This window comes from Actinomadura sp. 9N215, assembly GCF_044326345.1.
Lineage (GTDB): Bacteria > Actinomycetota > Actinomycetes > Streptosporangiales > Streptosporangiaceae > Spirillospora.
This window is the reverse complement of record NZ_JBIRBA010000045.1, coordinates 1-46171: the sequence shown is the minus strand read 5'-3', so window position 1 is coordinate 46171 and position 46171 is coordinate 1. Positions and strand designations below refer to the sequence as shown.

Sequence of the window (46171 nt, the reverse complement as noted above, 5' to 3'; positions counted from 1 at the left end):
CGCCACGCCGAGCCGCTCCGCCGACTCCGACCCGAGGACCACGGCCGGGTACTTCGCCGTCCCGGCGTTGAGCCAGGTCCCGGCGGCCATGGTGAGGCCGACCGTCCGGGGCAGGTCGAGGCGGGCCGCGCGGACGCCGATGCCGCCGCTCTGCCCGTCCGGGATGCGGTCGTTGCGGTAGACGTGGACGTCGTCCAGCGCCGCGGTGGCGGACGCCGACTCGACGTCCGGCATCCGGCCCACCATGCCGACCGACTCCTCCGGCAGCTTCGCCGCCTCGCCGAAGAAGTCCTGGCCCGGCCCGACGGTGAGCAGGTTGGTGCCGAGCCGGTCGAGGGTGGCCTGGAGCTCGGCGCGGCTGGACGTGGAGATCCCGACCACGCCGATCATCGCGGCGATGCCGATCGCGATGCCCAGCGCGGACAGGAACACCCGCAGCGGACGGGAGCGCAGCCCGGCGGCGCCGACGCGCAGCACGTCCCCCGGGCCGAGCCGGTTCGGAGTTTCGGAGCGGTTCACAGGGCGGCCTCCACCCGTGCGTCGTCGTGGACGATCCGGCCGTCGCGCATCCGGACCTGGCGGGGCAGCAGCGCGGCGATGTCCCGGTCGTGGGTGATCAGGACGACGGTCGTCCCGCCGCCGGACAGCTCGCGCAGCAGGTCGAGGACGCCCGCGCCCGAGGCGGAGTCCAGCGCGCCGGTCGGCTCGTCGGCCAGCAGCAGTGCCGGCTCCCCCACCACCGCGCGGGCGATCGCGACCCGCTGCCGCTCCCCGCCGGACAGCTGGTGCGGGCGGTGCCCGAGCCGGTGCCCGAGCCCGACGCGCTCCAGGGCGCGGCGGGCGCGGCGGCGGCGCTCCGCCGGGGGCACTCCCCCGTACAGGAGCCCGTCCGCGACGTTGTCCAGCGCGCTGACCCCGGCGGCGAGGTGGAACTGCTGGAACACGAACCCGATCCGGCCCGCGCGCAGCGCCGACAGCCGCCGGTCCGGCAGCCGGGACACGTCGGTGCCCTCGACGAGGACGGTCCCGGCGCTCGGCCGGTCCAGCGTGCCGAGCAGGTGCAGCATCGTCGACTTGCCCGACCCGGAAGGCCCGACGATCGCGACGAGCTCGCCCGCCCCGACCGTCAGCGACACGCCGTCCAGCGCGGTCACCCCGCCCGGGTAGGTCTTGGTGACCTCGCGCAGCTCCACGACCGCGCCGCCGCCCGCTCCCCGGTGCGCCTCGCTCATGCGGGGACCCCGACCTTCATGCCCTCGGCCAGGCCGGCCCCCGAGATCTCGACCTGCCCGTCGGTGAACACGCCCGTCTCGACCGGCACCGTGCGGACGCGCCCGTCCTGGACGACCTGGACCGCGTACCCGCCGTCGCCCCGCGCGAGCAGCGCGCCGATCGGCACGGCGAGGACGTCGCCGTGCCGGTCCGCGGTGAGCCGCACCTCGACGGGCGCCTTGTCGTAGGAGCCGAGCGCCTTCTGGCCGCGGACCGCGACGGTGAGCTCGATCGTCGTCGGATCCTCCTCGCCGCCCTCCTTGGCGACCCTCCCCACGGACGCGATCCGCCCCTTGGTGGTGTCGCCGGACGGCAGCTCGATCTCCACCTCGGCGCCCTTCCTGGCGAGCCGCTGGTACCGGACGTCCAGGTCGACGGTCACGACGCGGGTGGTGCCGGTGTAGGTGAGCACCGCGCCGCCGATCCGGTCGCCCACGTTCGCCTTGCGTTCCGCCACCCGGATCCGTCCGGACGCGACGACCGCCGACCCCGGCTCCACCCGGCCCGTCTCCGCGACGCCGAGGGCGTCCTGCCAGCGCTTCACGGCCGCGGCGGTGGCGGAGCCGTAGGTCTCGTCGACGGTGAAGCCCGTGTACCCGAGGGCCCGGAGGTTCTTTTCGAGCTGCTCGACGTCGTCGCCCTTCGTCCCGGCGGACAGCGTCCGGTAGAGGGGCAGCCTGCCGTACAGCAGCGGCACCGGCCTGTCGTCGACCCGGTAGACCGGGCGTCCCCTGGCGATCACCGACCCGGCGGCGGGCAGCCAGGTGAGGGTGCCGTTGCCCGCGCCGATCGCGGTGCGGGTGCCGCCGTAGCCGAGGGTGCCGTCCACGTCCTGGGTCTCGACCAGGGTGGTCCGCTCGATCGGCGCCGTCGCGGGCGGCAGCGAGCTGCGCGCGGCGGCCGGTTCGCCGCCGCCGCCGAGGCCGGCGGTCGCGAGGCCCGCACCGCCGGCGACCACGACCCCAGCCGCGCCCAGGACGACGGCGCGCTTGCGGGCCATCAGTCCTTGCCCCCGCCGAGGGACTTCTCGCCGTCCGGCTGGAACTTGGCGCAGGCCTTCTGCGCGCTCTTGAACTTCGGGCTCTCCGGGTCGAGCCCGGTGTCCTTCCCGGCCTTGAGCAGCATCGAGCCGTCGGGCTTGGGGTCGGGGAACTCGCCGATGCCGTTGTCGCGCATGCACTGCGAGAAGGCGCGCATCTTCGCGATCTCCTCGGGCTTGGGCTTCTCCGGCTTGCCGCCGTTCGGCATCAGATGCCGGCACTTGTTCTGCGCCGCTCCCATCTTGTCGTTCCCCTCGGGGCCGCCGCCCTTGCCCTTCCCCGGGGGCTCGCTGTGCCGCATCGTGATCTTCCCGTCCGCGGTTGGGTCGTCCATGGCGACCCCGTTGTCGCGCATGCACTGGGCGTAGTCGCGCATCTTCTGCTGGTCGCTCGCGGCCTTGGCGGTGGCGCCTGATCCCGCTCCCCCGCCCTCGCCCCCGCAGCCCGGCAGGCCGAGGGTGAGGGCCGGGAGGAGGGCCAGCGCCGCGAATGTCCGTCGTCGCATCGGTCGGTCTCCCGTCGTTCCCGCCGGACGTGCGCCGGCGGCGACCGCAAGTCCAGCCGGACGCCGATAACCCCGGCGTAACCGGTTCGCGTTACGCCGGCGTTACGCCCGCTGCCCGATGCTGGGTCGGCAGGACGCGCGGGGCGCGCTCCGCAGGACGGCGAGGGGGCGGCACGGGTGCGGGTACTGATCGCCGAGGACGAGCGGATGCTCGCCGACTCGATCGCCGACGGGCTCAGGTCCGAGGCGCTCGCGGTGGACGTCGTCTACGACGGCGACGCGGCGCTGGAGCATCTCGGCGTGAACGACTACGACGTGCTCGTCCTCGACCGGGACCTGCCCGTCGTGCACGGCGACGACGTGTGCCGCGCGGTGGTGGAGTCCGGCGCGCTCGTCCGGGTGCTGATGCTCACCGCGGCCGTCACCGTCCCCGCCCGGGTCGACGGGCTGCGGCTCGGCGCGGACGACTACCTGACCAAGCCGTTCGCGTTCGAGGAGCTGGTGGCGCGGGTGCAGGCGCTCGGCCGCCGCGCCCGCCCGGCGGACCCGCCGACGCTGGAGCGCGCCGGGATCAGGCTCGACCCGTCCCGCCGCGAGGTGGTCCGCGACGGCCGGTACGTGCACCTGGCGCGCAAGGAGTTCGGGCTGCTGGCCGAGCTGATGCGCGCGGACGGGGCGATCATGTCGGCGGAGCGGCTGCTGGAGAAGGTGTGGGACGAGCACACCGACCCGTTCACCAACACCGTCCGGGTGACGCTGATGAAGCTGCGCCGCAAGCTCGGCGATCCCCCGGTGATCGAGACCGTCCCGGGAGTGGGGTACCGGATTCCATGACGACGTTCACCGACCGGCTGCGGCCGACGATCAGGATGCGGCTCACGCTGCTGTACGCGGGCCTGTTCCTGGGCGCCGCCGTCCTCCTGCTGGGCCTGACCTACTTCCTGGTGAAGAACAACCTGGAGAACCAGGCCGTCCCGAAGGCGAACCGGGTGTTCGAGGCCGGCTCCTTCTCCGAGGAGCCGTTCCCTCCGCCGTCGGAGAAGGCCACGGGGGGCCTCACCGACCAGAGGGTCGAGGGGGCGCTGGTCAAGGTCCGGGAGGACTACCAGCGCAAGACGCTCAGCGCCCTGCTGACCCAGGGCGCCATCGCGCTCGGCCTGGTCGGCGCGGCCGGGCTCGGGTTCGGCTGGCTGCTCGCCGACCGGGCGCTGCGGCCCGTCCACACGATCACCGAGACGGCGGGACGGGTGGCGCGCAGCCACGACCTCACCGAGCGGATCGGCTACGAGGGGCCCCGCGACGACGTCAAGGAGCTCGCCGACACGTTCGACACGATGCTCGGCCGGCTGGCGCGGGCGTTCGACGGCCAGCGGCGGTTCGTCGCGAACGCGTCCCACGAGCTGCGCACCCCGCTCGCCATCAACCGGACGCTCATCGACGTGGCCGTGCGCCGCCCCGACGCCACCGGCGACGTCAAGCGGCTCGGCGAGTCGCTGCTGGTCGTCAACGGCCGGCACGAGCGGCTCATCGACGGGCTGCTCACCCTCGCGGGCACCGAGGGCGTCGCGGTCGACGCGGGCCCGCTGGACCTGGCGGACGTCGCGGGCCACGTCCTGGACCAGGCGGCCCCCGAGGCGCGGGCGCGCGGCCTGACGGCCCGCCGCGCCCTCGGCCCCGCCGTCACGTCCGGCGATCCCGTGCTCGTCGAGCGGCTGGTGCAGAACCTGGTCGAGAACGCGGTGCGGCACAACCGCGACGGCGGCGAGCTGTCGGTCGCGACGCGGAGCAGGGACGGCTGGGCGGAGGTCGTCGTGTCCAACACCGGGCCCGTCGTGCCCGCCTACGAGGTCGAGACGATCTTCGAGCCGTTCCGGCGGCTCGGCAACGACCGGCTGCGCTCGGACCGCGGGTCCGGGCTGGGGTTGTCGATCGTCCGCGCCACGGCGACCGCCCACGGCGGCGGGGTGACCGCCGTGCCGCGTCCCGGCGGCGGGCTGGACGTCACCGTCCGGCTCCCCGCCCGCGCCCCGCACCCCGCACCGGACGCCTTAGAGGACGCCCCGCCGGTCGCCGAACCCCATCCCGGACGGGCCGGACCGCCGGAACTCGCCGCGCCGTCCATGAAATCGGAGCCCGAGCCGGGGTAGCGTCTGATCAATGACCAGTGCGCTATTGCTCACCGACGCGTTCGACCGGATCCGCCAGCAGGTCCACCAGACGGTCGGCGGGCTCACCCCGCGGCAGCTCGCCTACCGCGTCGACGCCGACGCCAACTCGATCGCGTGGCTCGTCTGGCACCTCACCCGCGTGCAGGACGACCACGTCTCCGAGCTCGCCGGCGCCGCGCAGGCGTGGACGGACGGCGGCTGGGCCGACCGGTTCGGCCTGCCGCTCGACCCGTCCGACACCGGCTACGGCCACACCTCGGACCAGGTCGCGGCGGTCCAGGTCGAGTCGCCCGACCTGCTCATCGGCTACCACGACACCGTGCACGCCGCGACCGTCGAGTACGTGGGCTCGGTGACGGACGGCGACCTGGGCCGCGTCGTCGACCGCTCGTGGACACCGCCCGTCACGCTCGGCGTGCGGCTGATCAGCGTCATCAACGACTGCACCGAGCACGTCGGCCAGGCGGCGTTCGTCCGCGGCATCCTCCAGCGCGCCTGAGGGCGGCGGTCCGTCAGCGGTCGGCCGTCAGCGGTCGCTGCCGGAGACGCTCAGATCGGTGTCGCCGTCCAGATCGGCGCCGCGGGCCGCGGCCGGGCCGCCGTCCCCGGCCGCCCCGCCGGACGGGCGCAGCCCGGAGATGAGCCGCGACCACCGGGACCCGATGTGCTCCAGGTCGTGGGCGCGCGCCGACCGGGCGGCCTGGTCGCCGAGCCGGTCGCGCAGGCCGGGGTCCGCGATCAGGCCGCGGAGCGCGGCGGTGAACGCGGCCTCGTCGCCGTTGGGGACGAGCAGCCCGTCCCGGCCATGGGTGATCAGCTCGGCGGGGCCGTGCGGGCAGTCGAACGACACGACCGGCAGGCCCATCCCCATCGCCTCGATGATCACCATCGGCATGCCCTCGCGGGCGGAGGTCAGCGTGTAGATCGACGCGCGGGCCATCTCGCCGTGCAGGTCGCGGGTCGGCGGGCGCAGCTCGACCCGTCCGGTGAGGCCGAGATCGTCGATGAGCGCCAGCAGCCCGTCGCGGCGCACCCCCTTGCCGAAGATCCGCAGGGTCCAGTCGGGGCGCTCGGCGGCGATCGGCGCGAACGCGCGGATGAGCGCGTCGAAGCCCTTGACGGCGACGAACCGCCCGGCGGCCAGCACGACCCTGTCCGCGCGCGGGGACGTCCGCCCGGGCAGCGGCGGCGCCGCGTTCGGAATCCGCACCACGCGGACCCTTGATCCGATTAGGGCCTGCTCGTACTCGGCGCGGGCGGCCTCGGTCAGCACGGCCAGGACGGTCAGCCGCCGGTACCGGCGGACGATCTGCCGGCGGAGGGCGGGCCGATAGGAGCCCAGGCTCATGTGGTCCTGCCCGATCGTCACGGCCCCGCGGGGCGCGAACTCGGCCGCGAACAGGTTCAGGGACGGCCGGGTGCCGATGACGACGTCGGCCGGTGACCGGTAGAGGGCGCGCAGGAGGCACACGTCCGTCCAGAGGCTCATGGCGCGGTAGGACGCCTCGTCCACCGGCGTCAGGACGCTCGGCAGCCGGGCCAGGAGCCGCGCCGCCCTGCCCCTGGGCGCCAGGCGGTCGTCCGCGTACGTCACCGTCGCGCCGGGCGGGACCGCGAAGAACGGCCGCCTGCTCTTGCGCACCGCGCTGACGATCTCGACGTCGTGGTCGCGGGTCAGGTGCCCGCACAGATTCAGCACGGTGTGGATCGTCCCGCCCGTCCCGTGCGCGTTCTGGAGCAGGACTTGCACGCGGAGCCGCTCACCCGGCGGCGGGACGTGCCTCCGGCGCAGCGGCCGCAGAGCAGTGATCGCCGCGCGCCGCACCGCGCGGTGCGTCCCGCGTCGCGCGAGCCGCGCGGCGTGCCCGGCGCGGCGCCGCGGGCTCGGCCTCGGGCTCGGCGGGCGCCGTTCTAAGTCGTGGTCCGAATCGTTCACCGGGTCCCCTCTCGCGGAAGTCCACCGTGTCCGGCTTGTTCCCCTTGACAGGACCAGTCAACATCATCCGGTCGTCACTGTGCGATTCAGGGCACTTCCCTTGACCCAGCGGCTCCAGGACATCTCGTAGTAGCTCCACCCGTTCATCGGGTCGAGCCCGCGCTTGCTGCCGGTGATGATCACCGGGTCGCCGCGGTAGGACCAGTTGTAGAACCAGCGGGCGTCCTTGGGCGGCGAGTTGACGCAGCCGTGGCTGACGTTCTGCCGGCCCTGCGCCCAGACGGTGGCGGCCATCGAGTGGATGAACTCGCCGCTGTTGGAGATCCGCACCGCGTGCGGGATGACCTCCTTGTAGCCGCCGTTCTTCTTGTCCTTCGGGTCGACGCCCATCCACTCCGACGTCATGATCGCCGGATTCTCCTTGCCCATCGTGAGGTGGATGCCGCTGGTGGTGAGGAAGGTGTCGACGCCGTTGACGACGCGGCCGCCCTTGCCCGTGCTGACGGGCCAGGTCCGGACCGTCCGGCCGTTCTTCTTGACGACCGCCTTCTTCTTCTTGGTGCTGATGGTGACGATGTGCGAGTCGCCGATGCGGAACCCGCGGGAGAAGTCCTTGACGCCGTAGGTCTTCTTGCCCGACTTCACGCCGGACAGCCGGGCCGAGAACGTGACCTTCTGGTTGGGCTGCCAGTACTGCCCGTTCTTCGTCCGGAAGATGACCGTGGTGTCGTTCACCCAGTACCAGGCGCCGGTGGCGGGCTTGGCCGACTTGACCTCCAGGGCCTTCTCGACGGCCTTCTTGTCGTCGACCCCGCGGTTGAAGACGACCTGGATCGGCATGCCGACGCCGACCTTCTCGTTGTTGCTCGGGGTGACGTCGAGGATGCCGAGTTCCTTCGCCGCCTTGACCGTGGAGAACGCGGCGTTGACCGTGGCCGTCTTGCCCTGCGGGCTCTTGGCGACGGCCGTGACCTGGTACTTGGCGCCGGGACGGAGCGTCCGCGACTTCCAGCTGGCCTTGTCTGCCGCCATCTCGCCGTCGACCGGCTTGCCCTTGAGCGTGACGGTGACCTGCTCCAGCGTGCCGCCCGCGGCGGTCACCGTGACGCCGTCCTCCGGCTCCGCCTTGGTGTTGCCGTTGCCCGGGTTGATCGTCACCTGGGGGACGGCCGCGTCGGCCTTCTCGCCGACGGTGACGCCGCCCTCCTTCTCGCCCCCGCTGCAGGCCGTCGTGAGGAGCAGGACGACCCCCGCCATACCCGCGCCCGCCCGAACCCCTGCGGAAACCCTCCGCTGCACTGCGACCTCCCGAACCCGCCGTCTACCAGGGAGACATTAGCGACAAAAACCGAGGATCATGCCATGACCCGGGGTTTTGGCGGGCGGCCGAGATCAAAGCGTTGCACGCGGCGGGCACGGCGCGCACGCTCGGCGATCTTCGCAGGCCGGGCGCCGCGGCCCCGGGGGACGGTCTCATCGCAGGGCGCTCCCCTGCCGCCACGTGTCGAACGGCAGCTGCCAGAAGCTCCAGCCGTTCATCGGCTCGACCTCGCGGTCGGTGCCGGTGAGCTCGATGACGTCGCCGCGCTGCATCGTGTCGTAGTACCACTTCGCGTTCTCCGGGCTGACGTTCAGGCAGCCGTGGCTGACGTTCGCCGAGCCCTGCGAGCCGACCGACCACGGCGCCGAGTGCACGTACTCGCCGCTGTTGGAGAACCGGACCGCGTAGTTGACGACCTGCTTGTAGTAGCCGGGGTCGCCGGGCTGCCGGCCCGGGGACGTCATCGTGACGGGATTCCCCTTCTCCATCAGCAGGTGGACGCCGCTGGTGGTGGTGAACTCCCGCGTCTGCCCGTTGCCGGCGCTGAACGGGATGGTCCGCAGCTTCTTGCCGTCGCGGGTCACGGTCATGTGGTGGTCGTCGATGCCGCCCCTGGTGATCTGCGCGGCGCCGATGGAGAGCGTGGCCTGCTCGTCCTCGGCCCCGTACACGCCGCCGCCCGCGTTCACCCCGGCGAGGCTCGCGTGGAAGCGGACGGTCTGGTGCGGCTGCCAGTACGTCTTCGTCCGGTAGATGGCCTGGTCGGCGGCGACCCACCGCCACGCGCCCTCGACGGGCTTGTCGGGCGTGACGTGCAGCGCCCGCTCCACCGCGGCCTTGTCGGTGACCGGACGGTCGAACCTGATCATGATCGGCATGCCGACGCCGACCTTCTCGCCCTTGAGGTTCGGGGTGACGTCCGTGATCGAGAGCGTCCGGTCCGCCTTGAGGGTGGTGAACGAGCTGGTCACGGTGCGGGTCTTGCCGTCGTCCTCCGCCTGGGCGGTGACGGTGTAGGACGTGCCGGGCGTCATCGTCCGGTCGGACCGCCACGTCTTGCGCCCGCCGCCGAACTTCCCGGTCACGGTGGCGCCCGGGCCCTGGACGGTGACCGTCCGCAGCTTGCCGTCCGCGGCCTTGACCTCGATGGTGCCGTCCGGCTTGACCTGGGCGGTTCCGTTGGCGGGCGTGATGGTCACGGCGTCGGCCGAGTTCCCGGAGGCCAGCTTTCCCTCGCCGCCGATCGCGCAACCGGCCGCCAGCACCGCCACCGCGCCCGCGCCGCCCGTCAGGGCCACCCGCACACCCCGGCTCTGTTTCACTGCAAACTCCCCCAAACCCCGTGATTTCACCGCAACTTGGTGAATCTTTCTGAGAAGGGAGACGCCTCGGACGGGCCGGAAGTTCGGCCCGCCGGGCAGGAGAATCGCTGCTCAGCCGGTACGGCTCAGGCGAATCCGGACATGCGGATCGCGGAGGGCGGATCCGGTCTCGCGGGCCCCGGGTCTGGCGGCGGCCCGGTCGAGCGGGCTCCGGTCAAGCGGGGGCGGGCTCGCGGTTGACGCGGCGCACGACGCGCTTGAAGCCCCACACCGAGACGGCCACGCCGATCGCGCCGAGCCCGGCGACGATGCCGGTGCGGAACCACAGGTACATGCTGAGCGACTCGTTGAACAGCATCCAGAGGCTGACGGCGACGTTCGCGAACAGGACCATCGACCACAGGAGCGAGATGCGCAGGAAGAACTGGTGCACCCTGGCGTGCTTGAGGAACGCCTCGGGGATCGGCGCCATGTCCTTGGCCAGCTTCATGGCCAGCGGCCGTCCCAGCGGGACGGAGGCGAGGAACGACAGGCTGATGATCAGGGTGCCGAGCGTGGGCTGCAGGAAGTAGACGACCGCGCTGTGCGTCGCGGCGGCCGTGGCCGCGCGGACGGTCACGCCGACCGCGGCGGCCGTGGCCGCGCGGACGGTCACGCCGACCGCGGCCAGCAGCAGCATCCCCGACACCGGATGGCCGCGCACGAACCGGTAGACGATGCCGCCGTACACCCAGGCGACGGCGGCGATCAGCGCGCCGTTCAGCCCCAGCAGCGTCAGCGCGGCGTAGAAGACCGCGACCGGGGCGATGACCCCTTCGACGAAGCGCGGGAGCGCGTGCATCAGCAGCGCCGTCACCCGCGGCAGTTCGAAGACGTGGTGCCCGTTCTGGTGCCCGTCGCCCCGCGCCTCGCCGGCCTGCGCCGTCGGCGTGGGGGCCGCCGTCGCCCCGGAGGGCTCGGCGGGAGTTGTCGCCGGTCGATCCATCGAGCGCTGCGCTCCCCGATCGGTGTGCATGGACTCGGTTGTGGTCACGATTCGCCCCACCGTACGTGATGATCGGCACGCGCCTGTCCGTTTTCGACTGATCCGGTCGGCGCGCCGTCGTTCCCCCCTTAGTTCGGATGCGACCCCCGTCCAGTGCGGGCGGCGGCCGGATGCGGCCACGGTTGAACCATGTGACCCAGGCCTCACTTCCGACAGTAGCGGGTGCCCCGCTCACCGCTCCGGCGGGGCGGGCTGGACGTCGCGAGCCGCGGCGTAGATGGCCCTGAGGGTCACCGCCACCGACGGCCGGCGCACGCTCGCGGTCCTGGTCACGGCGTAGACCTCGCGCGCCAGTGTGCATTCGGGGATGCGCCGCACGGCCACGTCCTGGTCGCCGGCGGCGAGCGCCAGCGCGGGCACCGCGGTGATGCCGATGCCGCGCGCCACCAGGCTCAGGATCGTGTGCAGGCCCTCGAACTCCCACGGGACGGGACGCGCCCCGCCGACGGTGTCCATGAGCCGTTCGAGGGCCTGCCGGGACGGCTCCCCCGGCGGCGCGGCCATCCACGGCTCCTCGCGGAGCTGTTGCAGGTCCACCGTCCGTCCGGGGGCCGACATGGCGTGCGTCGACGGGACGACCAGCACCAGCGGGTCGCGGAGCAGGTGGAAGAACTCCAGCGCGGCGGGCGACTGCTCGGGGACCTTGCCCGTCCAGTCGTCGATGAGCGCGATGTCGACCTCCCCGTTCTGCACCTGCCGGACGCCGTCGCCCGGACGGGTCTGGCGCAGCACGAACGTCAGGTCGGGGTGCTCGCCGAGGCTCTGCGCCAGCGCGGGCGCGAACGCGACGGCGGCGGTGGGGAACGCGGTGACCACGACCCGGCCCATCGGCGTGTCGGAGTGCGCGGACAGCTCCGCCTCGGCGGTCTCCACGAGGCCGAGGATCTCCTCGGCGCGGTCGGCGAGGCGGCGCCCGGCGTCGGTCAGCTCCGCGCTGCGGGCGGTGCGGTCGAGCAGCGGGACGCGGGCCTCGCGTTCGAGCGCGGCCAGCTGCTGGGAGACGGCGGACGCCGTGTAGCCCAGGGCGGCGGCGGTCGCGGCGATGCTGCCGCGGCGGCCGAACTCGGCGAGAAGCCGCAGGCGGCGAAGCTCTAGCATCAGCCCATCTTACGGTCACCATCGATGAGACTCGCTTGTGATGATGCTAAAAGCGGGAAAGTATTGCGTTGAGCCCGGCCGGGCCGTACAGGGGATTCCGCTCGACCCACCGCTATCTCGTCATGCCTTGGAGCCGTCATGCCTGCCCAGAAAGAGTCCGAACCCGTCCGGCCGCTACCGTTCGCGCCGCGTCCCGTCGCCCTGTCGGCGACGCTCGCGGTGAACGAGGCGATCGCGCGCAAGCGCCGGGAGGGCGTCCGCGTCCTGCCGCTCGGCTTCGGGGAGGCCGGGATCCCCATCCACCCGGCCCTGACCCGCGAGCTCGGCGCGGCCGCGGGACGGGGCGGCTACGGGCCGGTCGCCGGGTCGGCCGCGCTGCGCGGCGCCGCCGCCGGGTACTGGTCCCGGCGCGGGCTGCCGACCGACCCGTCCATGATGGTCGCCGGCCCGGGCAGCAAGCCGCTGCTGTACGCGCTGCTGACCGCGATCGGCGGCGACGTGGTCGTGGCGTCGCCGAGCTGGGTCTCCTACGCGGCGCAGGCGTCGCTGGTGGGGGTCGAGCCAATCCGCGTCGCCACGCCGCGCGGCGAGGGCGGGGTGCCGAGCCCGGCGCTGCTGGCCGACGCCGTGGTGCGGGCCCGCGCGCGGGGACGCGACGTCCGGGCGGTCGTGGTGACGCTCCCCGACAACCCGACCGGGACGATCGCGTCCGAGGACACCGTCCGGCGGCTGTGCGCGGTGGCGCGCGAACAGGGCCTGGTGATCATCTCCGACGAGATCTACCGCGACCTGGTGCACGCGCCCGGACGGCGGATCCCCAGCCCGGCCCGGTACGCCCCGGAGCGGACCGTCGTGACGACCGCGCTGAGCAAGAGCCTGGCGGCGGGCGGCTGGCGGCTCGGCGTGGCGCGGCTGCCGGACGGCCCGTTCGGCCGCGCGCTGCGCGACAGCCTGCTGGGCGTGGCGAGCGAGATGTGGTCCAGCGCGCCCGCGCCGATGCAGCACGCCGCCGCGTACGCGTTCGCCGAGCCGCCCGAGCTCGTCGAGCACGTCGACCGCAGCAGGCGGCTGCACGCCGCGGTCACGGGGGCGGTCGCGGACCGGTTCGCCGCCGCGGGAGCCCGCGTCACGCGGCCGGAGGCGGCGTTCTACGTCTACCCCGACTTCGGCCCGATCCGCGACGCGCTCGACGAGAACCACGGCGTCCGGACGGCCGCCGATCTCACGCACCTGCTGTTGGAACGTTACGGAGTCGGCGTCCTGCCGGGCAGCTCGTTCGGGGACGCCCCGTCGGCGCTGCGGATGCGGGTGGCGCCGAGCCAGCTCTACGGCGACGACGACGAGCAGCGCCTCGCGGCCCTGGCGTCGCCCGCCCCGGCGGCCCTGCCGTGGATCGCGGACGCCCTGGACCGCCTCAGCGACGTCCTCGCCGATCTCTCCGCGACGGCCACCGTCGGCGAGCCCGTTCCCGCCTGAGCCGAATCGCGGCATGAATTGCCGAGGGTAGGTGTGAATTGCGGAGGGTAAGGGAGTCGAACCCCTTCGAGTGTCACCTCGACGTCAGTTTTCGAAACTGCTGCCTTACCGTTCGGCCAACCCTCCAGGACCCGCCGCGGGCCGTCTGCCGCGAGACGGCCCGCGGCGCCGGGCGCCGGTGGACCAGCAGGGAGTCGAACCCTGATCGCGTCCTTGCAAGGGACGTGTGCTTCCGTTGCACCACAAGCCCGTCGTGCGTGCTCAGCAGGGGCGGTAGGAGTCGAACCCACTTTCCGCCGGATTTGGAGACCGGCCGCCTAACCGGTGGCTCACCCCTTCGCGCCTTTCCGCGTTCGTTCGATGTGTTCAATGATGCGGAGCCTCCCGGACGCGCACAAAGTATTTTCTGCGTAAAGGTCCGGATGCGCACCGTCATCGCCCCGTGATCGTGCGCGAAGGGGCGCCACCCGACACGTCCGGGGCGTATAAGCGTGGTGTAAGGTCCAACGACGCACGGGGCGAACGTCACGAATCGACCAGCAGCAGGCCAGCGGACACCCAGTCCGGCCTGCCCGTGGTAAACCCGAGACAGGCACGAAGTCACGCGAGTGATGAAGAGGGCGAGGGGGCCCGCCATGAGGCATGCACGGGACGGCGCTGCCGCTGCGATGAGCGCCGCCTCCAGGATTCTCGTCGCGCGGGGCAAGAACGAGCCCCAGGAGATGGAGAACCCGGAAGTCGCCTGGGGCCAGCGCGCCCGCGACGGCGTGTGGGTGCCGACCAAGGACGGGCAGCGCATCCACCTCGGCATCGACGTGGCCGCGGCCGACACCGTCGCGCAGGTGCTGCGGCCCAGCCTCCGGGTCTTCGTGGGCGTGGACGTCGACACCGACATCGTCGCGCAGACGACCGCCGGCGGCGTGCGGCTGCTGACCGTGATCCACGGGCCGGACGCGCCCTCGGAGTTCCGGTTCTCGGTGTCCCTCGCCGACGGCCTGGCGCTGGAGTCGATGCCGTCGGGAGGGTACGACGTCGTCCACCTGCGGTACGGCGCGACGGTGGGCCGGCTCTACAACCCGTGGGCGAGCGACTCGATGTTCCGCCAGGTGAAGGCCGACTACACCCTGGAGGGGACGGCCGTCACGATGCGCGTCCAGCACAGCGACGCGTTCTACCCGGTCGTCGCCGACCCGAACTACGAGCGCTGACCCGCCGAGCCCCGGCGCGGCCCCGGCCGTCGGCGCACTGATCGCCTGGCGGACCTCCAGGCCGAGCCCGGAGGACGGCGAAGAGCCTGTCCCCTATCCCGGTTGCGGCCCCGCCCGGAACGCGGAACTGTACGCACCGCATCACGGGGTGCGCATGGACGTGCCGGATACTCGTCATATGGTTGTGCACCACGGGCCGCGTCCCGGCCCGGCGGCACGGGTTCCCGCAGGGGCGGGCCGGGCACACGACCGCCCCGGGTCCCCGAGACTGGAGTCATCGTGATCTTCACTCACGACACCGAGCACGCGCTCGCCGTCGTCGTCGACCTGATCAACACCGGCCCGGCGGCGTCCGGGGCCGAGGAGCTCACCGGGGTGACCGGCCTGCGCGCGTTCGTGGACCGCAACGAGTTCAGCGACGTCGGCGAGCTGACCGGCGTCGACCTCGCCCGCGCCCTTGACCTGCGCGACCGGTTCCATGCCGTGTTCCGCGCCGGGGACGTCCCGGCCGCCGTCCAGCAGATCAACGAGATCGTCGGCGAGGTCCGCACCACCCCGCACCTGACCGACCACGACGGCTACGACTGGCACGTGCACTACTTCGCGCCGGGCGCGCCGCTCGGCGAGCACCTGGCCGCCGACTGCGGGATGGCGCTGGCGTACGTGGTGGCGGCGGGCGAGCTGGACCGGCTGCGCACCTGCGAGGCGCCGGACTGCTCACGCGTCCTGGTCGACCTGTCGCGCAACCGCTGCCGCCGCTACTGCGACAGCCGCACCTGCGGCAACCGCATGCACGTCGCCGCCTACCGCGCACGCCAGCGCGAAGCGGCGCACTAGAGCGTTCAGCCCCGGACGGCGGTGACGGCGGTGAGGGCCTGGCGGGCGGCCTTGACGTCGTGGACGCGGAAGACGCGGGCGCCGAGCAGGGCGGAGACGCCCAGCACGGCCATGGTGCCGACGCCGCGCTTGTCGACCGGGCGGCCGAGCGTCTCGCCGATGAAGTCCTTGTTGGACACCGCGACCAGTACCGGCCACCCGGTGGCCGTGAGCTCGCCGAGCCGGCGGCTGATCTCCAGGGACTGGCGGGTGTTCTTGCCGAAGTCGTGGGCCGGGTCGATGAGGATCGCGTCCCGGCGGACGCCCAGGTCCGCCGCGCGCTCGGCCTCGGCCGTGACGTGCGCGACGACGTCGGCCACGACGTCGGCGTAGCCGACGCGGTGCGGGCGGGTCCGGGGCGCGAGGGCCCCGGCGTGCGCGCAGACGAGGCCGATCCCGTGCGCGGCGGCGACCTCGGCCAGCCGCGGATCGGGACCGCCCCAGGTGTCGTTCAGCAGGTCGGCGCCCGCCAGCGCCACCGCCTCCCCGACCTCGGCGCGCCACGTGTCGACGCTGATCACGACGCCGGGATGCCGCTCGCGGACGGCGCCGACGAGCCCGACGACGCGGCGCAGCTCCTCGGCGACGCCGACGTCCTCGCCTGGACCGGCCTTCACGCCGCCGATGTCGACGATGTCGGCGCCGTCCGCGACCGCGCGGTCGACGGCGGCGAGCGCGGCGTCGAAGCCGTAGGTGGCGCCCTTGTCGAAGAACGAGTCGGGCGTGCGGTTCACCACGGCCATGATCGCGTGCGGGCCGAGGTCGCGCCCGTTCAGCCGCAGCGGCGTCTCAGAGGGGCTCATGATGGTCTCACCGTGGCACATCGGAGCGGGACGGTCGAGCGGAGCTCGTCGCTTGGATGGCGGTGGGTGGGGGCTGGAGGACGGTTCGGCGAACAGAAGCGAATTCGGTTCTAAGACCGCCCTCCGTCGTCAGCACCGCGGCGGGGTCGCTAATCTCATAGGTCACGCTCGTCGCGGGTCCGTCCGTGGGGGGCCAGCATCGGACCTAATCAGCCATGGAGGATCCGCTGTCCAGGCGAGCACTCATCACCGGCATCACCGGACAGGACGGCTCGTATCTGGCCGAGCACCTGCTCGCCCTGGGGTACGAGGTCTGGGGCCTGGTGCGTGGGCAGGCGAACCCTCATGTGTCGCGGCTGCGCAAGCACATCGGCGACGTGCGGATCGCCACCGGCGACCTGCTCGACCAGGGCAGCCTGATCTCCGCGGTGGAGCACGTCCGGCCGGACGAGGTCTACAACCTGGGCGCGATCTCCTACGTGCCGATGTCGTGGCAGCAGGCGGAGCTGACCGCCGAGGTCACCGGCATGGGCGTGCTGCGGATGCTGGAGGCGATCCGGGTGGTGTCGGGCATCAGCCCGTCCAGGACGCCGGGCCGCGAGCAGATCCGCTTCTACCAGGCGTCGTCGTCGGAGATGTTCGGGATGGTGCGGGAGACGCCGCAGAACGAGAGGACGCCGTTCCACCCGCGCAGCCCGTACGGGGTGGCGAAGAGCTACGGGCACTACATCACGCAGAACTACCGCGAGTCGTACGGGATGTTCGCGGTCAGCGGGATCCTGTTCAACCACGAGTCGCCGCGCCGCGGCGCCGAGTTCGTCACCCGGAAGGTGTCGCTCGGCGCGGCCCGCATCAAGCTGGGCCTGGCCACCGAGCTGCGGCTGGGGAACCTGGACGCGCGCCGCGACTGGGGCTTCGCCGGCGACTACGCCCGCGCGATGCGGCTGATGCTCGCCCAGGACGCCCCCGAGGACTTCGTCATCGGGACGGGCCACACCCAGTCGGTGCGGGAGCTGGTGGAGTTCGCGTTCCGCACCGCCGGCCTGAACTGGGAGGACCACGTCGTCCTGGACGCGAGGTACACGCGTCCGGCGGAGGTCGACCTGCTGTGCGCCGACCCGAAGAAGGCCCGCGAGCAGCTCGGCTGGGAGCCCGCGGTGACGTTCGAGGAGCTCGTCACGATGATGGTCGAGTCGGACCTGCGGCTGCTGGCGGAGTCGGCGCGCCCCGAGGACGAGCCGTTCAGCCCCGACCACTGGTGATCCCGCGGCGAGGGCCGTTCGATCTACCCGCGGTGCGGGGCCATTGGTGATCCTGTGACCGGGGCCGTGGCACGATGCAGACATGGCCACTTGCGAACATGTGCGGAGCATTCCGGCGCAGGACCCGTCCCCGAACACCCCGCAGGGGTGCGAGGAGTGCCTGGCCGAGGGCACCAGGTGGGTCCATCTGCGGCTGTGCCTGGGCTGCGGGCACGTGGGCTGCTGCGACTCGTCCCCGATGCGGCACGCCACCGCGCACTTCGAGAAGGAGGGGCACCCGATCGTCCGGTCGTTCGAGCCGGGCGAGGACTGGCGCTGGTGCTTCGTCGATGAACTGATCGTCTGATGCCCGACGTCCGGCTGGGCACCGGGCCCGGCCGCTGGATCCTGCTGGCGACCGTGCTCGGGTCGAGCGTGGCGATGCTCGACGCCACGGTCGTGAACGTGGCGCTGCCGAGGCTGGCCCGCGACCTGGACGCCGACATGGCCGGGCTCCAGTGGACGGTGAACGCCTACACGCTGACGCTCGCCGGGTTCATCCTGCTCGGCGGCTCCCTCGGCGACCGGTACGGGCGCCGCCGGATCTTCCTCGTCGGCGTCGTGTGGTTCGCGGTCGCGTCGGTGCTGTGCGGGCTGGCGCTGAACATCGAGATGCTGATCGTGTCGCGGGCGCTGCAGGGCGTGGGCGGGGCGCTGCTCACCCCGGGCTCGCTGGCGATCATCCAGGCGTCGTTCGCGGCCGACGACCGGCCGCGCGCGGTCGGGGCGTGGTCGGGGCTCGGCGGGGTGGCGGGCGCGATCGGGCCGTTCGCGGGCGGCTGGCTGGTGGAGGTGGCCGGGTGGCGGTGGGTGTTCCTGCTGAACGTGCCGCTGACCGCCGTGGTGCTGCTGGTCACGGTCCGGCACGTCCCGGAGAGCGTCGACCCGGAGGCGCACGGCCGCTTCGACGTGCTCGGCGCGGCGCTGGCGGCGCTCGCGCTGGCCGGGACGACGTACGCGCTGACGGAGGCGCCGGGCGGCAACGCGCCCCCGGTGGTCATCGGGGTCGCCGTCGTGGCGGGCGCCGCGGCGGCCGTCGCGTTCGTGGTGGTGGAGAAGAGGCGCGGCAGGGTGCGCGCCGCGAAGGCGGGGCGGGAGGCGCCGCGGCCGATGCTGCCGCTGGACGTGTTCGCGTCCCGGCAGTTCACCGCGATCAACGTCGTCACGTTCATCATGTACGGCGGGATGGGCGTGATGTTCTTCCTGTTCGTGCTGAACCTGCAGGTCGTCGGGCAGTTCTCGCCGATCGCCGCCGGGACGGCGCTGCTGCCGGTCACGGTGCTGATGCTGCTGCTGTCCGCGCGGGCGGGCGCGCTCGCGCAGAAGATCGGCCCGCGGCTGCCGATGACGGTCGGGCTGGTGGTGGCGGCCGCCGGGATGCTGTGGGTCGGCCAGATCGGCGCGGACGCGTCCTACGTGCGGGACGTCCTGCCTCCCGTGGTCGTGTTCGGGCTGGGCCTGGCGGCGGTGGTGGCGCCGCTCACCGCGACCGTCCTCGCCACCGCGGACGTCCGGCACGCGGGCGTGGCCAGCGGCGTCAACAACGCGGTGGCGCGGGCCGCGGGCCTGCTGACGGTGGCGGCGATCCCGCCGCTGGCCGGGCTGACCGGCGACGCCTACGACGACCCGTCCGCGTTCTCGCACGGGTTCGGGATCGCGATGGCGGTGTGCGCCGCGATGCTCGTCGGCGGGGCGGTGCTGAGCTTCCTGACGGTGGACGACGACGCGCTGCGCGCCCCGTCCGGCGAGGCGGTCGAGCCGGAGTGCAGGAGCCACTGCGGCGTCGGCGCGCCGCAGCTGCAGCCCGAGCCGGAGACCGCCCCGGCCCGGCCTGGGGCTTGATCACCAGGTCGGCGCGGGTTCAATCTAGGTCCGATTCCGGCTATGTCCGGGACCGAATGGGTTCGTTGGCATACGGTCGGTGCATGAATCTGCGGCAGCTGCGCTATGTCGTGGCGACCGCCGACCACGGCACGATGACGTCGGCGGCCCAGGCTCTCTACGTGGCCCAGCCCGCGCTGTCGCGGGCCGTCCGCGAGCTGGAGCGCGAACTCGGCGTCGAGCTGTTCCAGCGTTCCGGCCGCGGCGTGGCGCTCACCGAGGTCGGCGAGCAGGTGGTCCGGAAGGCCAGGGTCGCGCTGGACGCGGTCGACGCGATCGAGGGCCTGGCGGTGACCCGGTCCAACGGGCGCGGCGCCGACCTGCGCGTCGCCGTCACCTCGTCGCTGGAGCCCGAGCTGACCGGCCGGCTCCTGCCCCGCTTCGCCCGCGACCAGCCGGCCGTCCGGGTCCGGGTGCTCCGCTGCGAGGACCGCGACGGCGTCGCGGCGGCGCTGCGCGCGGGCCGCGCCGACCTCGCGCTCACCGACCTGCCGGTGCCGGGCGACATGACGGCGCACCCGTTCGAGCAGCGGGAGGTCGTGCTGATCTCGCCGCCGGCGCTGAAGATGCGCGAGCCTGTGCCGGTGCACGCGCTGGACGGGATGCGCCTCGTGCTGCCCGCCCGCGGCAGCGCCCGCCGCGCCGAGATCGACACCGTGCTGCGCCGGGTGGGGGCCACCCCCGTCGCGGCGGTGGAGTCCGACGAGCGCGGCGCGTGGATCGGCTGGGTCCGCGCCGGGATGGGCTCGCTGCTGTGGTACCGGAACCAGATCGACGACACCGAGGGCGTGACCGTCCGGTCGTTCATGCCGCCGATCACCCGGATGACGGGGATCGTCCACGCGCACCGCAAGCTCCCGCCCGCCGCCCGCGACTTCCTCAGCTTCGCCAAGGACACGGCCCGCGACGCCCACTGACACGCGCCGCCCACCGGAGGGGGAACGGCGGGCGCGTGCCATCATCTGGCTGGTGGAGACGACGCACGCACTCTGGCTGCTCGCCGTTCCGGTCACCGCCCTGGTCGTGGCCGCGGGCGCGCGGCGCGCCGGGCTCTCGGCGCCGCTGGTCCTGGTGATCGCGGGTCTTGCCGTCTCGTTCGTGCCGGGGGTGCCGGAGTTCGAGCTCGACCCCGAGGTCGCGCTGTACGTGTTCCTGCCGCCGCTGCTGTTCGCCGCGGCGTGGAAGAGCTCCTACGTGGGCCTGCGCGAGAACGCCTGGTCGATCGGGCTGCTGTCGGTCGGGCTGGTGCTGTTCACCACGTTCACCGTGGGGTACGCGGCGTACCTGCTCGTCCCCGACCTGCCGCTGGCCGCGGCGTTCGTGCTCGGCGCGATCGTGGCGCCGCCGGACGCGGTCGCCGCGGTGAGCGTCGCGCAGCGCCTCGGGCTGCCGCGCAGGACGGTGACGATCCTGGTCGGCGAGAGCCTGTTCAACGACGCGACGGCGCTGACGGCGTTCCGCGTCGCGGTCATCGCGGCGACCGGCGCCGGGTTCACGCTCCTGGACGGGGCCTGGCGCTTCCTGTTCGCCGCCGCCGTCGGGGCCGCCGTCGGGGTGCTGCTCGGGCCGCCGCTGCACTGGATGCGGACCCGGCTGAACGATCCGCTGGTGGAGAACGGCGTCGCGGTCGTGACGCCGTTCGCCGCTTATCTGATCGCCGAGAGCCTGCACGCGTCCGGGGTCATCGCGGTGGTGGTCAGCGGGCTGTACCTGGGGCACCGGGCCACCGAGTCGACGGCCGTGACCCGGCTGATCGGGCAGTCGTTCTGGAAGGTCATGGTCTTCGTCCTGGAGACGGTGGTGTTCCTGCTGATCGGCCTGCAGCTGCCGCCGGTGATCGACGGGCTGTCGGACCGGAGTTGGCCCGAGCTGGCCTGGTGGGCGCTGGCGATCTTCGCGGTGACGGTCGTCGCTCGGTTCGTGTGGGTGTTCCCGGCGTCGTACGTCCCGCGGCTGCTGTCACGGCGGGCGCGCGAGCGCGAGGACCCCGGCTGGCGCGGCCGGACGATCGCGTCGTGGGCGGGCATGCGCGGCGTGGTGTCGCTGGCCGCCGCGTTCGCGGTCCCGTTCGCCACCTCGGCGGACGAGCCGTTCCCCGCCCGCGACCTGGTCCTGTTCCTCACGTTCACGACCGTCCTCGGGACGCTGCTGGTGCAGGGGCTGACGTTCCCGGCGCTGATCCGCGTGCTCGGTGTCGGCGGCGACCGCGAGCGCTACGCCGACACCGTCGCGGAGGCCGGCGCGCAGCACGCCGCCGCGCAGGCGGCGCTGGACCGCCTCGACGAGCTGACCGGCGACGAGGACCTGGACGGCTCGGTCGTGGAGCGGCTCAGGCAGCTCGCCGAGCACCGGCAGCTGCGCGCGTGGGAACGGCTCGGCGGCGGGACGGGCCCGGCGGGCGAGGAGGTGCCGACGGCGATGTACCGGCGGCTGCGGCGGGAGATGCTGGCGGCGGAGCGGCGGGTGTTCGTCCAGATGCGCGACGAGCGCCGCATCGACGACGAGGTGCTGACCCGCGTCATGCACGAGCTGGACCTGGAGGAGGCCGCCCTCAACCGCGAGTAGGCCCGCTCCCCCGGCCACGGCTGGGCGCCGTGGCCGGGGGCGGGTGCGGGGAGGCCGGGGGGCGGCCGGGCAAGGCGACGGGTCAGGCGGTCCCGTTGAGGGGCTCGTCAGGCAACTCGACGGTGTAGGACTCCTTGACCACGTCCAGGTGGTGCCAGGACTCCCGGACCGTCACGCCGGGCACGGACCGGATGGCGTCCAGCACGGCGACCAGCTCGCTGCGCGAGGCCGCCTCGGCCTGCCCGATGATGTCGTAGCGGCCGAAGCCGGTCGCCAGGTAGCGGACGCCGTCCTGCTCGACGACCGCCTGGACCGCCCGCTGCAGCCCGCCGGTGACCACCAGCCCGAACCCGCCGAGCTCGGCCGCGCCGAGGGCCAGCGGGTCGGCCAGGCCGGTGACCTGGATGACGCCCGAGCGCATCAGCCTGACCACCCTCGCCCGGGTGGCGGCCTGCGACAGGCCGATGATGTGCGCGAGCCGGGTGTAGGGGGCGCGCCCGTCGCGCTGCAGCTCCTGCAGGAGCCGCCAGTCGATGCCGTCGAGGGTGACCTCGCCGAGCTCGCGCACCACCGCGTGCGTGTCGCGCACGGTGGACACCGACCTGAACACCTCCGCCGCGCGGACGCCGGGGATGGACCTGATGTGGTCCACCTCGGCGGCGAGCGCGGCGTCGTCACGGGTGCGCACCTGCGCGACCAGGTCGTACGGCCCCGCGGTCAGGGCGGCGAAGCTGACGGCGGGCCGCTCGGCGACGGCCGCGGCCACCTTCCGCGCCGACCCGTCCACGGTGACCGAGAGGTGCCCGATCGCCTCCGCGCCGACGACGGCGGCGTGCACGATGCCGACGACGCGGACGACCTGCGTTTCGAGAAGGTGCTGCACCCGTGCCCGCACGGCCGTGCGGGAAAGCCCGACGCGGTCGGCGAGCGCCTGGAACGTCGCCCTGCCATCCCGCTGGAGCTCGCGGACGAGCACGGCGTCGACCGCATCCAGCACGGCTGTCCTCCTCGATATGTGATGAAGATGAATCGGTTTGTCGACAACTGCAAGATCATTCCATTTCAGGACGGTATGACGTCAAATATTGATCTTGCTCGTGTTCACCGTGCCCGGCGGCCGTCGAAGCGTCTGCGGGGGGTGTGGCGCGGCGACGTTTCCGACGCCGGGTGGTCCCGTCCGAAAGCGCAACGCGGCCGGCTCACAACGCGCACCGGGCACGGCGGGCCCCGGCGGCGGGCGCGCACGGCGGCAAGGCTCACCCCGCTGATCATCGCGGTGCCCGTTCTCATGACCGCCGCGCGGCAAGGACGGCCCGCGGCGCGGACGAGCGCGGCTGACCGGGTCCAAGTGCGAGACCTGCATGCGCTTCTCCCGGTGTTCTGCTGTCACGCCCCTACGGCGGTTCCGCCGTCCGCGTGAGGCACATGTAAGAAAAGTGCATCGAGGGCGCAGTTACGTCAAGAGGTAACTTTACAGAGAGCCAAGCCTCACGTTGCACCGTTTTCACCACGTCGCGGGAGTTCTCTTCGGTCAGGGGGCCGGGGCGGTCCCGCCGGCGGCGTGTCCGGGGCACGGCCGGGTATGGCCGACAATGGACGGTGGCCCAGCCACCCCGACCCGCGATTGGTGTGTAGGACAGCCGTGCACCTGCTGAACGGTGAGCGCTCCGCTCACGACCTCACCTACAACGACGTCTTCATGGTCCCCCGCCGCTCGTCGGTCGGGTCCCGGCTGGAGGTCGACCTGTCCACCGTGGACGGGAGCGGGACGACCATCCCGCTCGTGGTGGCCAACATGACGGCCGTGTCCGGCCGCCGGATGGCCGAGACCGTCGCGCGGCGCGGCGCGCTCGCGGTGATCCCGCAGGACATCCCGGTGGACGTGGTCGCCGAGGTGATCGGCTGGGTCAAGGGCCGCGACCTGGTGATCGACACCGCGATCAGGCTCGGGCCGTCCAGCACGGCGGGGGACGCGCTCGCGCTGCTGCCCAAGCGCGCCCACAACGCCGTGATCGTCGTCGAGGACGACCGTCCCGTGGGCGTCGTCACCGAGGCCGACTGCGAGGGCGTCGACCGGTTCGCGCAGCTGCGCGACGTCATGTCCCGCGACCTGGTCACGGTCCCGGACGGCGTCGACCCGCGCGAGGCGTTCGACCGGCTGCACGAGCGCGGGCACCGCCTCGCGCCCGTCGTCGACGCGTCCGGGCGGCTCACGGGCGTCCTCACCCGCACCGGCGCGCTGCGCGCCACGCTCTACAAGCCCGCCGTGGACGGCGCCGGGCGGCTCCGCATCGGCGCGGCCGTCGGCGTGAACGGCGACGTCGCGGGCAAGGCCAAGGCGCTGCTGGAGGCGGGCGCCGACCTGCTCGTCGTCGACACCGCGCACGGCCACCAGGACAAGATGATCGGCGCGCTGGCGGCCGTCCGGGCGCTGGACCCGGCCGTCCCGGTCGTGGCCGGGAACGTGGTGACGGCCGAGGGCACCCGCGACCTGATCGAGGCCGGCGCCGACATCGTCAAGGTCGGCGTGGGCCCGGGCGCGATGTGCACGACCCGGATGATGACCGGGGTCGGGCGGCCGCAGTTCTCGGCCGTGCTGGAGTGCGCCGCCGAGGCCCGCAGGCTCGGCCGGCACGTGTGGGCGGACGGCGGCGTCCGGCACCCCCGCGACGTGGCGCTGGCGCTCGCGGCGGGCGCGGCGAACGTGATGGTCGGGTCCTGGTTCGCCGGCACCTACGAGTCGCCGGGCGACCTGCAGCGCACCGCGGACGGGCGGCCGTACAAGGAGAGCTTCGGGATGGCGTCCGCGCGGGCGGTGCGGCTGCGCACCGCCGACGACTCGCCGTTCGACCGGGCCCGCAAGGCGCTGTTCGAGGAGGGGATCTCCACGTCCCGGATGTTCCTCGACCCGCGGCGCCCCGGCGTCGAGGACCTGATCGACTCGATCGTCGCGGGGCTGCGCAGCTCGTGCACCTACGCGGGCGCGCGCACGCTGGAGGAGTTCCACGAGCGGGCGACCGTGGGGATCCAGGGGTCGTCCGGGTTCGTCGAGGGCATGCCGCTGTCCAGCAGTTGGTGAAGTCTTCTCCATGATCAGCGTGGCCTTCGCGACACGCCGCCATCGCCGCTGATCTTTCCCGCTCCGACCTGCACGCTCTTAGGTGGGGGCGGAGAAGGGGGTCTTCGTCCCCGGAGGGGGCGAAGCATGGTGGACGGGCCGATCGGCGACGGGACACGGCTGATGCCGGACGGCCCGCCGCGGCCGGCGGGCGAGGCGGGCGAGGACGGCGCCGAACGGGAACGGCCGGACGACCAGCACCGGCAGCGGAAGCGGACCGACCGGGACGGGCACGACGGACGGGTCGGGCGTGACGGACCGGACGAGCAGGATGGCCGGGACGGGCAGGATGGCCGGGACGCGGCGCTGCGGCGGCTCGCGCACGCGCTGCTGATCGCCGCGGTGTCCCCGGCGCTGCCCGGCATCGCGCACCTGCGGGCCGGACGAGTCCGGCTCGGCACGGCGCTGCTGTTCGCGCAGGCGCTGCTGGTCACGGGCGCCGCAGCCGCCGCGGGCGAGGGCCGGTCCCTGTTCCTTGAGCTGTCGGTCCGGCCGGGCTGGCTGCTGGCGGTGGCGGCGGGTGCGGTCGTCCTGGCGGTGCTGTGGGCGGCGCTGATCGTCCACTCGTACGCGGTGCTGGTCCCGGACGGGCTGTCGCCGCTGTGGCGGCTGGCCGGAGGCACCACCGTGTCGGTGCTGTGCCTGCTCGTCGTCGTTCCGCCGCTGACCGTCGCCCACTACGGCTACCTGCAGCGCGACCTGGTCGAGAGCCTGTTCGCCGAGGGGCCGGGGCCGTCGAGGACGGCGGGCGTCCACGCGGACGCCGCCGACCCGTGGGCGGGCACGCCGCGCCTCGACGTCCTCCTCATCGGCGGCGACGCCGACACCGGCCGCCCCGGCGTCCGCACCGACAGCATGACGCTGGCCAGCATCGACACCGCGACGGGGGACACGCTGCTGCTGAGCCTGCCGCGCAACCTGCAGCACGTGCCGGTGTGGTCGGGCACGAAGCGGGTCCCGTTCCCGCCGGAGGAGCTGCTGAACGAGGTGTACGAGAGCGGCGTCCGCGACCCCGGCGTGCTCGCGGGCGGCGGGCACGTCCGCAACCCGGGCGCCGAACTGCTGAAGCGGACGGTCGCGCACATCCTCGGCAGGCCCGTCCCGTACTACGCGATGGTCGACATGCGGAGCTTCCGGCAGATCGTGGACGCGGTCGGCGGCGTCCGGATCTGCGTGTCCGACGCCGTCCCCGTGCCGAGGCAGCAGGTGCCGTCCGGGGTGCTGAAGCCGGGCTGCCGCAGGCTCAGCGGCCGGGAGGCCCTCTGGTACGGGCGGTCCAGGACGGACAGCAGCGACTACGCCCGCATGAGCCGCCAGAAATGCCTGATGTGGGCGCTGGCCCGCCAGGCGGGGCCGCTGACCGTGCTGCGCAGCTTCCAGCGCCTCACCGAGGTCTTCAAGCACTCCGTCAGCACCGACCTGCCGCAGCGATTGCTGCCGCCGCTCATCGGGCTTGCCGCCAAGATCAGGAACGCCGAGATCACGAGCCTGCAGTTCGTCCCGCCGGTCATCTCGACCTGGCGGCCGGACTATCCCGAGATCAGGAGGCTGGCGGCGCGGGCCGTCCGGGACTCGGCCGCCGGCGCCGGGGGCGCGGGCGGGCTGCACATCCTGAGCGACAACTGCGCCTGACGCTCCGCGTGACGCCCCGCCTCACGCCCCGCTCGAAGCCCCGCCTGAAGCCCTGCCCGCTCGGCCGCAAGCGTCTTGTACGCAACCTTTGCCCGGTTCCGAGCGTCCTTAAAGTGAGCCAGGGCTTAATCCAGCGTGGGTGGGAATCGGAGCGTACATGGGTCGATCGGCGAGTCGGCGTGCCCGGGCGGGGGACGTGGATCGTTCGTCCGGCGGCGGGGGGCTCCCCCGCGCGCTGGCGCTGACGCTCGCGTCGGCCCTGGTCTGGGGCGTCGCCCACTTCGTCGCCGGCCGCAGGATCGCCGGCGGCGTGCTGCTGGCCCTGTACCTCGCGGTCGTCGCCGCGGCGGTCGCCGCGAAGGTATACAACGCCGAGGCGGCGGAGCTCGCCGTCCAGCCGGAGATGCTGCGGCGGCTGACCGCCGGGCTCATCGGGCTCGGCGTGCTGTGGATGATCGTCGTGGTGTGGTCCTACCTGGTGGTGCGCCCCGCCGGGCTGACCGGCGGCGGTCACTCGCTCGCCGCGGCCGCGGTCGTCCTGATGTGCGTCGCCGTCGCCGTCCCCGCGGCCTTCTCCGCGCACCGGAGCTATGTCGCCAGGGACGCGCTGACCAGCATCTTCCGCACCGGCAGCGAGAACGGCAGGCAGGTCGACACCGACGACCCCTTCGACGGGCAGCCCCGCGTCAACATCCTGCTCATCGGCGGCGACGCCGCCGAGAACCGCACCGGCGTGCGCACCGACAGCATGACGGTCGCCAGCGTGAACACCGAGACCGGCGACACGGTGCTGCTGAGCCTGCCCCGCAACCTGGAGGACGTCCCGTTCCCGCCCGGCCCGGCCCGCGACCGGTTCCCGTACGGCTTCACCGGCGACGGCGCGGGGACGCCCGGCCTGCTGAACGAGGTGTACCAGTACGCCGAGGAGCACCCGGACGTGGTGCCCGGCGTCGCCAAGAACCACCGCGGCCCGCGGCTGCTGAAGGACACCATCGCCGGCGTCCTCGGCCTGCGCGTCGACTACTACATCCTCGTCGACATGTTCGGCTTCGCCGACATCGTCGACGCCCTCGGCGGCGTCCGGATGAAGGTCGACCAGCCCATCCCGTACGGGCTGGAGGGCGCCGTCCTGCAGCCCGGCTACCGGACGCTGTCGGGCAAGGAGGCCCTCTGGTACGGACGGTCCCGCACCAACAGCAGCGACTACGTCCGGATGAGCCGGCAGAAGTGCCTGATGCGCGCGATCGCCGAGCAGGCCGACCCGAAGACCGTCCTGACCAGCTTCGACAAGCTGGCCGCCGCCGCCAAGCGGACCCTGTCGACCGACATCCCGCAGGAGCTGCTGCCCGCGCTGGTGAAGCTGTCCAACAAGGTCAAGAACGGCGCGAAGATCAACAGCCTGCAGTTCGTGCCGCCGCTGATCTACACCGGGAACCCCGACTTCGACCTGATCCGCAAGCTGACGTCCGACGCCGTCAACACCGATCCCCGCCAGGTGAGCAGCCACCCGCGCGCGTCCGCGAGCGCGTCGCCGTCCGAGCCGGACGGCGAGTCCCCCGACCGCGACACGCCGAAGGCGCCCAGCAAGCCGGTGTCCCTCGACACCAGCTGCCCGTCGTGACCCCTGCCCCGCCGGGCTCCACCCGGTGGACACTGGTGATGTGAGAACGGCGCATCGGGTTCGTCAGGTCGTCAACGCGGTCAACCTCTCGACGGGATTCGGGCTGCTGCTGGCCGCGACCGCCGCGCGCGGTTCGCGCGGCGTCCGCCGGGGCCCGGACGGGCTGCTGCTGGCCGGCGGGTACCGGCTGCCGTTCCCGATCGCGCCCGTGTTCACCGTCGGCAACGTCGTCCTCGTGCGCGGCGACGCGGCGCGCCTGGTCGACGCGTCCGAGCCGGGCGACGGGTCCGGGCCGGGCGACGAGTCCGGGCCGGGCGACGGGTCCGGGCCGGGCGACGGGTCCGGGCCGGGCGAGGGGTCGCGGCTGTTGCGGCACGAGGGACGCCACGCGACGCAGTACGCCTGGTGCCTGGGCCTCGTCATGATCCCGCTGTACGGGGCGTGCGCGGGCGTTTCGATGCTGCTGTGCGGGGACTGGGCGTCCTACAACCCCTTCGAGCGCCTCGCGGGCCTGACGGACGGCGGCTACCGGCGGCGCCCGCTGCGCCCGTTCCTGCGCGCTCCGCGGAGGGGGGAAGATTGAGGAGGACGAACTCCTCGAAAGGCGGGTGCGGGTGCCCCAGATCCATGGCTGCGACGCCTTCCGCGTGGCGATGCCGCGCGGACGGCGGCCGCAGAGCATCCTCGTCCGGCTGACCTGCGGCGACACGGTCGGCTGGGGCGAGATGGCCGTCCCCGAGGCCCCGGCCGGGCCCGGCAGGACGGGCGGCGCGGGCGGAGCAGGCGGAGCGGGCCGGACGGATGGCCCGGGCGGCTCGGCCGGGCCCGGCGGGTCGGGCGGGGCCTGGGCCGACATCGAGGAGCGCATGGGCCCGGCCCTCATCGGGCTCGACTGGGAGCGTCCCGAGGACGTGTCCGCCGCCGCCGACCTCGGCGCCCGCGAGGCGGCCGCCGCCATCGACACCGCCTGCTGGGACCTGTGGTGCCGGACGCGTGGCCTGCCGCTCGCGCACGCGCTCGGCGGTACCCGCACGTCCATCGTGACCGGCGCGCGGATCTCGCCGGAGGCCACCCTCGACACGGTCGCGGGCCGCGTCAACCAGGCCGTTGGAGCGGGCCATACCCGCGTCACCCTGGACATCCGTCCAGGCTGGGACATCGAGCCGGTCCGGACGATCCGGCAGGCGTTCCCGGCGCTGGCGCTCGTCGCCGACGCGGGCCACGCCTACACCGAGTCCGCCGGCCACATGGAGGTCCTGGAGGCGCTGGACTCCTACGGCGTGGCGGTGATCGAGCGTCCGTTCGCCGTCGGCGACCTGGCCGGGCACGCCCGGCTCCAGCTCCGGGTCGGCGCCGCCGTCGCGCCGTCCGTCGGCGACCTGGAGACCCTCGACGCGGCGATCTCGCTGGACGCGGGCCGCGCGCTGCACCTGCGCCTCGACCGGCTCGGCGGCCTGACCGCGGCCCGCAGCGCCCACGACCTGGCGTACGCGGCGGGGTGGGACGTGTGGTGCAGCGGGTCAGGCGCGTTCGGCATCGGGCAGGCCGCGGCCGTCGCGCTCGCCTCGCTGCCGGGCTGCACGCTGCCGAGCGACGTGTCGGACCCGGCGGGCGGGCCGGTGTTCGTGACGCCGCCCGTCCGCTCGTCCGGCGGCGTCGTCGGGGTGCCGCTCACCCAGCCGGGCCTCGGCCACGAGATCGACGAGGAGCGCATCGAACGGCTGGCGACCCGCCGGATGCGCCTCTCAACGTGACGCCCGACGCGACGCCCAACGTGACGCCCGACGCGACGCCCAACGCGACGCCCGACGGGACGCCCGCGGCGGTGTGGGTGGTGGCGGGTCCGCCGGGGTGCGGGAAGACGACCGTGGCGGGGCTGCTGCTGGCGCGGCTGCGTCCCGTCCCCGCGCTGCTCGACAAGGACACGATGTACGGGCGGTTCGTCGCGGCGGCCCTGGCGGCGTCCGGCCGCGACCCGGGCGAGCGCGAGGGCCACTGGTACGACGAGCACGTCAAGCCGCACGAGTACGCGGGGATGACGGCGACGGCGCGGGAGATCCGCGGCCACGGCTGCCCGGTGCTGCTGAGCGGCCCGTTCACCGGCCAGATCCGCTCGCCGTCCCGCTGGACGGAGTGGACCAGCGACCTCGGCGGCCCGCCCGTCCGCCTCGTCTGGATCAGGACGGACGCCGAGACGCTGCGCCACCGGCTGGAACGGCGCGGCTCGCCCCGCGACACCGGCAAGCTGGCCGCGTTCGACGCGTTCACCGCCCGGATGCGCCCGGACGAGCCGCCTCCCGTCCCGCACACGGCCGTGGACAACCGCCTGACCGCCCGGACGCCCCTGGCCGCGCAGCTTGACGACCTACTCGCCTGACCCGCTCGGCCCGCCCGGCCCGCTCGCCTGATTCGCTCAGTCGTACCAGTCGGGCGGCGGCGCGTCCGAAGGCAGGAACGGATCGGACACCCGGGGGGAGCCAGAGTCGGGCTGGGCGGGGTCGGGCTCCATGGCGCGCCGGGACGTGCGAGCGGGCACCACGGTCGTGCCCGCCACCATGTCGGCGAGCGTGCGGCGCCCACCACCGAGCAGCACGGGGACGCTGTTGCCCGCGAAGACGCCGACGGCGAGGATCCAGGTCAGGACGGCCAGGACGAACGCGCCGTGCAGGAGGATGACCCAGGCCAGGCAGTACAGACCGGTCCCGCCCGCCGTGGTCGTCAGGGCACGGCGCAGGGCGATGGATCTGGCCGTCCTCGCGGGCTCCACGTGCACGTCGTTCTCCACGCACAGGTCGAGCACGGCCTTGCCGGCGGTGCGGCCGCCGAGGGCCTGCCCGGCGAACTGGTGCAGGAACTCGACCAGCACGAGCAGGAACAGCGCCTGCTGGATGTCGCTGACGATCGTCCCCCAGACGCTCTCGCCCAGGTCCTCGGCGGCGGCCTGCACGTCGCCGCCGGACAGCAGCAGCCCCCAGGTCGCGCTCCAGACATGGCCCCAGATCCCGTCTTTATGGAGGCTGTTCAGCCGTCCCCAGGTCATGATCCCGAGAAGGACGGCGACGACGCAGAGGAGGGCGGTGTCGAGGCCCCAGGCCGCGAGGCGGCGTCCAGGCGGCGCGGCGCCGGCGTCGCCTTCCGCCCCGGATCCCGGCGAGGGTAAGTGCGGCGGCGGGGCGGGCGGAGGACCGTACACGAGGGCCCCTAACGTCTCGGCGTTCCCGGTCTGTCGCGGAGCACGGAACCGCCTGGAGTCTAAGTCGCGCTACGCTCCCCCGCCACCGATGCGTCAGTAGGACTTCGGGAGGCCCAGGGAGTGCTGCGCGACGAAATTGAGGATCATCTCGCGGCTCACCGGGGCGATGCGCATCAGCCGGACGACGCCCGCGAGCATCCCGACGCCGTACTCGGTGGTGAGGCCGTTGCCGCCGTGGGTCTGGATGGCCTGGTCGACGCAGTGGATCGCGGCCTCGGCGGTGGCGTACTTGGCCATGTTCGCGGCCTCGCCCGCGCCCGTGTCGTCGCCCTCGTCGTACAGCCAGGCGGCCTTCTGCGCCATCAGCCGCGCCAGCTCCAGCTCGATCTTGGCGGCGGCGAGCGGGTGCGCGAGGCCCTGGTGCGCGCCGATGGGCGTCTTGAAGACCTGCCGGTCGTTGGCGTAGGCGACGGCCTTGCCGAGGGCCAGGCGGCCGATCCCGGCGCCCATCGCGGCCGCCATGATCCGCTCGGGGTTGAGGCCGGCGAACAGCTGCAGGAGCCCGCCGTCCTCGTCGCCGACGAGCGCGCCGTAGGGCAGCCGGACGTCGTCGAGATGGCAGATGAACTGCTTCTCCGGCGACACGATCTCCATGTCGATCGGCGTCCAGGTGAAGCCGGGCGCGTCGGTCGGGACGATGAGCAGCGACGGCCGCAGGTTGCCCTTCTGGTCGTGCGTGCGGGAGACGAACAGGACGGCGTCCGCCTGGTCGACCCCGGAGATGAACGTCTTCTGGCCGTTCAGCACCCAGCCGTCGCCGTCGCGGCGGGCGGTGGTCGTGATGCGGTGCGAGTTGGACCCGGCGTCGGGCTCGGTGATCGCGAACGCCATGGTGGCGGACCCGTCCGCGAACCGCGGGAGCCATTCCTTCTTCTGGTCCGCGGTGCCGGAGCGCGCGATGATCGTGGCGCAGATCGCCGGGGACACGACCATGAGCAGCAGCGGGCAGCCCGCCGCGGCCAGTTCCTCGCACACGACGGCGAGGTCGCCGATGCCGCCGCCTCCGCCGCCGTACTCCTCGGGCACGTTCACGCCGAGGTAGCCGAGCCGTCCGGCCTCGTCCCACAGCTCGTCGGTCTTCTGCCCGGACTTGGCCTTCTCGATGTAGTACGCCGGGCCGTACGCGGCGCCCAGCTCGGCGACGGCCGCGCGCAGCGCCCGCCGTTCTTCGGTCTCGACGAAGCTCATTCCGCGGTCCTTTCGGTGACGGCTTCGGTGTCGGACGTGGCGTCGGCCTCGGCCTCGGCCTCGGCGTCGGACTTGGCGTCGGACTTGGCGTCGGACTTGGCGTCGGACTTGGCGTCGGACTTGGCGTCGGACTTGGCGTCGGTCTCGGTGGCGGCTTCGATGACGGCGAGGACGGCGCCGGATTCGACCTGCTGTCCCGCTTGGACGTTCAGTTCCGCGACCGTCCCGGCGGACGGCGCGGCGATGCGGTGCTCCATCTTCATCGCCTCCAGGACGACGAGGGTCTGCCCTTCGGCGACGTCCGCGCCGGGTCCGGTCTCGACGCGGACGACGGTTCCGGGCATGGGCGCGAGGAGAGAGCCGGGTGCGATCCGGCCGCCCGGGTCGGCGAAGCGCGGGACGGCGCGGAACGTCACCGCGCCGAGCCGGGAGTCGACGTGCACCGCGTCCGCAGGCGAACCGCCGTGCGCCGCGTCCGCGGACGAGCCGACGTGCGCCGCGTCGGCGGTGGTGGTGACGGCGAACGTCTCGCGCAGGCCGTCGTGCTCCAGGACGACCTGCTCCGGCGTGGCGGCCACCAGCGACGTTCCGGGGCACAGTTCGGAGACCAGCCCGCCCCTGTGCAGGTGGTAGTCGACGACGACCTGTCCAGATGGGCCGTCGAACGTCCTGCGCTGGGGCTGGGACCGGACGTTGCGCCACCCGGACGGCAACCCGCCGAGCACCCCCGCCGCGGACCGGTTCGCCGCGGCCTGCGCGAGCGCGGCGGCCAGGGCGGACACCCGGACGGCGGCCTCACCGGCCAGCGGAGCGGCGAGGACGTCGAGGCCGATGCGGTCGAGGTAGCCGGTGTCGGTGTCGCCGTCCAGGAAACCGGGCTCCTCCAGGATCCGGACGAGCAGGTCGCGGTTGGTGGTCGGCCCGTGGATGCGCGCGCCGCGCAGCCCGGCGGCCAGCCGGCGGGCCGCGGCGGCGCGGGTCGGCGCCCACGCGATCACCTTGGCGAGCATCGGGTCGTAGTGGACGCCGACCGCGACGCCGCTCTCCACCCCGCTGTCGAGCCGCAGCCCGGGCCCCGGGGACGCGGGGACGGCGAACTCGACGTCCACGCCCGGCACCTCGAAGGTGTGCAGGGTGCCGCCGGCCGGACGCCAGCCGCGCGCGGGGTCCTCGGCGTAGATGCGGGCCTCGACGGCGTGGCCGCGCGGCTCGGGCGCGTCCGCGGGCAGGCGGGCGCCTTCGGCGATCTCGATCTGGAGCCGGACGAGGTCCACCCCGTACACGCACTCGGTGACCGGGTGCTCGACCTGGAGGCGCGTGTTGACCTCCAGGAAGAAGAACCGGCCGTCGCGCGCCAGCATGAACTCGACCGTCCCCGCGCCGACGTACCCGATGGCGCGGGCCGCGCTCACCGCCGCGCCGCACAGCTCGGCGCGCAGCCCCGGCCCGACCGCGGGGGACGGCGCCTCCTCGACGATCTTCTGGTGGCGGCGCTGGATCGAGCATTCGCGCTCGCCGAGCGCCCAGACCGTCCCGTGCGCGTCGGCGAGGATCTGCACCTCGATGTGCCGGGCGCCCTCCAGCAGCGGCTCGCAGAACACGGTCGGGTCGCCGAACGCGGACTCCGCCTCGCGGCGCGCTCCGGCGACGGCGTCGTCCAGTTCGGCGGGCGTCCGGACGATCCGCATGCCGCGCCCGCCGCCGCCCGCGGACGCCTTCACCAGCAGCGGGAAATCGGTGTCCGCGACCTGGGCGGGGTCGAGCTCCGGCAGGACGGGAACGTCCGCGGCGGCCATCAGCTTCTTCGCCTCGATCTTGGAGCCCATCGCGGCGATCGCCGCCGGCGGCGGCCCGATCCAGGTCAGGCCCGCGCCGGTGACGGCCCGCGCGAAGCCGGCGTTCTCCGACAGGAACCCGTAGCCCGGATGGACGGCGTCCGCCCCGGCGCGCTTCGCCACGGCCAGGAGCCGCTCGGACGACAGGTACGTCTCCGCCGGGGACGCGCCGGGGAGCCGCCCCGCCACGTCCGCCTCCCGGACGTGCGGCGCGCCCGCGTCCGGGTCGGAGTGGACGGCGACCGTCCCGATGCCGAGGTCCCGGCAGGCCCGCAGGACGCGGCGGGCGATCTCGCCCCGGTTCGCGACCAGCACCCTCTTGATCATCTATCGCTCACATCGCTCCTGGCACCCACATCGCTCACGTAGCTCACATCGCTCACGTCGCTCCTGGCGCTCACGTCGCTCACGTCGCTCACATCCGGAAGACGCCGAAGCCGTCGGCTCCGCGCACGGGCGCGTTGTGGACGACCGACAGGCACAGCCCGAGCACGGTGCGGGTGTCGCGCGGGTCGATGACGCCGTCGTCGTACAGCCGTCCCGACAGGAAGAACGGCAGTGACTCCGCCTCGATCTGCGTCTCGACCATCTCCCGCATCGCGCGGTCCTGGTCGTCGTCGTAGGCCTGCCCGCGCGCTTCGGCGGCCTGCCGCGCCACGATCGACAGGACGCCCGCGAGCTGCTGCGGCCCCATCACCGCCGACTTCGCGGACGGCCACGTGAACAGGAACCTGGGGTCGTACGCCCGGCCGCACATGCCGTAGTTGCCCGCCCCGTACGACGCGCCCATCACGATCGTGAGGTGCGGGACCGCGCTGTTCGCCACCGCGTTGATCATCAGCGCGCCGTGCTTGATGATCCCGGCCTGCTCGTACTCCTTGCCGACCATGTAGCCGGTGGTGTTGTGCAGGAACAGCAGCGGCGTGTCGCTCTGGTTGGCGAGCTGGATGAACTGCGCGGCCTTCTGCGCCTCCTCGCTGAACAGCACGCCCTGCGCGTTGGCGAGGACCCCGATCGGGTAGCCGTGGACGCGCGTCCAGCCGGTGACGAGGCTCGTCCCGTACAGGGGCTTGAACTCGTCGAACCGGGAGCCGTCCGCGATCCGGGCGATGACCTCGCGCGGGTCGAACGGCACCTTCAGGTCTTCGGGGACGATCCCGGCGAGCTCGTCCGCGTCGTACAGCGGTTCCTCGACGGGGCCGGGGGCGGGCGGCGGGCCGAGCTTGCGGTGGTTGAGGTTCTTGACGATCCGGCGCCCGAGGCGGAGCGCGTCGGCCTCGTCCGCGGCCATGTAGTCGGCGAGGCCGGAGGTTCGGGCGTGCATGTCCGCGCCGCCGAGCTCCTCGTCTCCGGCCTCCTCCCCGGTGGCCATCTTCACCAGCGGCGGCCCGCCGAGGAACACCTTCGCGCGCTCCCTGACCATGACGACGTAGTCGCACATGCCCGGAATGTACGCGCCGCCCGCCGTGGAGTTCCCGAAGACCAGCGCGATCGTCGGGATCCCGGCCGCCGACAGCCGCGTGAGATCGCGGAACATCCGCCCGCCCGGGATGAAGATCTCCTTCTGGGTCGGCAGGTCCGCGCCGCCCGACTCGACGAGGTTGATCACGGGCAGCCGGTTCTCCAGCGCGATGTCGGACGCGCGGAAGCTCTTGCGCACCGTCCACGGGTTGCTCGATCCGCCCCTGACCGTCGGGTCGTTCGCCACGATCATGCACTCGACGCCCTCGACGACGCCGATCCCGGTGACGACGCTCGCGCCGACGGAGAAGTCGCTGCCCCACGCCGCGAGCGGGCTGAGCTCCAGGAACGGCGAGTCGGGGTCGAGCAGCAGCTCGATGCGCTCCCGCGCCAGCATCTTCCCCCGCTTGCGATGCCGCGCGACGTACTTCCCGCCCCCTCCCTCCAGCGCCTTCGCATGCTCGGCGTCGAGGGCCGCGAGCTTCTCCAGCATGGCGCGGCGCCGTTCCCGGTATTCCGGTCCCCGGGTGTCGAGGGTGCTTTTCAGCGTCAAAGGACAGCCTCCGGAATGTCGACGAGTCGTGACCGCAGCCACTCCCCCAATGCCTTCCCCTGCGGATCGAACCGAGTCGACGCGGAGACGCCTTCCTGCAGCAGCCCTTCGACGACGAAGTTCACCGCTCGAAGATTGGGCAGCGCATATCTCTGGACGACGTGTTCACGGGTCTCAGGCAGGAGTTCCCTGAATCGCTCGACGGTGAGGAAGGGGTCCAGCCAGCGCCATTGCTCGTCCGTCCGGGCCCATACGCCGACGTTGGCGTCGCCGCCCTTGTCTCCGCTCCGCGCCCCCGCCACGCGCCCCAGCGGAACCCGGACGGTGGCCGGGTTATCCACAGGTTTCGTTTCCGCCCCCGCCAAGTGAGCTGGGGGTTCGACACTGGGAGTGGGCTGGACCCCCCGGGCGGGAGGGGACTGGGCGGCAACGACTTTCTCACCCACCCGCTCACCCACCCGCTCACCCACCCGGCCCGCGCCACCGGCCTCGCCCGCGGGATCTGCCACGCCCGCGGGATCCACTCCGTCCGCGTAACCCGCCCCGCTCGTGCGTTCCACTCCGCTCGCGTTGTCACTGGGCTGGGGGGCGAGCGTGGTCGCCGGGGGCGCGATGGGGATGCGGCGGCCGTCGTGGGTCACGGCTACGTGTTCGACCGCGTCATTCGGAACGAACGCCGGGGTGTAGACGCCGTAGGGGCTCGCCTTGCCAGGTGGGGACGTCATCGTGAAGCCGGGGTAGCCCGCGAGGGCCAGTTCCACCGCCGTGCCGCTGAACGCGCGTCCGACCTTCTCCGCGTCGGGGTCGAGGACGGCGCACCGGAGCAGCGTGGTCGCCTCCCCCTGCGTCGCGGGGTCGGCTTTGGCGGTCCCGACGAGCGTCCACTCGACCCGCGCGGGCGGGGTTTCACCGAACGCGGCCGCCATGTGCGCCTTGATGAGTTCCGCCTTGGCCTCGATGCCGAGACCCGTGAGCACGAACGTCATCTCGTTGCGGTGACCGCCGAGGTGGTTGAGGCACACCTTGGTGGACGCGGGCGGCGGCACCCCCCGGACACCGCTGATCCGCACCCGGTCGGGCCCGTCCTGCGCGAGCGCGATCGTGTCGAAGCGCGTCGTCACGTCCGGACCGGCGTAGGACGGCGCGCCGATCTCGTACAGCAGCTGCGCCGTGACGGTCTCGACGGTCACCGCGCCGCCCGTGCCCTCGTGCTTGGTGACGACGCTGGAGCCGTCGGCGAAGATCTCGGCGATCGGAAAGCCCGGGACCTCGGCCGGAAAGCCCGGGACCTCGGCGGCCGAAAGGCCCGACGCCTTTACGTTGTAGATTTCTTCAAAGAAGGCGAAGTTGCCGCCCGTGGCCTGCGCCCCGCATTCGAGGACGTGCCCGGCGACGGTCGCGCCGGCCAGCGCGTCCCAGTCGTCCCGGGCCCACCCGAAGCGCGCGACTGCGGGGCCGACGACCAGCGAGGCGTCCGTGACGCGGCCGGTCACCACCACGTCGGCGCCGTTCCGCAGGCACTCGGCGATCCCCCAGGCGCCCAAGTAGGCGTTCGCGGTGAGCGGCGCCCCGTACCGCCCGTGCCCGAAGCCCAGCTCCTCGGACCGCGCCAGCAGGTCGTCACCCTCGACGTGAGCGACCCGCACCTCAAGACCGAACCGCCCGGCGAGCGCGCGCAGCCGTTCGGCGAGCCCGCGCGGGTTCAGCCCCCCGGCATTCGTGACGACGCTGACGCCCCGCTCCACGGCGAGCCCGAGGCACTCCTCCATCTGCCGCAGGAATGTCGTGGCGTACCCGGCCTCCGGGTCCTTCAGCTTGCCGCGCCCCAGGATCAGCATGGTCAGCTCGGCGAGATAGTCGCCGGTGAGGACGTCCAGCGGGCCGCCTTCCAGCATCTCCCGCACCGCGGAGAAGCGGTCGCCGTAGAAGCCCGAGGCATTGCCGACCCGCAGCGGTTGGCCCATGGCCCGAACCTTGCCAGCCCGGAAACAGAAAATCAATCACGCGTGATTGTTCTTACGTCCCAGGCGCACGACGACCAGGCGGGGTCGCCGGGGTCGCCGGGGTCGCCGACGAGGGTTCACCCGCGAGCGTAGCGGCGCGCGAGGGTGCGAAAGGCGAGTTTCGGCTCCCAGTGGCCGGTTTTGCCGTAGGCGAGACGCGGGTCCGGCGAGACCTTGACCAGCGCGTACCCGGCCATGTCGTAGTCGAGGTCGCGGTCGGGCGAGGTCGGGGAGTCGGCTTCGATGAAGTTGTAGACGAACGCTCCGTACACGTTCTCGGCCTCGTAGACGTCCAGGCATTCGCCGATGTAGCGGGCCTGCACGCGCTCGTCCCGGACGTACCCCGGCAGGACGACCGGCGGGGTCTGGTTCCAGTCGATGATGTCGAAGCCCTCGCCTCCGCGCTCGTCCGCGCCCTTGTAGGTGCAGCAGCCGAACTCGGTGATCAGGACCGGCTTGCCGAAACGGTGGAGCGCGCGGACGTCCTGGACGTAGGTGGCCTTGTTCGAGGCGTCCCGGTACAGGTCCACGCCGACCATGTCGAAGCCGCGCCAGGCGACCTTTTCCCAGACGCCGGAAGTGTAGGTCAGCTTCCCGCCGAACAATGGCCGGACGGTCTTCAGCGCCTTTTCGAGGAACGCGTTGAGCCGTTCGTTGTAACCCGCGCCCGCCGGGGTGCTGAGGTTGGCGCCTCGTTCCTTGTAGTCCTTTCCGGGCACCAGGCCGTCCATGAAGATGGTCAGCTCGCAACCGACCGAGATGCCGATGCCGGAGTGCCGGCGGCGGAGCCGTTCGGCGGCGCGGGCGACCTTCGTCAGGAATCGGAGCGTCGTGGGCGCGTCCTGGTCGAACTGGCGGGCCTCCAGCCACACGAACATTCCCTCGTCGGCCGCGCGGCGGGCCGCGAGCATGAGGCGCGCCACGTCGGAGCCCAGGATGATGATCGCGTTGCAGTGCAGGTCGCGGCGGATCGCGCGGATCTCGCGCCGGACGTACTCGGGCTTCCACACCTCACGCTCGGTGTCATAGTTGACGCCGTGCTGCGGCAGACCTCGTCCGCCCGTGGACGCGGCCTCTATGGTCGCTGTGCCCGTGGACGAGGCGCCCGTGGACGCCGCGTTCGCCGCCGGGACGAAGCCACCAGGCCACATGGCCCGGCTTCGTCCAGCCCCGTACACGACGGCGGCCGCGGCGCTGCCCGCGAGCAGGGTCCGGCGGTCGATCGGCAGCTTTGACATGAGTCGCTCCTCGCTGGTCTGGCCGCCCGTCCATGAGTCTTTCCAGGACGTCCCGTCCGGGCATCCGCCATAGGGCCACGGCGGCGGTGACCAAAGTCGCCGGGCCGGGACACGAAGGTCGATCACCAACGGACCGCCTTCTCGGCGAACCGGCGTCCAGGCGCCGCGAAGGCCGGTGACCGGTGACCGGAGGCCGGAGGCCGGTGACCGGTGGCCTGGTTCTGGTCCTGGGCGCTCCCGCGCTGGCCTTCGGCCCCCGGCCTGGAGGCCGGAGCGCTGACCGGCGGCCCGGTAGCATGGGCCGCCAGATGACCACGCAGGCACTCCCCCGCGAACCGCGCCAGGACCGCAGCCGCGCCACCCGGCGGCGCCTCCTTGAGGCCGCCGTCGACTGCCTCGCCTCCGCGGGCTGGGCGGGCACGACCGTCGCGGTGGTCGCCGAACGCGCCGGCGTCTCCCGGGGCGCCGCGCAGCACCATTTCCGGACGCGCGAGGAGCTGGTGACGGCGGCGGTCGAGTACGGGTCCGAGGTGCGGGTGGCGCAGATGCGCGAGCGCCTGGATGTGCCGTCGGGACGGCGTCCGTCCACCCTGGACGTGGTCATGCTCCTCGGCGAGATGTACGCGAGCCCGCTGTTCCGCGCCGCGCTGCAGCTCTGGGTCGCCGCCAGCTCCGACGAGCAGCTCCGCGCGCGGGTCCTTCCGCTGGAGGCCCGGGTCGGACGGGAGGCGCACCGCCTCACCGTCGAGGCGCTCGGCGCGGACGAGAGCGTCCCCGGCGTCCGGGAGACGGTCCAGGCGACGCTCGACCTCGTCCGCGGCCTCGGCCTGGCCGACCTCCTCACCGACGACTCGGCCCGCCGCACCCGCCTCCTGCGCCAGTGGGCCGCCACGCTGGACACGGCCCTCTCCCGCTGCCACTGACGTCGGCATCACGCAAACCCCAGGCCCCGCTGACGTCGGCATCACGCAAACCCCAAGCCCCGCTGACCCCGGCATCACGCTGACCCGGGCGCTGCGCAGACCCCTGGGTTACGCAACACTCTGGCATCACAGACCCCTGGGCGTTACGCAGACCGCGAGGTCACACCGACCTTGGGGTTCAGACGGGTAGTTCGCGGAGTGGATCGCCGCCGTCGATGAGCAGGCGGCCGCCCGGCGCCAGGACGGCGGCGATGCGGCGCAGCGCCTCGCGCCCGGCTTCCGGATGGCGGCCGTCGAGCGCGCCGACCCGCACCGCGAACACCAGGTCGAAGGGCGCTTCACCGGGTTCGAGCGCGAAGTCCTCGATCGCGGACCGCCGGACGCTCATCCGTCCCGACGCGATCTCGTCCGCCCCGGCCGCCTCCGCCTGCGCGATCGCCTTGGCGGACCGGTCGATCGCGAGGATGTGGCCGGTGTCGAGCCGGACCGCGACGGCCCGCGCGGCGGCGCCGGGCCCGCACCCGATCTCCAGGACCCGCATGCCGGGTTCGAGCGGCAGCGCGTCCACGATCCTTGCCAGGCGAGGCGAGAGCGGCATGAGCCGACGATAACGGATCATCCGACCGCCGCCACTTCCTGAAGCATGGTTGACATGTGACCTTTTGGTCACCTATTTTCCAGGTGTGAAGAACGATGATCTGGCGTTCAGGGCGCTGGCGGACCCGACCCGCCGGTTCCTGCTCGACCTGCTGTTCGCCCGGGACGGGCGGACGCTCGGCGAGCTGGAGTCGGAGGTGGAGATGACCCGGTTCGGGGTCGCCAAGCACCTGCGGGTGCTGGAGGAGGCCGGGCTGGTGGTCGCGCGCCGCTCGGGCAGGGAGAAGCTGCACTTCCTCAACCCGGTGCCGATCCGGCTGATCCACGACCGCTGGATCGGCAAGTACACCGAGCGGCCCGCCGCGGCGCTCGCCGACCTCAAGAGAGAACTGGAGTCCGATATGACGACCACCGAGACGAGCACCGGGTCCGACCGGACCGTCCACGTGTACCGCGTGTACATCAAGGCGACGCCCCAGTCCATCTGGGACGCGATCACGAAGCCCGAGTGGGCGGTGAAGTACGGCTACCAGGCGCCGGTGGAGTACGACCTGCGCCCCGGCGGCGCCTTCCGGGGGCTGGCCAGCGACGCGATGAAGGAGCACGGCGCCCCGGACGTGGTGATCGACGGCGAGGTCATCGAGTCGGATCCGCCGCGCAGGCTCGTCCAGACCTGGCGGGCGCTCTTCCTGGACGAACCGGCCACCCGGCTCACCTACGAGATCGAGGACGACGAGCGCGGCATCTCGCGGCTGACCGTCACCCACGACGTCACCGGCGCGCCGCAGACCTCGGCGCAGTGCAACGGCGAGCTTCCGGGGGCCGGGGGCGGCTGGAGCCAGACGCTCAGCGACCTGAAGACCCTGCTGGAGACCGGCGAAGCCCTCTACGGCTGACGGCCACGACGGCTGAGCACGACGGCTGAGGAGGCCGCCATGACCACCGACACGATCACCACCGACACGATGAACGCCGCCACTGTGCGGCGCCCGGCGATCCCCACCCGCGTGCTGCTCGGCTGCGGGGCGGTCGCGGGGCCGCTGTTCGTCCTGCTGATCGCCGCGCAGGCCGCGACGCGCGACGGGTTCGACGCCGCGCGCCACCCGCTGAGCATGCTCGCCCTCGGCGAGCACGGGTGGATCCAGACCGCCAACTTCCTGGTCAGCGGCGTGCTCGTGCTGGCCTCCGCCGCCGGGCTGCGCCGCGTCCTGGCGCCGGGGACGACGGGCCGCACCTGGGGCGTCCGGCTCATCGCCGTCTACGGCGCGAGCCTGGTCTGGGCGGGCGTGTTCCCCACCGACCCGATGGACGGCTTCCCGGCCGGGACGCCCGCAGGAGCGGGCGAGGTCAGCTGGCACGGCATGCTGCACAACCTCGCGCCGGTCGGGATGGGCCTCGCGCTCAGCGCGGCGTGCCTGGTGTTCGCCCGCCGCTTCGCCCGCGAGGGACGGCGCAGCTGGACGATCTACAGCGTCGCCGCGGCGGCCGCCTACCTCGTCCTGGGACTGGCCGCGTTCCCGGCGGAGGAGTTCCGGCTGATGCTCGCCGGCGGCGCCGCCATCTGGACGTGGGCCGCGGTCCTCTCGATCAAGTTCCTGATCGAGCACGGCGACCGTGCCTGACCCGGCCGTCCGCCCTGGCCGGAGGACGGTCCTGCTCACCCGACGAGCGGGATCGCCCCCGGCCAGGCCGCCCATCCCCGGCATTGACAGGACACCACACCTGCGCGCAATCTGAACGCATGTTCAGAACAGACGTTCAGTCCGACCGTCCGCAGAGAGCGCGACCGGCGCGGTTCCCGGCGTCCTGCGACGTGGCTGTGCTCGGCGGAGGCCTCGCCGGGATGGCGACGGCGGCGCGGCTCCAGGCGGCCGGCGTGTCCACCCTCGTGATCGAGGCGCACGGCCATGTCGGCGGCTGCGCCGGCTACTACCGGCGGCGCGGCTTCTCCTTCGACGTGGGCGCGACGACGATGGTCGACTTCGAGCCCGGCGGCGTCGGCGCGGAACTGCTCGACAGCGTCGGCATGGCCCCGGTGCCCGGCGAGGCGCTCCCCGGATACGTCGGCTGGCTGCCCGACCGCAAGGTCACCCTCCACCGCGACACGCAGGCATGGCATCGCGAACGGCTGCGGGCACTGGGCGACAGCGCCCGGCATCGGACGTTCTGGTCGCGGCTCGACCGGATCGCGCAGGTGTTCTGGGACGCGAGCCGCGCCGGTGTCCGGCTCCCCATGCGCCGCCCCGCCGACGCCGTGCACAACCTGCGGGCGCTCGGCCCACGCGGTCTCCCGCTCGCCCGCCACCTGAACACCACGCTCGGGGACGCCCTCGTCCGGCACGGCCTGCGCGGCGACGCGCCGCTGGTCGGACTGCTGTCGATGCTGGTCGAGGACACGGTGCACAGCACCGTCGACCGGGCCCCGCTCATCAACGCCGCGCTCGGCGTCACCATCCGCGGCGCGGGCCTCACCCGCGCGCACGGCGGCATGCGCGGGTTCTGGCGCCGGTTCACCGCGCACTACCGCGCCATGGGCGGACGGCTCCGCGTCGGCTGCCAGGTCGAGCGGGTGTCCGGACGGGCCGGGGCGTTCACCGTCCGCACCGGGCGCGGCGTCGTCCACGCCCGGCAGGTGGTCAGCGCGCTCCCGGCCGCCACGACCGCGCGCGTCGTCCCCGACCTCGCCGCGCCGCTCCGCCCCTACCTGGAGCGGGACGGGAACGACCTGGGCGGCGCGATCGTCGTGTTCCTCGGCGTCCCCGACGGCGAGGTCGCCGGGCAGGAGTTCACCCACCACCAGCTCCTCCACGACTACGACCGGCCGCTCGGCGACGGCAACAACATGTTCGTGTCGGTGTCCGCGCCGGGCGACACCGAGAGCGCGCCGCCGGGCGAACGCGCCGTGATGATCTCCACGCACACCGGGCTCGCCGCGTGGCGGGACCTGCCGGACGCCGACTACCAGGCCCGCAAGCGGGAGATTGGGGAGCGTCTCGTCGGCCTGGCCCGCCGCGTCCATCCCAACCTGGGCGAACGGGCACGCGTCTGGGAGGTCGGCACGCCGCGCTCGTACGAGCGTTTCGCGTTCCGCCCGGACGGCGCGGTCGGCGGACCGCACCAGGCGCCCGGCAACGCCAACCAGAACGCCGTCCCGCATTCGCTGGGCGTGCCGGGGCTGTGGCTCGTCGGCGACTCCACCTGGCCCGGCCTCGGCACCGTCGCGTGCGCGCTGGGCAGCAGGATCGTCGCGGACGAGGCCATCAAGTCGGCGCGCCGGACGGCGGTGGCCCGATGACCCTCGCTTCGCCGCGGCCACCGGACCGCCTCCCCGGGAGTCTGGGAGCCGCCCCCCGGAAGGGCAGGGCCTGATGACGCTGCCGAAACTGTCCGAACTCGGGCCCGACCTGCTCGTCACGACGCGCCCGCGCCGCGTCCTCACGCTGTCCCTGCCGTACGCGGGGATCGCCCTGTTCGTCGCGGCCTGGCTCGCCGGATGGTGGTGGGCGACGCCGCCGATCGCGTTCGGGATCTTCGTGGCGGTGGTGACGGCGACGCACGACGTCGTCCACCGGTCCCTGGGCCTCGGCAGGCGGGCGACGGAATGGGCCCTGTTCCTGCTGGGCGGCGTACTGCTGGAAAGCGGCCACGCCTACCGCACCACGCACCTGCAACACCACCGGACGTTCCCCAGCGACGAAGACCCGGAAGGCTACCCCGCCGATCTGTCCGCCTTCGGCGCGATCCTCTACGGCCCGGTGTTCCTCGTCCGCCTATGGTGGTGGGCGTTCCGGCGCAGCCCAGCGGGCCAGCGGACGTGGCTGCTCGCGGAGGCGGCGCTGCCGTTCACGGCGGTCGCGGCCGGTGCCGCGTTCTCGCGCGGGCTGCTCGTGTACGCCGTCATGATGATCGTGGGAAGCTGGGTGTATCCGCTGCTGACCGTCCACCTGCCGCACCGCCACTACGGCGACACGCCGCTCACGCAGACCCGCACCCTGCGCGGACGCGTCGTCCCGGCCGTGTTCCTGGAGTTGACGTACCACTTGGAGCATCATCTTTACCCGCAGGTGCCGAGCCACCATCTCGCGCGGCTCGCGCGCCGGCTCGACCCCGTCCTCGCCGAGGCGGGCGTGAAGCCCTGGAAAGTGATCTGAGCGCATGGCGTCACGCGCGGAGACCCGGAACCGCCTCCTCGAAGCGGCCATCCGGACGCTCGCCGTCGAGGGGTACGGCGGCACGACCGCCCGGTCGATCGCCCGCACGGGCGGCTTCGCGCCCGGGGTCATCTACTACCATTTCGACGACCTGGAGGCCCTGCTCGTCAACGCGCTCCGGCACACGAGCCAGGCCCGCAAGGCGCGCTACGAGGAGGCCCTCGGCTCCTGCACGTACGCCGCCGACCTGATCACCCGCCTCCGCGCGCTCTACGCCGAGGACATGCAGGACAAGGGGCACATCGACGCCGTCCAGGAACTCGTCACTGCGTCTGCGACCTCGCCGCGGCTGCGTGCGGAACTGCTCGCGCACGTCGATTCCTGGTCCGAGTTCGCGGCGTCCGCCGTCCAGCGGCTCATCGAGGGGACGACGCTTGAGGAGTTCGTGCCGACCCGCGACATCGGCATGATCGCGGTCGCGATGTTCCTCGGCGTCCAGACCCTCATCCATCTGGACGGCGACCGCTCCCGCATCGAGTCACTCTTCGCCACCGCCGAACCCGCCGCCCTCCTCTGGGACGCCTTCGCCGACCGGAAGTTCATCCCCGACAAATGAGTAAGGCCCCGCCGTTGTCGGCGGGGCCTTCCCCATAGTGTGTGTCCGGCGGTGTCCTACTCTCCCACACAGTCTCCCGTGCAGTACCATCGGCGCTGGAGGGCTTAACTTCCGGGTTCGGGATGGGACCGGGTGTTTCCCCTCCGCCAAAACCACCGAACGCCC

General features: G+C 73.1%; 41 protein-coding genes, 3 tRNA genes and 1 rRNA gene. 23 read left to right on the top strand and 22 right to left on the bottom strand.

Translation table 11 applies throughout. The features are described from left to right. The 4 genes from ACH34T_RS42495 to ACH34T_RS42480 all read right to left on the bottom strand — a co-directional run. Positions 1 to 519: ABC transporter permease (locus ACH34T_RS42495; protein WP_396026694.1), on the bottom strand; the 519-nt coding region annotated here is incomplete at its 3' end. Continuing rightward, entirely contained in the window at positions 516 to 1232 is a 717-nt protein-coding gene (locus ACH34T_RS42490; protein WP_396026693.1) for an ABC transporter ATP-binding protein, read from the bottom strand. The genes ACH34T_RS42495 and ACH34T_RS42490, both read right to left, overlap by 4 nt. Continuing rightward, positions 1229 to 2272, bottom strand: a complete 1044-nt coding sequence (locus ACH34T_RS42485; RefSeq protein WP_396026692.1) for a peptidoglycan-binding protein — start codon at positions 2270 to 2272, stop codon at positions 1229 to 1231. Before ACH34T_RS42485 ends, ACH34T_RS42490 begins: the two co-directional genes overlap by 4 nt. Beyond that, positions 2272 to 2817, bottom strand: coding sequence for a hypothetical protein (locus ACH34T_RS42480; protein ID WP_396026691.1), 546 nt, complete (start codon positions 2815 to 2817; stop codon positions 2272 to 2274). The genes ACH34T_RS42485 and ACH34T_RS42480 overlap by 1 nt, the downstream gene beginning before the upstream one ends. 177 nt (positions 2818 to 2994) lie before the next feature. On the opposite strand from ACH34T_RS42480, the gene ACH34T_RS42475 reads away from it, so the two are divergent. Genes ACH34T_RS42475 through ACH34T_RS42465 form a run of 3 tightly spaced genes read left to right on the top strand, consistent with a single transcriptional unit; the run spans position 2995 to position 5484 of the window. Continuing rightward, positions 2995 to 3651: a response regulator transcription factor gene (locus ACH34T_RS42475; protein WP_396026690.1), complete on the top strand. Its 657-nt coding sequence runs from the start codon at positions 2995 to 2997 to the stop codon at positions 3649 to 3651. Next, positions 3648 to 4964, top strand: a complete 1317-nt coding sequence (locus ACH34T_RS42470; RefSeq protein WP_396026689.1) for a sensor histidine kinase — start codon at positions 3648 to 3650, stop codon at positions 4962 to 4964. Before ACH34T_RS42475 ends, ACH34T_RS42470 begins: the two co-directional genes overlap by 4 nt. Positions 4965 to 4974: 10 nt before the next feature. Beyond that, entirely contained in the window at positions 4975 to 5484 is a 510-nt protein-coding gene (locus tag ACH34T_RS42465) for a DUF664 domain-containing protein (RefSeq protein ID WP_396026688.1), read from the top strand. 27 nt (positions 5485 to 5511) lie between these two features. Here ACH34T_RS42465 and ACH34T_RS42460 read toward each other — a convergent pair whose 3' ends face one another. The 5 genes from ACH34T_RS42460 to ACH34T_RS42440 all read right to left on the bottom strand — a co-directional run bounded on the left by ACH34T_RS42460 (position 5512) and on the right by ACH34T_RS42440 (position 11707). Continuing rightward, entirely contained in the window at positions 5512 to 6921 is a 1410-nt protein-coding gene (locus ACH34T_RS42460) for a glycosyltransferase family 4 protein (protein WP_396026687.1), read from the bottom strand. 63 nt (positions 6922 to 6984) lie between these two features. Then, positions 6985 to 8178 (bottom strand): Ig-like domain-containing protein, encoded by a 1194-nt coding sequence (locus tag ACH34T_RS42455; RefSeq protein ID WP_396026686.1) that lies wholly within the window; start codon positions 8176 to 8178, stop codon positions 6985 to 6987. A 216-nt stretch (positions 8179 to 8394) separates the two neighbouring features. Then, on the bottom strand, positions 8395 to 9564 hold the full coding sequence (locus ACH34T_RS42450) for an Ig-like domain-containing protein (protein ID WP_396026685.1): 1170 nt from the start codon (positions 9562 to 9564) through the stop codon (positions 8395 to 8397). A 214-nt stretch (positions 9565 to 9778) separates the two neighbouring features. Continuing rightward, positions 9779 to 10597: a hypothetical protein gene (locus ACH34T_RS42445; protein ID WP_396026684.1), complete on the bottom strand. Its 819-nt coding sequence runs from the start codon at positions 10595 to 10597 to the stop codon at positions 9779 to 9781. A gap of 183 nt (positions 10598 to 10780) precedes the next feature. Continuing rightward, positions 10781 to 11707, bottom strand: a complete 927-nt coding sequence (locus ACH34T_RS42440; RefSeq protein WP_396026683.1) for a LysR family transcriptional regulator — start codon at positions 11705 to 11707, stop codon at positions 10781 to 10783. A gap of 138 nt (positions 11708 to 11845) precedes the next feature. Here ACH34T_RS42440 and ACH34T_RS42435 point away from each other — a divergent pair, with 138 nt between their 5' ends. Further along, positions 11846 to 13183 carry a pyridoxal phosphate-dependent aminotransferase gene (locus ACH34T_RS42435; protein WP_396026682.1) on the top strand — a complete coding sequence of 446 codons (1338 nt, stop codon included), beginning with the start codon at positions 11846 to 11848 and terminating at the stop codon, positions 13181 to 13183. A 41-nt stretch (positions 13184 to 13224) separates the two neighbouring features. Here the strand turns inward: ACH34T_RS42435 and ACH34T_RS42430 are convergent. The 3 genes from ACH34T_RS42430 to ACH34T_RS42420 all read right to left on the bottom strand — a co-directional run bounded on the left by ACH34T_RS42430 (position 13225) and on the right by ACH34T_RS42420 (position 13520). After that, positions 13225 to 13309, bottom strand: a tRNA-Ser gene (locus tag ACH34T_RS42430). A gap of 53 nt (positions 13310 to 13362) precedes the next feature. Next, positions 13363 to 13433 (bottom strand) — tRNA-Ala (locus ACH34T_RS42425). Positions 13434 to 13448: 15 nt separating this feature from the next. Further along, a tRNA-Trp gene (locus ACH34T_RS42420) sits at positions 13449 to 13520 on the bottom strand. A gap of 298 nt (positions 13521 to 13818) precedes the next feature. Here ACH34T_RS42420 and ACH34T_RS42415 point away from each other — a divergent pair. Continuing rightward, entirely contained in the window at positions 13819 to 14391 is a 573-nt protein-coding gene (locus ACH34T_RS42415) for a hypothetical protein (protein ID WP_396026681.1), read from the top strand. Positions 14392 to 14670: 279 nt separating this feature from the next. Next, a complete protein-coding gene (locus ACH34T_RS42410) occupies positions 14671 to 15228 on the top strand; it encodes a CGNR zinc finger domain-containing protein (protein WP_396026680.1) in 558 nt (185 codons plus the stop codon). Between the two features lie 5 nt (positions 15229 to 15233). Here the strand turns inward: ACH34T_RS42410 and folP are convergent, their stop codons facing one another. Next, a complete protein-coding gene (gene folP, locus ACH34T_RS42405; RefSeq protein ID WP_396026679.1) occupies positions 15234 to 16070 on the bottom strand; it encodes a dihydropteroate synthase in 837 nt (278 codons plus the stop codon). A gap of 227 nt (positions 16071 to 16297) precedes the next feature. On the opposite strand from folP, the gene ACH34T_RS42400 reads away from it, so the two are divergent. The 5 genes from ACH34T_RS42400 (at position 16298) to ACH34T_RS42380 (ending at position 21817) form a co-directional block, all read left to right on the top strand. After that, complete coding sequence (locus tag ACH34T_RS42400; RefSeq protein ID WP_396026696.1) at positions 16298 to 17332, top strand: GDP-mannose 4,6-dehydratase; 1035 nt, start codon at positions 16298 to 16300, stop codon at positions 17330 to 17332. Between the two features lie 82 nt (positions 17333 to 17414). Beyond that, a complete protein-coding gene (locus ACH34T_RS42395) occupies positions 17415 to 17678 on the top strand; it encodes a ubiquitin carboxyl-terminal hydrolase 14 (protein ID WP_396026678.1) in 264 nt (87 codons plus the stop codon). Beyond that, positions 17678 to 19213 (top strand): MFS transporter, encoded by a 1536-nt coding sequence (locus ACH34T_RS42390; RefSeq protein ID WP_396026677.1) that lies wholly within the window; start codon positions 17678 to 17680, stop codon positions 19211 to 19213. The genes ACH34T_RS42395 and ACH34T_RS42390 overlap by 1 nt, the downstream gene beginning before the upstream one ends. 83 nt (positions 19214 to 19296) lie before the next feature. Then, a complete protein-coding gene (locus ACH34T_RS42385; protein WP_396026676.1) occupies positions 19297 to 20169 on the top strand; it encodes a LysR family transcriptional regulator in 873 nt (290 codons plus the stop codon). Positions 20170 to 20221: 52 nt separating this feature from the next. Beyond that, positions 20222 to 21817, top strand: coding sequence for a Na+/H+ antiporter (locus ACH34T_RS42380; RefSeq protein WP_396026675.1), 1596 nt, complete (start codon positions 20222 to 20224; stop codon positions 21815 to 21817). 82 nt (positions 21818 to 21899) lie between these two features. Here ACH34T_RS42380 and ACH34T_RS42375 read toward each other — a convergent pair whose 3' ends face one another. Then, positions 21900 to 22814, bottom strand: coding sequence for an Lrp/AsnC family transcriptional regulator (locus ACH34T_RS42375; RefSeq protein WP_396026674.1), 915 nt, complete (start codon positions 22812 to 22814; stop codon positions 21900 to 21902). Between the two features lie 645 nt (positions 22815 to 23459). Here ACH34T_RS42375 and ACH34T_RS42370 point away from each other — a divergent pair. The 6 genes from ACH34T_RS42370 to ACH34T_RS42345 all read left to right on the top strand — a co-directional run bounded on the left by ACH34T_RS42370 (position 23460) and on the right by ACH34T_RS42345 (position 30565). Continuing rightward, a complete protein-coding gene (locus ACH34T_RS42370; RefSeq protein WP_396026673.1) occupies positions 23460 to 24896 on the top strand; it encodes a GuaB1 family IMP dehydrogenase-related protein in 1437 nt (478 codons plus the stop codon). Positions 24897 to 25022: 126 nt separating this feature from the next. Then, the gene (locus ACH34T_RS42365) at positions 25023 to 26567 is read left to right on the top strand and encodes an LCP family protein (protein WP_396026672.1); all 1545 of its coding nucleotides are present in this window, start codon (positions 25023 to 25025) and stop codon (positions 26565 to 26567) included. A gap of 196 nt (positions 26568 to 26763) precedes the next feature. Further along, positions 26764 to 28188: an LCP family protein gene (locus ACH34T_RS42360; RefSeq protein WP_396026671.1), complete on the top strand. Its 1425-nt coding sequence runs from the start codon at positions 26764 to 26766 to the stop codon at positions 28186 to 28188. A gap of 40 nt (positions 28189 to 28228) precedes the next feature. Next, positions 28229 to 28771, top strand: coding sequence for a hypothetical protein (locus ACH34T_RS42355; RefSeq protein ID WP_396026670.1), 543 nt, complete (start codon positions 28229 to 28231; stop codon positions 28769 to 28771). Positions 28772 to 28802: 31 nt separating this feature from the next. Further along, positions 28803 to 29942 (top strand): enolase C-terminal domain-like protein, encoded by a 1140-nt coding sequence (locus ACH34T_RS42350; protein ID WP_396026669.1) that lies wholly within the window; start codon positions 28803 to 28805, stop codon positions 29940 to 29942. A gap of 20 nt (positions 29943 to 29962) precedes the next feature. Further along, the gene (locus ACH34T_RS42345; RefSeq protein ID WP_396026695.1) at positions 29963 to 30565 is read left to right on the top strand and encodes an AAA family ATPase; all 603 of its coding nucleotides are present in this window, start codon (positions 29963 to 29965) and stop codon (positions 30563 to 30565) included. A 36-nt stretch (positions 30566 to 30601) separates the two neighbouring features. Here the strand turns inward: ACH34T_RS42345 and ACH34T_RS42340 are convergent, their stop codons facing one another. From ACH34T_RS42340 to ACH34T_RS42315, 6 genes are all read right to left on the bottom strand, one after another. After that, a complete protein-coding gene (locus ACH34T_RS42340) occupies positions 30602 to 31381 on the bottom strand; it encodes a hypothetical protein (RefSeq protein WP_396026668.1) in 780 nt (259 codons plus the stop codon). Positions 31382 to 31474: 93 nt separating this feature from the next. After that, complete coding sequence (locus ACH34T_RS42335; RefSeq protein WP_396026667.1) at positions 31475 to 32629, bottom strand: acyl-CoA dehydrogenase family protein; 1155 nt, start codon at positions 32627 to 32629, stop codon at positions 31475 to 31477. Beyond that, positions 32626 to 34791 (bottom strand): biotin carboxylase N-terminal domain-containing protein, encoded by a 2166-nt coding sequence (locus tag ACH34T_RS42330; RefSeq protein ID WP_396026666.1) that lies wholly within the window; start codon positions 34789 to 34791, stop codon positions 32626 to 32628. Before ACH34T_RS42330 ends, ACH34T_RS42335 begins: the two co-directional genes overlap by 4 nt. Positions 34792 to 34879: 88 nt before the next feature. Further along, the gene (locus tag ACH34T_RS42325; protein WP_396026665.1) at positions 34880 to 36478 is read right to left on the bottom strand and encodes an acyl-CoA carboxylase subunit beta; all 1599 of its coding nucleotides are present in this window, start codon (positions 36476 to 36478) and stop codon (positions 34880 to 34882) included. Beyond that, on the bottom strand, positions 36475 to 38442 hold the full coding sequence (locus ACH34T_RS42320; RefSeq protein ID WP_396026664.1) for an acyclic terpene utilization AtuA family protein: 1968 nt from the start codon (positions 38440 to 38442) through the stop codon (positions 36475 to 36477). The genes ACH34T_RS42325 and ACH34T_RS42320 overlap by 4 nt, the downstream gene beginning before the upstream one ends. Before the next feature lie 116 nt (positions 38443 to 38558). Next, complete coding sequence (locus ACH34T_RS42315) at positions 38559 to 39719, bottom strand: hypothetical protein (protein ID WP_396026663.1); 1161 nt, start codon at positions 39717 to 39719, stop codon at positions 38559 to 38561. Positions 39720 to 40027: 308 nt separating this feature from the next. On the opposite strand from ACH34T_RS42315, the gene ACH34T_RS42310 reads away from it, so the two are divergent. Continuing rightward, positions 40028 to 40642: a TetR/AcrR family transcriptional regulator gene (locus tag ACH34T_RS42310; RefSeq protein WP_396026662.1), complete on the top strand. Its 615-nt coding sequence runs from the start codon at positions 40028 to 40030 to the stop codon at positions 40640 to 40642. A 178-nt stretch (positions 40643 to 40820) separates the two neighbouring features. Here the strand turns inward: ACH34T_RS42310 and ACH34T_RS42305 are convergent, their stop codons facing one another. Continuing rightward, the gene (locus tag ACH34T_RS42305) at positions 40821 to 41240 is read right to left on the bottom strand and encodes an SAM-dependent methyltransferase (protein ID WP_396026661.1); all 420 of its coding nucleotides are present in this window, start codon (positions 41238 to 41240) and stop codon (positions 40821 to 40823) included. 85 nt (positions 41241 to 41325) lie between these two features. Here ACH34T_RS42305 and ACH34T_RS42300 point away from each other — a divergent pair, with 85 nt between their 5' ends. The 5 genes from ACH34T_RS42300 to ACH34T_RS42280 all read left to right on the top strand — a co-directional run bounded on the left by ACH34T_RS42300 (position 41326) and on the right by ACH34T_RS42280 (position 46006). Further along, complete coding sequence (locus ACH34T_RS42300) at positions 41326 to 42135, top strand: metalloregulator ArsR/SmtB family transcription factor (RefSeq protein ID WP_396026660.1); 810 nt, start codon at positions 41326 to 41328, stop codon at positions 42133 to 42135. 39 nt (positions 42136 to 42174) lie between these two features. Continuing rightward, positions 42175 to 42861: a DUF998 domain-containing protein gene (locus ACH34T_RS42295; RefSeq protein ID WP_396026659.1), complete on the top strand. Its 687-nt coding sequence runs from the start codon at positions 42175 to 42177 to the stop codon at positions 42859 to 42861. Positions 42862 to 42980: 119 nt separating this feature from the next. Then, complete coding sequence (locus ACH34T_RS42290; protein WP_396026658.1) at positions 42981 to 44534, top strand: phytoene desaturase family protein; 1554 nt, start codon at positions 42981 to 42983, stop codon at positions 44532 to 44534. Positions 44535 to 44607: 73 nt separating this feature from the next. Further along, entirely contained in the window at positions 44608 to 45390 is a 783-nt protein-coding gene (locus ACH34T_RS42285; protein ID WP_396026657.1) for a fatty acid desaturase family protein, read from the top strand. 4 nt (positions 45391 to 45394) lie between these two features. After that, a complete protein-coding gene (locus ACH34T_RS42280; RefSeq protein WP_396026656.1) occupies positions 45395 to 46006 on the top strand; it encodes a TetR/AcrR family transcriptional regulator in 612 nt (203 codons plus the stop codon). Between the two features lie 43 nt (positions 46007 to 46049). On the opposite strand, the gene rrf is transcribed toward ACH34T_RS42280, so the two are convergent. Further along, a 5S ribosomal RNA gene (rrf, locus tag ACH34T_RS42275) occupies positions 46050 to 46166 on the bottom strand. Between the last annotated feature and the right edge of the window lie 5 nt (positions 46167 to 46171).

Excerpts from the sequence above, each read along its gene's own strand:
- ACH34T_RS42490 (WP_396026693.1), bottom strand. The coding sequence starts at position 1,232 with ATGAGCGAGGCGCACCGGGGAGCGGGCGGCGGCGCGGTCGTGGAGCTG.
- ACH34T_RS42365 (WP_396026672.1), top strand. The coding sequence starts at position 25,023 with ATGGTGGACGGGCCGATCGGCGACGGGACACGGCTGATGCCGGACGGC.
- ACH34T_RS42465 (WP_396026688.1), top strand. The coding sequence starts at position 4,975 with ATGACCAGTGCGCTATTGCTCACCGACGCGTTCGACCGGATCCGCCAG.
- ACH34T_RS42280 (WP_396026656.1), top strand. The coding sequence starts at position 45,395 with ATGGCGTCACGCGCGGAGACCCGGAACCGCCTCCTCGAAGCGGCCATC.
- ACH34T_RS42440 (WP_396026683.1), bottom strand. The coding sequence starts at position 11,707 with ATGCTAGAGCTTCGCCGCCTGCGGCTTCTCGCCGAGTTCGGCCGCCGC.
- ACH34T_RS42485 (WP_396026692.1), bottom strand. The coding sequence starts at position 2,272 with ATGGCCCGCAAGCGCGCCGTCGTCCTGGGCGCGGCTGGGGTCGTGGTC.
- ACH34T_RS42455 (WP_396026686.1), bottom strand. The coding sequence starts at position 8,178 with ATGGCGGGGGTCGTCCTGCTCCTCACGACGGCCTGCAGCGGGGGCGAG.
- ACH34T_RS42320 (WP_396026664.1), bottom strand. The coding sequence starts at position 38,442 with ATGGGCCAACCGCTGCGGGTCGGCAATGCCTCGGGCTTCTACGGCGAC.
- ACH34T_RS42390 (WP_396026677.1), top strand. The coding sequence starts at position 17,678 with ATGCCCGACGTCCGGCTGGGCACCGGGCCCGGCCGCTGGATCCTGCTG.
- folP (WP_396026679.1), bottom strand. The coding sequence starts at position 16,070 with ATGAGCCCCTCTGAGACGCCGCTGCGGCTGAACGGGCGCGACCTCGGC.
- ACH34T_RS42435 (WP_396026682.1), top strand. The coding sequence starts at position 11,846 with ATGCCTGCCCAGAAAGAGTCCGAACCCGTCCGGCCGCTACCGTTCGCG.
- ACH34T_RS42290 (WP_396026658.1), top strand. The coding sequence starts at position 42,981 with ATGTTCAGAACAGACGTTCAGTCCGACCGTCCGCAGAGAGCGCGACCG.
- ACH34T_RS42335 (WP_396026667.1), bottom strand. The coding sequence starts at position 32,629 with ATGAGCTTCGTCGAGACCGAAGAACGGCGGGCGCTGCGCGCGGCCGTC.
- ACH34T_RS42470 (WP_396026689.1), top strand. The coding sequence starts at position 3,648 with ATGACGACGTTCACCGACCGGCTGCGGCCGACGATCAGGATGCGGCTC.
- ACH34T_RS42285 (WP_396026657.1), top strand. The coding sequence starts at position 44,608 with ATGACGCTGCCGAAACTGTCCGAACTCGGGCCCGACCTGCTCGTCACG.
- ACH34T_RS42395 (WP_396026678.1), top strand. The coding sequence starts at position 17,415 with ATGGCCACTTGCGAACATGTGCGGAGCATTCCGGCGCAGGACCCGTCC.
- ACH34T_RS42305 (WP_396026661.1), bottom strand. The coding sequence starts at position 41,240 with ATGCCGCTCTCGCCTCGCCTGGCAAGGATCGTGGACGCGCTGCCGCTC.
- ACH34T_RS42295 (WP_396026659.1), top strand. The coding sequence starts at position 42,175 with ATGACCACCGACACGATCACCACCGACACGATGAACGCCGCCACTGTG.
- ACH34T_RS42330 (WP_396026666.1), bottom strand. The coding sequence starts at position 34,791 with ATGATCAAGAGGGTGCTGGTCGCGAACCGGGGCGAGATCGCCCGCCGC.
- ACH34T_RS42415 (WP_396026681.1), top strand. The coding sequence starts at position 13,819 with ATGAGGCATGCACGGGACGGCGCTGCCGCTGCGATGAGCGCCGCCTCC.
- ACH34T_RS42385 (WP_396026676.1), top strand. The coding sequence starts at position 19,297 with ATGAATCTGCGGCAGCTGCGCTATGTCGTGGCGACCGCCGACCACGGC.
- ACH34T_RS42315 (WP_396026663.1), bottom strand. The coding sequence starts at position 39,719 with ATGTCAAAGCTGCCGATCGACCGCCGGACCCTGCTCGCGGGCAGCGCC.
- ACH34T_RS42310 (WP_396026662.1), top strand. The coding sequence starts at position 40,028 with ATGACCACGCAGGCACTCCCCCGCGAACCGCGCCAGGACCGCAGCCGC.
- ACH34T_RS42480 (WP_396026691.1), bottom strand. The coding sequence starts at position 2,817 with ATGCGACGACGGACATTCGCGGCGCTGGCCCTCCTCCCGGCCCTCACC.